This window comes from Pseudomonas sp. HLMP (assembly GCF_046365545.1).
Taxonomy (GTDB): Bacteria; Pseudomonadota; Gammaproteobacteria; order Pseudomonadales; family Pseudomonadaceae; genus Aquipseudomonas; species Aquipseudomonas guariconensis_B.
On record NZ_JBDLLR010000001.1, the window covers coordinates 2,007,572 to 2,064,953 of the forward strand.

44 protein-coding genes and 4 pseudogenes (2 of these 48 cut by a window edge) are annotated in these 57,382 nt (G+C 65.1%); 24 read left to right on the forward strand and 24 right to left on the reverse strand.

The window, feature by feature from the left end; genetic code table 11:
- Together ABFA30_RS09480 and ABFA30_RS09485 are read right to left on the reverse strand one after the other, a co-directional pair.
- On the reverse strand, positions 1-174 hold the 5' portion of the coding sequence (locus ABFA30_RS09480; RefSeq protein ID WP_225789792.1) for a MaoC family dehydratase. It extends 297 nt beyond the left edge of the window; 174 of the gene's 471 nt are visible here — the first part of the coding sequence; the start codon lies at positions 172-174; the stop codon falls past the left edge of the window.
- 42 nt (positions 175-216) lie between these two features.
- Complete coding sequence (locus tag ABFA30_RS09485; RefSeq protein WP_225789791.1) at positions 217-1,161, reverse strand: alpha/beta hydrolase; 945 nt, start codon at positions 1,159-1,161, stop codon at positions 217-219.
- A gap of 199 nt (positions 1,162-1,360) precedes the next feature.
- On the opposite strand from ABFA30_RS09485, the gene fadD2 reads away from it, so the two are divergent.
- Entirely contained in the window at positions 1,361-3,049 is a 1,689-nt protein-coding gene (gene fadD2, locus ABFA30_RS09490) for a long-chain-fatty-acid--CoA ligase FadD2 (protein ID WP_225789790.1), read from the forward strand.
- A gap of 327 nt (positions 3,050-3,376) precedes the next feature.
- Positions 3,377-5,074 carry a long-chain-fatty-acid--CoA ligase FadD1 gene (gene fadD1, locus ABFA30_RS09495; protein WP_253101266.1) on the forward strand — a complete coding sequence of 566 codons (1,698 nt, stop codon included), beginning with the start codon at positions 3,377-3,379 and terminating at the stop codon, positions 5,072-5,074.
- 38 nt (positions 5,075-5,112) lie between these two features.
- Here fadD1 and ABFA30_RS09500 read toward each other — a convergent pair whose 3' ends face one another.
- Together ABFA30_RS09500 and ABFA30_RS09505 are read right to left on the reverse strand one after the other, a co-directional pair.
- Positions 5,113-6,420: an NAD(P)/FAD-dependent oxidoreductase gene (locus tag ABFA30_RS09500; protein WP_225789788.1), complete on the reverse strand. Its 1,308-nt coding sequence runs from the start codon at positions 6,418-6,420 to the stop codon at positions 5,113-5,115.
- A gap of 31 nt (positions 6,421-6,451) precedes the next feature.
- On the reverse strand, positions 6,452-7,816 hold the full coding sequence (locus tag ABFA30_RS09505; RefSeq protein WP_410045367.1) for a glutamine synthetase family protein: 1,365 nt from the start codon (positions 7,814-7,816) through the stop codon (positions 6,452-6,454).
- 550 nt (positions 7,817-8,366) lie between these two features.
- Here ABFA30_RS09505 and hrpA point away from each other — a divergent pair.
- On the forward strand, positions 8,367-12,275 hold the full coding sequence (gene hrpA / locus ABFA30_RS09510; protein ID WP_225789786.1) for an ATP-dependent RNA helicase HrpA: 3,909 nt from the start codon (positions 8,367-8,369) through the stop codon (positions 12,273-12,275).
- A 209-nt stretch (positions 12,276-12,484) separates the two neighbouring features.
- Positions 12,485-13,606: a beta-ketoacyl-ACP synthase III gene (locus ABFA30_RS09515; RefSeq protein WP_225789785.1), complete on the forward strand. Its 1,122-nt coding sequence runs from the start codon at positions 12,485-12,487 to the stop codon at positions 13,604-13,606.
- 136 nt (positions 13,607-13,742) lie between these two features.
- Here ABFA30_RS09515 and ABFA30_RS09520 read toward each other — a convergent pair whose 3' ends face one another.
- Positions 13,743-14,987, reverse strand: a complete 1,245-nt coding sequence (locus ABFA30_RS09520) for a putative porin (protein WP_410045368.1) — start codon at positions 14,985-14,987, stop codon at positions 13,743-13,745.
- A gap of 243 nt (positions 14,988-15,230) precedes the next feature.
- Between ABFA30_RS09520 and ABFA30_RS09525 the strand changes: the two genes are divergently transcribed.
- Positions 15,231-16,361, forward strand: a complete 1,131-nt coding sequence (locus ABFA30_RS09525; RefSeq protein ID WP_225789783.1) for a GNAT family N-acetyltransferase — start codon at positions 15,231-15,233, stop codon at positions 16,359-16,361.
- 31 nt (positions 16,362-16,392) lie between these two features.
- Here ABFA30_RS09525 and ABFA30_RS09530 read toward each other — a convergent pair whose 3' ends face one another.
- The 4 genes from ABFA30_RS09530 to ABFA30_RS09545 all read right to left on the reverse strand — a co-directional run bounded on the left by ABFA30_RS09530 (position 16,393) and on the right by ABFA30_RS09545 (position 20,588).
- Positions 16,393-18,225, reverse strand: a complete 1,833-nt coding sequence (locus ABFA30_RS09530; RefSeq protein ID WP_410045369.1) for an ABC transporter ATP-binding protein — start codon at positions 18,223-18,225, stop codon at positions 16,393-16,395.
- A gap of 62 nt (positions 18,226-18,287) precedes the next feature.
- Positions 18,288-18,845 carry a peptidylprolyl isomerase gene (locus tag ABFA30_RS09535; RefSeq protein WP_225789781.1) on the reverse strand — a complete coding sequence of 186 codons (558 nt, stop codon included), beginning with the start codon at positions 18,843-18,845 and terminating at the stop codon, positions 18,288-18,290.
- A complete protein-coding gene (locus ABFA30_RS09540; protein ID WP_225789780.1) occupies positions 18,839-19,651 on the reverse strand; it encodes an alpha/beta fold hydrolase in 813 nt (270 codons plus the stop codon). Before ABFA30_RS09540 ends, ABFA30_RS09535 begins: the two co-directional genes overlap by 7 nt.
- Positions 19,652-19,664: 13 nt before the next feature.
- Complete coding sequence (locus ABFA30_RS09545; RefSeq protein ID WP_225789779.1) at positions 19,665-20,588, reverse strand: LysR family transcriptional regulator; 924 nt, start codon at positions 20,586-20,588, stop codon at positions 19,665-19,667.
- A gap of 47 nt (positions 20,589-20,635) precedes the next feature.
- On the opposite strand from ABFA30_RS09545, the gene ABFA30_RS09550 reads away from it, so the two are divergent.
- The 5 genes and pseudogenes from ABFA30_RS09550 (at position 20,636) to ABFA30_RS09570 (ending at position 23,202) form a co-directional block, all read left to right on the forward strand.
- Positions 20,636-20,950: a 3-phosphoglycerate kinase gene (locus ABFA30_RS09550; RefSeq protein WP_225789778.1), complete on the forward strand. Its 315-nt coding sequence runs from the start codon at positions 20,636-20,638 to the stop codon at positions 20,948-20,950.
- Between the two features lie 110 nt (positions 20,951-21,060).
- Positions 21,061-21,660 carry an FMN-dependent NADH-azoreductase gene (locus ABFA30_RS09555; protein WP_225789777.1) on the forward strand — a complete coding sequence of 200 codons (600 nt, stop codon included), beginning with the start codon at positions 21,061-21,063 and terminating at the stop codon, positions 21,658-21,660.
- 228 nt (positions 21,661-21,888) lie between these two features.
- The gene (locus ABFA30_RS09560) at positions 21,889-22,764 is read left to right on the forward strand and encodes a carboxylate/amino acid/amine transporter (protein ID WP_410045370.1); all 876 of its coding nucleotides are present in this window, start codon (positions 21,889-21,891) and stop codon (positions 22,762-22,764) included.
- 40 nt (positions 22,765-22,804) lie between these two features.
- Positions 22,805-22,993, forward strand: a pseudogene (locus ABFA30_RS09565) (helix-turn-helix domain-containing protein); the annotation flags it as partial.
- Complete coding sequence (locus ABFA30_RS09570; RefSeq protein ID WP_410045371.1) at positions 22,990-23,202, forward strand: hypothetical protein; 213 nt, start codon at positions 22,990-22,992, stop codon at positions 23,200-23,202. The pseudogene ABFA30_RS09565 and the gene ABFA30_RS09570, both read left to right, overlap by 4 nt.
- A 49-nt stretch (positions 23,203-23,251) precedes the next feature.
- On the opposite strand, the gene ABFA30_RS09575 is transcribed toward ABFA30_RS09570, so the two are convergent.
- On the reverse strand, positions 23,252-24,553 hold the full coding sequence (locus ABFA30_RS09575) for a mechanosensitive ion channel family protein (RefSeq protein ID WP_225789774.1): 1,302 nt from the start codon (positions 24,551-24,553) through the stop codon (positions 23,252-23,254).
- A gap of 143 nt (positions 24,554-24,696) precedes the next feature.
- Between ABFA30_RS09575 and ABFA30_RS09580 the strand changes: the two genes are divergently transcribed.
- On the forward strand, positions 24,697-26,019 hold the full coding sequence (locus ABFA30_RS09580; protein ID WP_225789773.1) for a DEAD/DEAH box helicase: 1,323 nt from the start codon (positions 24,697-24,699) through the stop codon (positions 26,017-26,019).
- 141 nt (positions 26,020-26,160) lie between these two features.
- On the opposite strand, the gene ABFA30_RS09585 is transcribed toward ABFA30_RS09580, so the two are convergent.
- The 3 genes and pseudogenes from ABFA30_RS09585 to ABFA30_RS09595 all read right to left on the reverse strand — a co-directional run.
- Positions 26,161-26,433 (reverse strand): hypothetical protein, encoded by a 273-nt coding sequence (locus ABFA30_RS09585; RefSeq protein WP_225789772.1) that lies wholly within the window; start codon positions 26,431-26,433, stop codon positions 26,161-26,163.
- Positions 26,434-26,663: 230 nt separating this feature from the next.
- Positions 26,664-26,957, reverse strand: a complete 294-nt coding sequence (locus ABFA30_RS09590; protein ID WP_253091233.1) for an addiction module antidote protein — start codon at positions 26,955-26,957, stop codon at positions 26,664-26,666.
- Positions 26,950-27,171, reverse strand: a pseudogene (locus tag ABFA30_RS09595) (type II toxin-antitoxin system RelE/ParE family toxin); the annotation flags it as partial. The gene ABFA30_RS09590 and the pseudogene ABFA30_RS09595, both read right to left, overlap by 8 nt.
- Positions 27,172-27,362: 191 nt before the next feature.
- Here ABFA30_RS09595 and ABFA30_RS09600 point away from each other — a divergent pair.
- From ABFA30_RS09600 to ABFA30_RS09610, 3 genes are all read left to right on the forward strand, one after another.
- Complete coding sequence (locus ABFA30_RS09600) at positions 27,363-27,755, forward strand: transcriptional regulator (protein WP_253101260.1); 393 nt, start codon at positions 27,363-27,365, stop codon at positions 27,753-27,755.
- A 106-nt stretch (positions 27,756-27,861) separates the two neighbouring features.
- On the forward strand, positions 27,862-28,788 hold the full coding sequence (locus ABFA30_RS09605; protein WP_410045372.1) for a DMT family transporter: 927 nt from the start codon (positions 27,862-27,864) through the stop codon (positions 28,786-28,788).
- A gap of 242 nt (positions 28,789-29,030) precedes the next feature.
- Positions 29,031-29,159: a PA1414 family protein gene (locus ABFA30_RS09610; RefSeq protein WP_256543834.1), complete on the forward strand. Its 129-nt coding sequence runs from the start codon at positions 29,031-29,033 to the stop codon at positions 29,157-29,159.
- 137 nt (positions 29,160-29,296) lie between these two features.
- Here ABFA30_RS09610 and ABFA30_RS09615 read toward each other — a convergent pair whose 3' ends face one another.
- Positions 29,297-30,676 (reverse strand): sodium:solute symporter, encoded by a 1,380-nt coding sequence (locus ABFA30_RS09615; protein WP_225789768.1) that lies wholly within the window; start codon positions 30,674-30,676, stop codon positions 29,297-29,299.
- A gap of 165 nt (positions 30,677-30,841) precedes the next feature.
- Positions 30,842-31,792, reverse strand: a complete 951-nt coding sequence (gene speB, locus ABFA30_RS09620) for an agmatinase (protein ID WP_225789767.1) — start codon at positions 31,790-31,792, stop codon at positions 30,842-30,844.
- 225 nt (positions 31,793-32,017) lie between these two features.
- Between speB and ABFA30_RS09625 the strand changes: the two genes are divergently transcribed.
- From ABFA30_RS09625 to ABFA30_RS09640, 4 genes and pseudogenes are all read left to right on the forward strand, one after another.
- The gene (locus ABFA30_RS09625) at positions 32,018-32,911 is read left to right on the forward strand and encodes a LysR family transcriptional regulator (protein ID WP_225789766.1); all 894 of its coding nucleotides are present in this window, start codon (positions 32,018-32,020) and stop codon (positions 32,909-32,911) included.
- A gap of 142 nt (positions 32,912-33,053) precedes the next feature.
- A pseudogene (locus ABFA30_RS09630) lies at positions 33,054-33,350 on the forward strand (PAS domain-containing protein); the annotation flags it as partial.
- A gap of 282 nt (positions 33,351-33,632) precedes the next feature.
- Positions 33,633-34,613 (forward strand): annotated as a pseudogene (locus ABFA30_RS09635) (methyl-accepting chemotaxis protein); the annotation flags it as partial.
- 75 nt (positions 34,614-34,688) lie between these two features.
- The gene (locus ABFA30_RS09640; RefSeq protein ID WP_225789764.1) at positions 34,689-35,300 is read left to right on the forward strand and encodes a tRNA-uridine aminocarboxypropyltransferase; all 612 of its coding nucleotides are present in this window, start codon (positions 34,689-34,691) and stop codon (positions 35,298-35,300) included.
- A gap of 21 nt (positions 35,301-35,321) precedes the next feature.
- On the opposite strand, the gene ABFA30_RS09645 is transcribed toward ABFA30_RS09640, so the two are convergent.
- From ABFA30_RS09645 to ABFA30_RS09655, 3 genes are all read right to left on the reverse strand, one after another.
- A complete protein-coding gene (locus ABFA30_RS09645) occupies positions 35,322-36,677 on the reverse strand; it encodes an HlyD family type I secretion periplasmic adaptor subunit (RefSeq protein WP_253101258.1) in 1,356 nt (451 codons plus the stop codon).
- 11 nt (positions 36,678-36,688) lie between these two features.
- Positions 36,689-38,824: a type I secretion system permease/ATPase gene (locus ABFA30_RS09650; RefSeq protein ID WP_225789850.1), complete on the reverse strand. Its 2,136-nt coding sequence runs from the start codon at positions 38,822-38,824 to the stop codon at positions 36,689-36,691.
- A 67-nt stretch (positions 38,825-38,891) separates the two neighbouring features.
- Positions 38,892-40,265, reverse strand: a complete 1,374-nt coding sequence (locus ABFA30_RS09655) for a TolC family outer membrane protein (protein WP_253080915.1) — start codon at positions 40,263-40,265, stop codon at positions 38,892-38,894.
- 482 nt (positions 40,266-40,747) lie between these two features.
- Between ABFA30_RS09655 and ABFA30_RS09660 the strand changes: the two genes are divergently transcribed.
- Entirely contained in the window at positions 40,748-46,972 is a 6,225-nt protein-coding gene (locus tag ABFA30_RS09660; protein ID WP_410045373.1) for a retention module-containing protein, read from the forward strand.
- A 403-nt stretch (positions 46,973-47,375) separates the two neighbouring features.
- Complete coding sequence (locus ABFA30_RS09665; protein WP_225789760.1) at positions 47,376-47,735, forward strand: cupin domain-containing protein; 360 nt, start codon at positions 47,376-47,378, stop codon at positions 47,733-47,735.
- Between the two features lie 3 nt (positions 47,736-47,738).
- On the opposite strand, the gene ABFA30_RS09670 is transcribed toward ABFA30_RS09665, so the two are convergent.
- Positions 47,739-48,104 carry a YbaN family protein gene (locus tag ABFA30_RS09670; RefSeq protein WP_225789759.1) on the reverse strand — a complete coding sequence of 122 codons (366 nt, stop codon included), beginning with the start codon at positions 48,102-48,104 and terminating at the stop codon, positions 47,739-47,741.
- Between the two features lie 7 nt (positions 48,105-48,111).
- The gene (locus ABFA30_RS09675; RefSeq protein ID WP_225789758.1) at positions 48,112-48,699 is read right to left on the reverse strand and encodes a YecA family protein; all 588 of its coding nucleotides are present in this window, start codon (positions 48,697-48,699) and stop codon (positions 48,112-48,114) included.
- A gap of 257 nt (positions 48,700-48,956) precedes the next feature.
- On the opposite strand from ABFA30_RS09675, the gene recQ reads away from it, so the two are divergent.
- Positions 48,957-51,092 (forward strand): DNA helicase RecQ, encoded by a 2,136-nt coding sequence (gene recQ / locus ABFA30_RS09680; RefSeq protein WP_225789757.1) that lies wholly within the window; start codon positions 48,957-48,959, stop codon positions 51,090-51,092.
- A gap of 138 nt (positions 51,093-51,230) precedes the next feature.
- Positions 51,231-51,668 (forward strand): MarR family transcriptional regulator, encoded by a 438-nt coding sequence (locus tag ABFA30_RS09685; RefSeq protein ID WP_225789756.1) that lies wholly within the window; start codon positions 51,231-51,233, stop codon positions 51,666-51,668.
- Between the two features lie 91 nt (positions 51,669-51,759).
- Here the strand turns inward: ABFA30_RS09685 and ABFA30_RS09690 are convergent, their stop codons facing one another.
- Positions 51,760-53,943, reverse strand: coding sequence for a patatin-like phospholipase family protein (locus ABFA30_RS09690; RefSeq protein WP_225789755.1), 2,184 nt, complete (start codon positions 53,941-53,943; stop codon positions 51,760-51,762).
- A 67-nt stretch (positions 53,944-54,010) separates the two neighbouring features.
- On the opposite strand from ABFA30_RS09690, the gene ABFA30_RS09695 reads away from it, so the two are divergent.
- Positions 54,011-54,292, forward strand: coding sequence for a SelT/SelW/SelH family protein (locus ABFA30_RS09695; protein WP_225789754.1), 282 nt, complete (start codon positions 54,011-54,013; stop codon positions 54,290-54,292).
- On the opposite strand, the gene ABFA30_RS09700 is transcribed toward ABFA30_RS09695, so the two are convergent.
- Together ABFA30_RS09700 and ABFA30_RS09705 are read right to left on the reverse strand one after the other, a co-directional pair.
- On the reverse strand, positions 54,293-55,183 hold the full coding sequence (locus tag ABFA30_RS09700; protein WP_225789753.1) for a DMT family transporter: 891 nt from the start codon (positions 55,181-55,183) through the stop codon (positions 54,293-54,295).
- A gap of 119 nt (positions 55,184-55,302) precedes the next feature.
- Positions 55,303-56,067: a helix-turn-helix domain-containing protein gene (locus tag ABFA30_RS09705; protein ID WP_225789752.1), complete on the reverse strand. Its 765-nt coding sequence runs from the start codon at positions 56,065-56,067 to the stop codon at positions 55,303-55,305.
- 171 nt (positions 56,068-56,238) lie between these two features.
- Between ABFA30_RS09705 and ABFA30_RS09710 the strand changes: the two genes are divergently transcribed.
- A complete protein-coding gene (locus ABFA30_RS09710) occupies positions 56,239-57,054 on the forward strand; it encodes a UDP-2,3-diacylglucosamine diphosphatase (RefSeq protein ID WP_410045374.1) in 816 nt (271 codons plus the stop codon).
- Between the two features lie 277 nt (positions 57,055-57,331).
- Here ABFA30_RS09710 and ABFA30_RS09715 read toward each other — a convergent pair whose 3' ends face one another.
- Positions 57,332-57,382, reverse strand: the end of a protein-coding gene (locus tag ABFA30_RS09715; protein WP_225789750.1) for a DUF962 domain-containing protein. 261 nt of this gene lie beyond the right edge of the window; only the last 51 of its 312 coding nucleotides appear in the window; the start codon falls outside the window, past its right edge — the gene reads right to left on this strand; its stop codon occupies positions 57,332-57,334.

The following is a 57,382-nucleotide window of genomic DNA, read 5'->3' on the forward strand; positions in this document are numbered from 1 at the left end:
GATCCGCTCGCGGAACATGCTCTTGGCGGCGAACTCGGCATCCAGGTGCACCGGGTTGTGGTCACCGGACATCGCGGCGAACAGCTGGATATCGCGTTCTTCGACGGACTTCTCGTAGCTGGCTTTCTGACCGATTTCGAGGGCTTCGTAGGGCGTATTGGTGACCTGGGTCATCGGGGCGGGGTTTCCTTGAGAGGGCGGACGGGGGAGTGTACATCATTCGCTGCGGGCAGGTCGGCCCAGGGCCAGCGCCTGCTCCAGCCAGCCGAGGATATCGGCGGTGACCTCGTCGCGATTGGTCTCGTTGAGCAGTTCGTGCCGTGCCTGGGGGTAGAGACGCAGCTGTACATGCCGGTTGCCGGTGGCACGCAGGGCGCCGGCCAGGCCCTTCAGGCGCTTGCCGGCGCTGACCGGGTCACAGTCGCCACCGAGCACCAGGATCGGCAGGTTCGGGTCGATCTGCGCCAGGTTCTTCGGCTGGCTGATTTGCGCCAGGCCATGGAGCAGGTCGAGCCACAGCTGGTTGCAGCAGCGAAAGCCGCACAGCGGGTCGGCGAGGTAGCGGTCGACCTCGGCGGCGTCGCGGCTGAGCCAGTCGAAGGCGGTGCGATTGGGCTTGAAGGCCTTGTTGAACGCGCCGAACGACAGCCACTCGATCAGCGCGCTCTTGCCCTGCGGCCCCTGGCGCCAGGCTTCGAGCCGGGCGATCAGGCCAGCAGCGCGGTACAGCGCCGCCGGTTGGTAGTTGGAGCCGCTGAGGATCGCCCCCTGCAGGCTGGCGCTGTGGTGCAACAGGTAGGCCTGGGCGATGTAGCTGCCCATGCTGTGGCCGAACAGGAACAGCGGGGTGCCGGGAAACTGCTGGCCGATGTGCTGGGCGAGCAGGCCCAGGTCGTTGACCACGGCCTCCCAACCGTGCCGGCGGGCGAACAGGCCCAGGCTGCCCAGCTCGGCGGTGCGGCCGTGGCCGCGCAGGTCCGGGGCGAGCAGGGCGAAGCCGGCGTCGCTCAGGGCATGGCCCAGGCGCTGGTAGCGCCCGGCGTGCTCGGCCATGCCATGGGCCAGCAGCACCACGGCCTTGACCGGCGAGCTCGGCAGCCACTGGTGGACATACAGGCTGCAATGCTCGCTGGCCGGCAGCCAGAAGGCGTCATGGGGCATGGCGGATCCTTTGCTCCTGGGTTCGAGACAGTGTATGCGCAACGGGCAGGATTGCAGGAAGGGCACAAATAAGATTCACAATGTTAATGGCAGCACTTGGCGTATTTGCCACCTCCGGGTTACCTGCTAACGTCGGCTCAACGCCTTTTTGCATCAGGCAATCAGGTCAGGGACGGTCCAGGCAGAGGAACAACAATAAATGCAAGCCGACTTCTGGAATGACAAACGCCCGGCGGGCGTGCCTTCCACCATTGACATCAACGCCTACACATCCGTCGTCGAGGTCTTCGAACGCTCCTGCAAGCGCTTCGCCGACCGTCCGGCGTTCAGCAACCTCGGCGTGACCCTCACCTACGCCGAACTGGAGCGCCATTCCGCGGCCTTCGCCGCCTGGCTCCAACAGCACACCGACCTGGCCCCGGGCGATCGCATCGCGGTGCAGATGCCCAACGTCCTGCAGTACCCCATCGCCGTGTTCGGCGCGATGCGTGCCGGCCTGGTCGTGGTCAACACCAACCCGCTCTACACCGAGCGCGAGATGCGCCACCAGTTCAAGGACTCCGGCGCCCGCGCCCTGGTCTACCTGAACATGTTCGGCAAGCGTGTGCAGGAGGTGCTGGGCGATACCGGCATCGAGTACCTGATCGAGGCGAAGATGGGCGACCTGCTGCCGACCGCCAAGGGATGGCTGGTCAATACCGTGGTCGACAAGCTGAAGAAGATGGTCCCGGCCTACCACTTGCCCCAGGCCGTGTCGTTCAAGCAGGTGCTACGCCAGGGCCGGGCGCAAGTCCACAAGCCGGTGGCGCTGACCCTCGACGACATCGCCGTGCTGCAGTACACCGGTGGCACCACGGGCTTGGCCAAGGGCGCCATGCTCACCCACGGCAACCTGGTGGCCAACATGCTGCAGGTGCTGGCTTGTTTCTCCCAGCACGGCCCAGACGGGCAGCCGCTGATCAAGGAGGGCCAGGAGGTCATGATCGCGCCGCTGCCGCTGTACCACATCTATGCGTTCACGGGGAACTGCATGTGCATGATGGTCACCGGCAACCACAACGTGCTGATCACCAATCCCCGCGACATCCCTGGGTTCATCAAGGAACTGGGCAAGTGGCGTTTCTCGGCGTTGCTGGGCCTGAACACGTTGTTCGTCGCGCTGATGGACCATCCCGGCTTCAAGTCCCTGGACTTTTCCGCGCTCAAGGTCACCAACTCCGGCGGCACTGCGCTGGTCAAGGCCACCGCCGAGCGCTGGGAGCAACTGACGGGCTGCCGTATCGTCGAAGGCTACGGCCTGACCGAGACCTCGCCGGTGGCCAGCACCAACCCCTATGGTGAACTGGCGCGCCTGGGCACCGTGGGCATCCCGGTGCCGGGCACGGCGTTCAAGGTCATCGACGACGACGGCAACGAACTGCCCCTGGGCGAGCGCGGCGAGCTGTGCATCAAGGGGCCGCAGGTGATGAAGGGCTACTGGGGCCAACCCGAGGCCACCGCACAGACCCTCGATGCCGAGGGCTGGCTGAAGACCGGCGACATCGCGGTGATCGATCCGGACGGCTTCACCCGCATCGTCGACCGCAAGAAGGACATGATCATCGTCTCGGGCTTCAACGTGTACCCCAACGAGATCGAGGATGTGGTCATGGCCCACCCGCAGGTGGCCAACTGTGCGGCCATCGGCGTGCCGGACGAGCGCTCCGGCGAGGCGGTCAAGCTGTTCGTGGTGCCGCGCGAGGCGGGGCTGAGCATCGAGGAACTCAAGGCCTTCTGCAAGGCCAACTTCACCGGCTACAAGGTGCCCAAGCATATCGTCCTGCGTGAATCCCTGCCCATGACCCCGGTGGGCAAGATCCTGCGCCGCGAGCTGCGCGATATCGCCTGAGTTTTCTTCGAGCTGCAAGAAAAAGCGTTCCGCATCGCCCGACACTCCAAGCTTCGAGCCGCGAGATAGAGCGTTCGGCGTCGCTCTTTCTTGCAGCTTGAGGCTGATAGCTTGCAGCTTTCAAGTTAATACTCTAAAAATGACCTGCATCATTCTTTGAGTCATTTTTGTGACCAGTTGGGCCGTTTTGGCCTCTAGGCGACCCCCGGCAAAGCTGTTACTCTCGGCGCGCTTCCAGAGGATCCGGTTGCAATGAGCCGTCATCCCATATCAATAATAAACGCACAACACGTGACGAATTCGCTGTTGCTGAAGGAGTGGGCTTCCATGATCGAAAATTTTTGGAAGGATAAGTACCCCGCCGGGATTACGGCACAAATCAATCCTGACGAATTCCCCAACATCCAGGCGGTGCTTCGGCAGTCCTGCCAACGCTTTGCCGACAAGCCGGCCTTTAGCAACCTGGGCAAGACCATCACCTACGGCGAGCTGTATGCCCTGTCGGGGGCCTTCGCCGCCTGGCTGCAACAGCATACCGACCTCAAGCCCGGCGACCGGATCGCCGTGCAACTGCCCAATGTCCTGCAATACCCAGTGGCCGTGTTCGGCGCCATGCGCGCCGGCCTGATCGTGGTCAACACCAACCCGCTGTACACCGCGCGGGAGATGGAGCACCAGTTCAACGACTCGGGTGCCAAGGCCCTGGTCTGCCTGGCCAACATGGCGCACCTGGCCGAGAAGGTCGTGCCCAAGACCCAGGTCAAGCATGTCATCGTCACCGAGGTGGCTGACCTGCTGCCCCCGCTCAAGCGCGTGCTGATCAACAGTGTGATCAAGTACGTGAAGAAGATGGTGCCGGCCTACAGCCTGCCTGGCGCCATACGCTTCAACGATGCCCTGGCCCTGGGCAAGGGCGGGCCGGTGACCGAGGCCAATCCGCAGCCCAACGACGTTGCCGTGCTGCAGTATACCGGTGGCACCACCGGCGTTGCCAAGGGCGCCATGCTGACCCACCGCAACCTGGTGGCCAACATGCTGCAGTGCCGGGCGCTGATGGGGTCGAACCTGCAGGAAGGGTGCGAGATCCTCATCACCCCGCTGCCGCTGTACCACATCTATGCCTTCACCTTCCATTGCATGGCCATGATGCTGATCGGCAACCACAACGTGCTCATCAGCAACCCGCGCGACTTGCCGGCCATGGTCAAGGAGCTGGGCAAGTGGCGGTTCAGCGGCTTCGTCGGGCTCAATACCCTGTTCGTCGCCCTGTGCAACAACGACGCCTTCCGCGCCCTGGACTTCTCGGCGCTGAAGATCACCTTGTCGGGTGGCATGGCCCTGCAACTGAGCGTGGCCGAGCGCTGGAAGGCCGTGACTGGCTGCGCCATCTGCGAAGGCTACGGCATGACCGAGACCAGCCCGGTAGCGGCGGTCAACCCGGCAGAGGCCAACCAGATCGGTACCATCGGCATCCCGGTGCCTTCGACGCTGTGCAAGGTCATCGACGACAGCGGCCGCGAGCTGGCCTTGGGCGAGGTGGGCGAGCTGTGCGTCAAGGGCCCGCAGGTGATGAAGGGCTACTGGCAGCGCGAAGAAGCCACCGCCGAGATCCTCGACCAGGACGGCTGGCTGAAGACCGGCGACATCGCCGTGATCCAGCCGGACGGCTACATGCGCATCGTCGACCGCAAGAAGGACATGATCCTGGTGTCGGGTTTCAACGTCTACCCGAACGAGCTGGAAGACGTGCTCGCCGGCCTGCCGGGCGTGCTGCAATGCGCGGCGATCGGCGTGCCGGACGAGAAGTCCGGCGAGGTGATCAAGGTGTTCATCGTGGTCAAGCCGGGCATGACCCTGACCAAGGAGCAGGTGATGGAGCACATGCGTGCCAACGTCACCGGCTACAAGGTGCCACGCTATATCGAGTTCCGCGATGTCTTGCCGACCACCAACGTCGGCAAGATCCTGCGCCGCGAACTGCGCGACGAAGAGCTGAAGAAACAGGGCCTGAAGAAGATCGCCTGATTGGCTATCGGGGCCGTGAGGCGGCCCCAAGCTCCAGGTCAGCGCAGCTTCTCCAGCATCTGGTAGTACCACATCCCCGCCGCCAGCAGCGGGTTGCCCAACAGATCCCCCATCGGCACCTTGATGTGCTTGCACCCCGCGAAGGTGTCGAACTTTTCCAGCGTACCGGTCAGGGCCTCGGCCATGATTTCGCCCATGATGTGGCTGGTGGCGATGCCGTGCCCGGAGTAGCCCTGGCAGTACCAGACGTTGTCCGAGAGCTTGCCCAACTGCGGGATGCGGTTGACCACGATGCCCATGGCGCAGCTCCACTGGAACTCGATCGGCACGCCCTTGAGCGCCGGGAAGGTGCGTTCGATGCACGGGCGCAGCTCGCCTTCGATGTCCCGCGAATCCTTGCCCGAGTAGTTGGCGCCACCGCCGAACAGCAGGCGCTTGTCGGCGGTCAGGCGGTAGTAGTCGAGGACGAAGCGGCAGTCGTAGACCGCCAGGTCCTGGGGATTGATCTGCTCGGCCAGCTCGCCCAGTGGCGCGGTGGTGACGATGCCACCCATGGCGGGGAAGATCTTGCCCTTGAGCTGGCGTTTTTCCAGGCGGTGGTAGACATCGCCAGCCAGCAGCACCTGGCGCGCCTCGATGCGGCCCTGGGCGGTGACCACCGCCGGGCGCGGGCCATGGACGATCTCCAGCACCTCGGAGTTTTCGAACACCTGCGCGCCCAGCGCGTGGGCGGCACGGGCTTCGCCCATGCACAGGTTCAGCGGGTGCAGGTGCAGGTTGCGGCGGTTCTTCAATGCGCCCAGGTACAGCGGGCTCTGCAGGTGTTCGGCCACGGCGGTGCGGTCGAGCAACTGCACCTGCTCGCCCATGCCCCGGCGCTGGGCTTCGGCCTCGAAGGCGCGCAGCTCGTCCATGTGCGAGGGTTTCATCGCCGCGTGCAGGTGGCCGCGCTTGAGGTCGCAGGCGATGCCATAGCGCTCAACCCTTTGTTCGATGATCTGGTGGCCACGCCAGCGCAGGTGCCAGATGAAGTCGTCGACCTCGCTGCCCAGGCGCTGGCGCATCTGCGTGCGCATGGCCTCGTCGCCCGACAGGCTGCCGGTGACCTGGCCGCCATTGCGGCCGCTGGCGCCCCAGCCGATGCGGTTGGTCTCGACGATGGCCACCTTCAGGCCGCGCTCGGCCAGTTCCACCGCCGTGGCCACGCCGGTGAAACCGCCGCCGATGATCGCCACGTCCACCTGCTCGGTACCTTGCAGGGTCGGGTACTGGGTCAGGTCGTTGAGGGTGGCGCTGTAGTAGGACGGCGCGCGCTGGGCCGTCCCGTTCTTCACTGCTGCATTCATGATCGTTCCTTCACGGGAATGGAGTAAGGGCTCAGGCCTGGTGCAGGTACCAGCGCCAGTCCTGTTCGCCGACTTCGGCCATGAACTGGCGGTATTCGGCGCGCTTGACCTTGAGGTAGACGCCGAGGAAGCCCTCGCCCAGGGCTTGCCTGGCCCAGCCCGAGCGCTCCAGGGCGTCGAGGGCGGTCAGCCAGTCGGTCGGCAGGTATTCGGTGGCCTGGGCGTAGCCATTGCCCTGTACCGGGGCACCGGGGTCCAGTTGCTCGCGGATGCCTTGGTGGGCAGCGGCGAGGATTGCCGCCGCTGCCAGATAGGGATTGGCGTCGGCACCGCAGATACGGTGCTCCACATGCCGGCTGTTGGCCGGCCCGCCTGGCACGCGCAGGCTGACGGTACGGTTGTCGACACCCCAGGTCGGCGCCAGCGGTGCATAGCTGTTGGCTTGGAAACGCCGGTAGGAGTTGGCATTGGGGCAGAACAGCAACAGCGATTCATGCAGGTGGCGCAGCATGCCGCCGACCGCCTGGCGCAGCAGCGGGGTGCCGGCCGGGTCGTCGCTGGCGAACAGGTTGCGACCCTCGGCATCGGCCAGGCTCAGGTGCATGTGCATGCCGGTGCCGGCCAGGTGGTCGAACGGCTTGGCCATGAAGCAGGCCTGCATGCCATGGGCGTTGGCCACGCCCTTGACCAGGCGCTTGTAGCGCACGGCCTGGTCCATGGCGGCCAGCGCATCGCCATGCTCCAGGGTGATTTCCACCTGGCCGGGGGCGTATTCGGAGATCGCCGTGCGCGCCGGGATGCCTTGGGCCTTGCACGCGGCATAGAGGTCGGCGAGGAACGGCTCGATCTGCTCCAACTCGCGCAGGCCATAGACCTGGGTGGTGCGCGGCCGGCCGCCGTCCTGGTCCAGTGCCGGCTGCGGACGCCCCTGGGCGTCGCGCTGCTGGTCGAGCAGGTAGAACTCCAGCTCGCAGGCCATTACCGGGTGATAGCCGTCGGCCTCGAGCGCCTCGACGGTGCGCAGCAGCACATGGCGTGGGTCGGCCACGCTGGCTGGCAGCCCTTCGCTGGGGTGCATGCTGACCTGCAGCGCGGCGGTCGGTACACGGCGCCAGGGCAGGCGCACCAGGCTGCCGTCCACGGGGTAGGCGCGGCAATCGATATCGCCTACATCCCAGACCAGGCCGGAGTCCTCCACGTCGTCGCCGTTGAGGGTCAAGCCGAGGATGGTGCTGGGCAGTGGCCGGCCGGTCTCGTAGACCGCCAGCAGTTCCTCGCGGTGCAGCAGCTTGCCGCGCGGTACGCCGTTGGCGTCGAGGATGAACAGTTCGAACAGGTCGATATCGGGGTTGTCGGCCAGAAAGCGCCTGGCGTGTTCCGGGTTGTCAAAGTGCATGATGCTGTCGCTCGCGCCCGCAGGCGCACGGGACCACCGTATGCATACGGTCGGTCGGGCTGAAGACGCCGGCCAAGGGCGGCCGGGGTGGGTCAGGCAAGCCGGGGCGACGTATCCGGTGGGCGAGCGTGGCGGCAGTGCCAGAGGGCCCAGAAGGCGAGGATGACATGTACCAGCGGGTTTTCGCCGGCGCGGGCCCGGGCCTTCGGCAGGGAAGGGCGTGACAGCGAGCGCGCGATGATCGGGAGGCGGGTCATGGATCGATACTCACACGAGGCGTAAGGTTGATTAAAGCAGTGAATGGCAACCTTCAGTCCAGGGATGGCTAAACATTGTGGGCGCCTTGGCAACGCTCGCGCCTGTAGATTTCTCTGCCTGGCACGTGATTCGGTAACACCATTGGAGCCCGTGGGAGCCGGCTTGCCGGTGAAGCGGCCCCGATGGCAACTGGAATGCGCCGGTACAGACGGCCCGGAAATCTGCGACAATCCCGCCTCTTCGAAAGCCGATCATGAAAAAAGCAGGGCCGCCTGCCTCATTAGAAAGCCCCATGACAGACCACCACGCCATCGACCAACTGCTGAAGAACCTCGACCACGCCATGATCGCCGACCGCCATCGCCTGCGGCGGCAACTGCACGAGCTGCGCAAGCGTCCCGACGAGGCGCGCCTGGCCCAGTGGGTGGAGAAGGTCCAGGCGTCCTGCGCCCAGGTCACCGCGCGCCAGCAGCGCGTGCCACACATCCGCTACGACGACAGCCTGCCGATCGCCGCCAAGCGCGACGAGATCAAGAAGGCCCTGGCCGAGCACCAGGTGCTGGTGATCGCCGGCGAGACCGGCTCGGGCAAGACCACCCAGTTGCCGAAGATCTGCCTGGAGATGGGCCGTGGCCGCCACGGCCTGATCGCCCACACCCAGCCGCGCCGGATCGCCGCGCGCAGCGTGGCGGCGCGGGTGGCCGAGGAGCTGGGCACGCCGTTGGGTGGGTTGGTCGGCTACCAGGTGCGTTTCGAGGACCAGAGCGATGCCAATACCTTGGTCAAGCTGATGACCGACGGCATCCTGCTGGCCGAGACCCAGCACGACCGCTTCCTCGAGCGCTACGATACGATCATCGTCGACGAGGCCCACGAGCGCAGCCTGAACATCGACTTCCTGCTCGGCTACCTCAAGACCCTGCTGCACCGCCGTCCGGAGCTCAAGCTGATCATCACCTCGGCGACCATCGACCTGGAGCGTTTCTCCAAGCATTTCGATGGTGCACCGATCATCGAGGTGTCCGGGCGAACCTACCCGGTCGAAACCTGGTACCGCCCGCTGACCAGCGAGCAGGACGAAGAAGGCAACCCGGTCGAGGACGACCTCACCGTCGACCAGGCGATCCTCGCCACCCTGGATGAGCTGGCACAGCACGAGCGCAGCGAAGGCAAGGGGCCGGGCGACGTGCTGGTGTTCCTGCCGGGCGAGCGGGAGATCCGCGATGCCGCGGAGATCCTGCGCAAGGCCCAGTTGCGTCACACCGAGATCCTGCCGCTGTATGCGCGCCTGTCACCGGCCGAGCAACAGCGGATCTTCCAGCCCCATGCCGGGCGCCGCGTGGTGCTGGCCACCAACGTCGCCGAGACCTCGCTGACCGTGCCGGGCATTCGCTACGTGATCGACACCGGCACCGCGCGCATCAGCCGCTACAGCTACCGTGCCAAGGTCCAGCGCCTGCCGATCGAGGCGGTGTCCCAGGCCAGCGCCAACCAGCGCAAGGGCCGCTGCGGCCGGGTCGAACCGGGCATCTGCGTGCGCCTGTACAGCGAAGAGGATTTCAACAGCCGGCCGGCCTTCACCGACCCGGAGATCCTGCGCACCAACCTGGCGGCGGTGATCCTGCAGATGCTGCACCTGCGCCTCGGCGCGATCGATGCCTTCCCGTTCATCGAACCGCCGGATGGCAAGGCCATCAGCGACGGCTTCAACCTGTTGCAGGAGCTGTCGGCAGTCAACCGCGAGAATCAGCTGACGCCACTGGGTCGCCAGCTGGCGCGCCTGCCGATCGACCCTCGGTTGGGCCGCATGCTGCTCGAAGGCGCGCGCCTGGGCAGCCTGCAGGAGGTGCTGATCGTCGCCAGTGCCCTGTCGGTGCAGGACCCACGCGAACGCCCGCCGGAGCGCCAGCAGGCCGCCGACCAGGCGCATGCCCAGTGGAAGGATGTCGACTCCGACTTCGCCGCGCTGGTCAACCTGTGGCGCGGCTTCGAGGAGCAGCGTCAGGCGCTGACCGCCAACCCGCTGCGCAACTGGTGCCGCAAGCAGTTCCTCAACTACCTTCGCCTTCGCGAGTGGCGGGATGCCCATCGCCAGTTGGCGCTGATCTGCCGTGACCTGCAGTTGGCGGTGAACAAGGAGCCGTCCGACTACCAGAAGGTGCACAAGGCGATCCTCAGCGGCTTGCTCAGCCAGGTCGGCCACAAGACCGAGGAGGGCGACTACCAGGGGGCCCGCCAGCGTCGCTTCTGGGTTCACCCGTCCTCGGGTCTGGGCCGCAAGCGCCCACAGTGGGTGATGGCCGCCGAACTGGTGGAGACGACCAAGCTGTACGCGCGCATGGTGGCCAGGATCGAGCCGGACTGGATCGAGCCGCTGGCGACCCACCTGGTGAAGAAGAACCACTTCGAGCCGCACTGGGAGAAGAAGCGGGGGCAGGTGGTGGCCTACGAGCAGATCACCTTGTACGGGTTGATCCTGGTCGGGCGCCGGCCGGTGCACTTCGGCCCGATCGACCCGGTGGTGTCGCGTGAGCTGTTCATCCGCGAGGGGTTGGTCGGCGGCCAGATCCAGTCGCGGGCCAAGTGCCTGTCGGCCAACAAGCGCCTGCTCGAGCAACTTGACGAGCTGGAGGCCAAGGCCCGTCGTCGCGACATCCTTGCCGATGAAGAAACCCTCTACGCCTTCTACGAGGCACGCCTGCCGGCGGAGATCCACCAGACCGCGACTTTCGACAGCTGGTACCGGATCAACAGTCAGAAGGACCCGAACCTTCTGATCATGCGCGAGGAAGACGTGCTGGCCCGCGAGGCCAGCGAAGTCACCGCGGCGCAGTATCCAGACCATCTGCAGATCGGCGAACTGCGCCTGCCGCTGACCTATCACTTCGAGCCGGGCCACCCGCGTGACGGCGTGACCGTGCGGGTACCGGCGCCATTGTTGCCGAACCTGCCGGGCGAGCGCCTGGAGTGGTTGGTGCCGGGCCTGCTGGAAGCCAAGTGCGTGGCCCTGGTGCGCAACCTGCCCAAGGCCCTGCGCAAGAACTTCGTGCCGGTGCCGGACTTCGTCAAGGCTGCGTTGTCGCGCATGGCCTTCGGCCAGGGCGCCCTGGCGCAATCGTTGGGCCAGGAGTTGCTGCGCATGACGGGCGCACGGGTGTCCGATGAGGCCTGGGCGGAAGCGGCAAGCCTGGTGGAAGGGCACCTGCGCATGAACATCGAGGTGGTCGACGGCCAGGGCAAGTTCCTCGGCGAAGGCCGCGACCTGGCCGAGCTGACCGCGCGCTTCGCCGCCGCCAGCCAGGCCGCGCTGGCCCTGCCGCGCAACGAGAAGGCCGAGCAGCCGGTGCAAGCCAAGGCCTTCGCCGAGGTGGCGCAGACCGCCCAGCAGAAGATCGCCGGCCTGTCGCTGACGGTCTACCCGGCGCTGGTGGAAGAAAACGGCACGGTGCGCGAGGGGCGCTTCTCGACCCAGGCCGAGGCCGAGTTCCAGCACCGTCGTGCCCTGCAGCGCCTGTTGCTGCAGCAACTGGCCGAGCCTGCCAAGTTCCTGCGCGGCAAGCTGCCGGGGCTGACCGAGCTGGGCCTGCTGTACCGCGAACTGGGGCGGGTCGAGGCGTTGGTGGAGGACATCCTGCTGGCCAGCCTCGACAGTTGCATCCTCGAAGGCGAGGCGCAACTGCCACGGGACGGTGCGGCGCTGGCCGGGCTTGCCGAGCGCAAGCGTGGCAGTTGGGCCGAGCACGCCGAACGCCTGGCCCGCCAGACGCTGGAGGTGCTCAAGCTGTGGCACGGCCTGCAGAAGCGCTTCAAGGGCAAGATCGACCTGAGCCAGGCGGTGGCGCTCAACGACATCAAGCAGCAACTTGCCAACCTGGTCTACCCGGGCTTCGTCCGCGAGACGCCGGCGGCCTGGTTCAAGGAGCTGCCGCGTTACCTCAAGGCGGTGGAACTGCGCCTGGAGAAGCTCGGCGCCCAGGTGCAGAAGGACCGGGTCTGGAGTGGCGAGCTGAGCAACCTGTGGGCCCAGTACAAGGCCCGCGCCGACAAGCATGCCCAGGAAGGCAAGCGTGACGAGCAACTGACCCTGTACCGCTGGTTGCTGGAGGAATACCGGGTGTCGTTGTTCGCCCAGCAACTGGGTACCAAGGTGCCGGTTTCCGACAAACGTTTGGGCAAGCAGTGGAGCCAGGTGGAGGGATAAACTTCCACACTTGTGGCACTATTGGTGCAATTTGGGGCCGCGGTGCGGCCCTTGGCGGGCAAGCCCGCTGCCACAGGTCATGCGCTCTCGCGCTGTGGAGGCGGGCTTGCCGACGAACGAACGCGAAGCGCTTGTCTTAAAGTTGGCACTAAAGTGCCATTATTCCAGCCAGCGCCACATGGCGATGGCCTTTGACCAGAGGAACGACCGTGCATAACGTCGTGATCAGCGGCACCGGCCTGTATACCCCGGCCCAGAGCATTTCCAACGAAGAGCTGGTGGATTCCTTCAATACCTGGGTGCACCAGTACAACCACGACAACGCCGCCGCCATCGAGCGTGGCGAGCTCGAAGCCCTGGCCGAGTCCAGCGCCGCCTTCATCGAGAAAGCCTCGGGGATCAAGAGCCGCTTCGTCATGGACAAGGCCGGCATCCTCGATCCGCAACGCATGAAGCCACGCCTGCCGGAACGCTCCAACGACGAGCCGTCGATCCTCTGCGAGATGGCCGTCGCTGCCGCCCGCCAGGCCCTGGAGCGCGCCGGCCGCAGCGCCGCCGACGTCGATGGGGTGATCGTCGCCTGCTCCAACCTGCAGCGCCCGTACCCGGCCATCGCCATCGAGGTGCAGCAGGCGCTGGGCATCCAGGGGTTCGCCTTCGACATGAACGTGGCCTGTTCCTCGGCCACCTTCGGCATCCAGACCGCCGCCAACAGCGTGCAGTTGGGGCAGGCCCGCGCGGTGCTGATGGTCAACCCGGAGATCTGCACCGGCCACCTGAACTTCCGTGACCGCGACAGCCACTTCATCTTCGGCGATGCCGCCACCGCGGTGCTGATCGAGCGTGCCGACCGGGCCACTTCGGCCCACCAGTTCGAGATCGTCAGCAGCAAGTTGCTGACCCAGTTCTCCAACAACATCCGCAACAACTTCGGCTTCCTCAACCGCGCGGCGGAGGAGGGCATCGGCGCGCCGGACAAGTTGTTCGTCCAGGAAGGCCGCAAGGTGTTCCGCGAGGTCTGCCCGATGGTCGCCGAGTTGATTGGCCAGCACCTGGCGGAGAACGACCTGCAACCTGGCGATGTCAAGCGATTCTGGCTGCACCAGGCGAACCTGAGCATGAACCACCTGATCGTCAAGAAACTGGTTGGCCGCGACGTGGCTGAGGAAGATGCGCCGGTGATCCTCGACCGTTATGCCAATACCAGCTCGGCGGGGTCGGTGATTGCCTTCCACCTGTACCAGGATGACTTGGCGAAAGGTTCGCTGGGGGTGCTGAGTTCGTTTGGCGCGGGGTATTCGATTGGCAGCGTGATTCTGCGCAAGCGCTGATCGGTACCGGCTTGCCGGTCAATTGAAACGCTCAGTCGCTTTGGGGCGCGAAGCGGCCTCGGCATTAGACAAAAAAAGGCGGGAAGTACCGGATGGGGTCGGCACTTCCCGCTTGGGTGACGCAGGTAGCCCGCGCTTAGAACTTGGCTTCCAGGTCGACCTGCAGGGTGTCGACATCAGCATTGCTGTTGGGCAATTGCGACAGGTCGGTCTTGGCCATCAGGTAGGCCGCGCCCAGGGAGAAGTTCTTGTCGATCTCGTAGCCGACCTTGAACTTGTGCCCACGCGAACCGGTGAAGCCGGCACCGAAGTCGGAGTCGGTGAACAGGCTGACCACGGCATTGCGCTGTACGTCGCGGTAGTTGTAGTCGAGGCTCCAGGAACCGACCTTGGTCTTCAGGCCCGCCAGCCAGGCCTTGTCCGCACCATCGGTGCTGTCTGTGTTCTTGACGAACTGGCCATAGGCCGACAACGGGATGGCGAAGCCGGTGAAGTCCAGTTGCCCGAAACCTTCCACCAGGTTGAACTCGTTGGTGGTGTTGCCGAAGTTCTGCAGGGCGGTCGAGCTCTTGTCGTTGTCATAGCCGTAGATGCTGCCGCCCACGGTGACCTTGACGGTGTCGGCAAGACCGAAGTGCGTGCCCAACTGGCCGTGGTAGAGCTGCGCGTCGTGCTTGAACTGCACGCCGTCGCCGTCGACGTTGTCCTTCAGGTTGTAGTGGCCGGCGCTCGCGAACAGCTCGGCACCGCCCAGGTCGGTCTTGTAGGTGACGGCGATACCTTCCGGGTTGATGTCGCTGTCCCAGATGATGTCGCCCATGCTCACCCAGGGCTGGTTCATCTTGCCGCCGATCAGGTGCAGGCCCGGCAGGGCGGTCGGGTGCCAGTCGAGGTAGGCCAGGTCGACCCACAGCGATTTCTTGTCGAAGTAGTTGTCCAGGCTCTGGTTGGTGGATCGGGCATCGGAACTGCTGCCGGTGGCCACGCGCACACCGGCGTCCACCTGCGGGTTGATCTCGCTGTAGAAGCCGACCCGGGCGCGGACCCGTTCACGGTCCTGGTTGTTGCTGCGGCTGTTGGGGTTGTCGACGTTGACGTCTTCGTAGCGCAGGCGCACGTCACCCTTGATCTGGGTCTTGGCGGCCCAGGCCACTTTCTGCTCAAAGGAGCTCAGGCGATCGGCCTGTGCCTTCTGGTCTGCCTTTTCCTTGGTTTCCTGAGCCAGATCGGCCTGCAGTTCGTTGTACTGCGCCTCGTTGATCGAGCCATTGGCGCGGAGCATCTCGAGCAGCTTGGCGTCAACTGCAGCACTGGCCGGAGCGCTCAGGGCCAGCATCATGCCGGTGAGGCTTGCTCCGGTAAGTGTAGAAACAAGACGCATAAGGTTCTCCCTGTTGAAAAAAAAGTGGGGAGGCTCTTGGCGCCCGCCCCGAGTTGGCATGTCTTCGGAAAAGCCCTGGCTAGACGGGTTGCCGGGGCTTCGAAAAACAGGCGCAAGTATTGCGAGGGGGAGTGACAGAATGATGTCTATTTGATGGCGCTGCGGTTAAGTGAGCACGTCATGATTTGAGTGTCATGGCACTCTTCCGGGATACTGGCGGCTCTTTCGCAGCGAGTCGAAATCGTGACCAGCCTGTACAGCCTTGCCCATCTGCGCGATCTTCCGGCGGCGACCTGGGATGCCCTGGTGCCTGCTGGCCAGCCGTTCCTGCGCCATGCATTCCTCAGTGCGCTGGAAGACAGCGCCAGTGTCGCGCCGTCGACCGGTTGGGCGGCCGAACACCTGGTGCTGGAGCGCGAGGGGCAGGTGCGGGCGTTGCTACCGGCCTATCGCAAGTGGCATTCGTTCGGGGAGTACGTGTTCGACCATGGCTGGGCCGATGCCTGCGAGCGGGCCGGGATCGCCTACTACCCGAAGCTGCTCGGCGCGGTGCCGTTCAGCCCGGTGAGCGGGCCGCGCCTGCTGGCCGCCGACGCGGCCGATGGCCTGCTTCTGCTGCAGGCGATACCCGAGTACCTGGGCAAGGGCGAGTTGAGTGGCGCGCATATCAATTTCACCGACAAGGCCGTGGACGATCAGCTCGCTGGCCTGCCGGGCTGGCTGGAGCGCCTGGGTTGCCAGTTTCACTGGCGCAATCGCGGTTACCGGGACTTTCAGGATTTCCTCGACACCCTCAGCTCGCGCAAGCGCAAGCAGTTGCGCAAGGAGCGCGAGCAGGTGGCCGGGCAGGGCATCGACTTCCACGGGTACCGTGGCGATGAGTTGACGCAGGTGCAGTGGGACTTCGTCTACCTGTGCTACGCCAACACCTATGCGGTGCGCCGTCGCACGCCGTACCTGACCCGGAGCTTCTTCAGCCTGCTGGCCGAGCGCATGCCCGAGGCGGTCCGCGTGGTGATGGCCCGCCAGGGCGGGCGTGACGTGGCCATGGCCTTGAGCCTGGTCGGTGGCGACAGCCTGTATGGGCGCTATTGGGGCTGCCTGGACGAATTCGACCGGCTGCACTTCGAGACCTGCTTCTACCAGGGCATGGATTTCGCCATTGGCGAGGGGCTGCAGCGTTTCGACGCTGGCGCCCAGGGGGAGCACAAGCTGATCCGTGGTTTCGAGCCGGTGCTCACGCGGTCATGGCATTACCTGCGCCACCCGGGGTTGCGCCGGGCGGTGGAGGACTTCCTCGCCCAGGAGCGGGTGGGGGTGAAGGCCTACGCCGAGGAGGCCCGGCGGCTGTTGCCCTATCGCCGTGGGGGATGACGGGATTCGAGCTGCAAGCTTGCAGCCACCGTCAGTCCACGCCAACGAACCCGCCGGTCTGGTGGTGCCATAGGCGTGCATAGAGCCCCTGCTGGGCCAGCAGCTCGGCATGGCTGCCGCTTTCGACGATGTGCCCCTTGTCCAGTACCACCAGGCGGTCCATGCGGGCGATGGTGGACAGGCGGTGAGCGATGGCGATCACCGTCTTGCCCTGCATCAGGGTTTCCAGGCTCTCCTGGATCGCCGCCTCGACTTCCGAGTCCAGTGCCGAAGTGGCCTCGTCCATGATCAGGATCGGCGCATTCTTCAGCAGCACCCGGGCAATGGCGATGCGTTGGCGCTGGCCACCCGAGAGCTTGACCCCGCGCTCGCCCACGTGGGCATCGAAGCCCGTGCGCCCCTGGGCGTCGGACAACTGTGGAATGAACTCGTCGGCCCGGGCCCGGCGTACCGCTTCCCAGACCTCTGCCTCGCTGGCGTCCGGCCGGCCGTACAGCAGGTTGTCGCGGATCGAGCGGTGCAGCAGCGAGGTGTCCTGGGTGATCATGCCGATCTGCGCGCGCAGGCTGGCCTGATTGACCTCGGCGATGTCCTGGCCGTCGATGAGGATACGCCCGCTTTCCACGTCGTACAGGCGCAGCAGCAAGTTGACCAGGGTCGACTTGCCGGCCCCGGAGGGGCCTATCAGGCCGATCTTCTCGCCCGGGCGGATATCCAGGTTCAACCCGTCGATGACCTTGCCGCCCTTGCCGTAGTGGAAGCCCACGTCGTCGAAGCGCACGGCGCCGCGGCTGACCTTGAGCGCGGGGGCATCGGGCCTGTCGGTGACGCTGACCGGCTGGGCGATGGTCTGCAGGCCGTCCTGGACCATGCCGATGTTCTCGAAGATGCCGTTGACCACCCACATGATCCAGCCGGACATGTTGACGATGCGGATCACCAGGCCGGTGGCCAGGGCGATGGCACCGACGGTGATCAGCGACTGGCTCCACAACCACAGGGCCAGTGCCGTGGTGCCGGCCACCAGCAGGCCGTTGAGGCTGGTGATGACCACATCCATGCTGGTGATGACCCGTGAGGCCAGCTGGGTCTTCTCGGTCTGTTCGCTGATCGCCTCGCGGGCGTACTGTTGTTCGAAGTCGGTATGGGCGAACAGCTTGAGGGTGGCGATGTTGGTATAGCCGTCGACGATCCGCCCCATCAGCTTGGAGCGGGCGTCGGAGCTGATCACCGAGCGCTCCTTGACCCGTGGCACGAAGTAGCAGAGCGCACCGATGTAGCAGGCGATCCAGGCCAGCAGCGGCAGCATCAGGCGCCAGTCGGCCTCGGCGAACAGCACCAGCGAGCTGATCGCGTAGATCAGCACGTGCCACAGGGCATCCACCGCCTGCACTGCCGAATCGCGCAGGGAGTTGCCGGTCTGCATGATGCGCTGGGCGATGCGCCCGGCGAAGTCGCTCTGGAAGAAGTTCAGGCTCTGCTTGAGCACGTAGGTGTGGTTCTGCCAGCGGATCAGGCTGGTCATGCCCGGGCTGATGGTCTGGTGTACCAGCAGGTCGTGCAGGCCGAAGAACAGCGGGCGCAGCACGAGGATCACCACCAGCATCCAGATCAGCTCGCCGCCGTGCCGGCTGAAGAACTCGGCGCCCGGGGTGACCTGGGCCAGGTCGATGATCCGGCTCAGGTAGCCGAACATGGCCACCTCGATCAACGCGGCGACCAGGCCGACCACCAGCAGGGCGACGAAGCTCGGCCAGACCTGGTGCAGGTAGTACAGGTAGAACGGCAGCACCTTGCTCGGCGGCGCTTCGCTTGGCGCTTCGCGGAAGATATCGATCAGTTGCTCGAAGCGGCGGTACAGCATGGATGAAATGGCTCCTGTTCCCTCGGCCGTCAGGCGGTGTCACGTCCCTGTGAACCGCTCGGTCAGTCGATGCGTTTGGCGGACTTGATGTACACCGGGTCGGCCGGTACATCGCGCATGCCCTTCTTGATGGTGGTCGGCGAATTGACGATCTGGTCGACCACTTCCATGCCCTTGGTCACCTTGCCGAACACCGCGTAGCCACGGTCGCGCCCCGGATTGAGGAAGGCGTTGTCGGCGACGTTGATGAAGAACTGGCTGGTGGCCGAGTTCGGGTCGGAGGTGCGGGCCATGGCGATGGTGCCGCGGGTGTTCTCCAGACCGTTGCTGGCCTCGTTGCGGATCGGATCGCGGGTGGGCTTTTGCACCATGGCGTCGGTGAAGCCGCCACCCTGGGCCATGAAGCCTGGGATCACGCGGTGGAAGATGGTGTTGTTGTAGAAGCCGCTGTCGACGTATTCGAGGAAGTTCTTCGTGCTGATCGGGGCCTTTTCGGCGTTCAGCTCGATTTCGACCTGGCCGAAACTGGTGTCCAGCACTACGTGCGGGGTCTTGTCGGAAGCCATGACGCTGGTGGCGAAGGCAACCGAGCAGGCGGCGAGCAGGAGTTTTTTCAGCATGGGCTCAAAGATCCTTGAGAGGTGGAAGCGGCTGCAAGGAATTGCAGCAGGGTCTGGTTGAAGACCTCGGGTTGGTCCAGGGGCGTAGCGTGCCGGGAATCGTCGATGACCGCCAGCCTTGCCAGGGGCATCAAGGCGACGTAGCGCTCCTTCAGTTGTATCGGCGTGTAATCGTGGTCGGCGCTGATCACCAGGGTGGGACAGTGGATCTGGCCGATGCGTTCCACCACGCCCCAGTCGACGATGGCATCGAAGCTCTTGAGGTAGGCCCGCTTGTCGTTGCGCGCCCAGCGCTGCGCCATCTTCTGCCGCAGTTCGCCCTGCTCGGGCTTGGGGAACAGGCGTTCGGCCAGACCCTTGCCGATGGTCTCGACGCTCAGCAGGCGTGCCAGGCCCCAGCGCTTGGCCCACCAGATCCAGTCGGCGCGGGTGCGTCGCCTGACCTCCGGGGCGCTGTTGACGATGCACAGGCTGCGTAGCCAGCCGGGGTGGTCGACGGCGAACTGGAAGCCCACCATGCCCCCCATGGACAGGCCGACGAGATGCACCGGGCCTGTCTGCAGGTGTTCCAGCAGGGCCAGCAGGTCTTCGCTGAAGGTGGCGATCTCATAGCCGTCGCGGGGCTTGTCGGAGCGGCCGTGGCCACGGATGTCCATGAGGATGAGGCGGTAGTGCTGGCTCAGCACGGGGACCTGCAGTTCCCAGTCCTGGCAGCTGGAACCCAGGCCGTGCAGCAGTACCAGGGGTTCGCCCTGGCCATATTCCTCGTAGTGCAGCGTGCATCCTTCGTGTTCGAAATAGGCCATGGGCGCGGTCCTCTCAGGCTTGCGGGGGGGCTGCGAAGGGCACGTCCAGTGGCGCGGTGTCGAAATTGCGCAGCAGTTCGATGAGGATCTGCGTGGCCGGACCCAAGGTCTTGTCCTTGTTCGAGTAAAGGTAGAACAGCGGATGGCGGCTGCCACCCTGGTCCAGCGGCAAGGGCTTGAGCACGCCGTCGCGCAGCTCGCGCTCGATCATGTGCCGGGGCAGCCAGGCGAACCCCAGGCCGCTGCTGACGAAGGTGGCGGCGGTGCCCAGGCTGCCGACCGTCCAGCGCTGCTCGGCGCCGAGCCAGCCGACGTCGCGCGGCTGGGCACGGCCGGAGTCGCGGATCACCACCTGCAACTGGCTTTCCAGGTCCTGGAAGGTGATTTCCCGGCCCAGGCGGTGCAGGCTGTGCTCGGGGTGGGCGACGGCGATGAACTCCACGGCACTGAGCTCGGCGCCCAGGTAGCCGCCGATGTTGTAGCTGCTGATGGCCAGGTCGGCGATGCCTTCGTGCAGCACCTCCTCGACCCCGGACAACACCTCCTCGCGCAGGCGTACCCGGCACCCGCGGCTCTGCGGCATGAAGGCGCTCAGGGCGCGCACCAGGCGGGTGCTGGGGTAGGCGGCATCGACCACCACGCGCACTTCGGCCTCCCAGCCTTGTTCCATGTGGTGGGCCAGGTCCTCGAGTTGGCTGGCTTGCTTGACCAGATGGCGCGAGCGGCGCAGCAGCACGTTGCCGGCTTCGGTCAGTACCGCCTTGCGCCCGTCTATCCGTAGCAACGGCACGCCCAGTTGCTCCTGCATGCGCGCCACGGTGTAGCTCACCGAGGATTGCGAGCGGTGCAGGGCCTCGGCGGCCTGGGCGAACCCACCGTGATCGACCACTGCCTGCAGGGTTCGCCACTGATCCAGGGTTACGCGCGGCGCTTTCATCTTCGGCTCCTGTTGTCCTAAGCTGCGCTCTTTCAAGGAGAGCGCCCATGAAGAAATGTTGTGCGGCATTGCTGATGTGCCTGCCCCTCGGGGCCATGGCTTACCCCATCGACGTGGAGAAGCAACTGGACGGGGTCAAGCTCGACTACACGGCCTACGACACCGCCTACGACATCGGTGCGATCACCCTGAACAACTATGGTCAGGTGCCTGCGGCATGCCGGGTGATCTTGCGCAACGGCCCAGAGGCGCCGCGGGTGCGGCGGGTGAACGTACCCGCCGGCAAAAGCGTGGACGTTACCGCCAAGTTCAACCGGCAGATCATCAGGCTGCGGATCGCAGTGAACTGCAAAGCGGAATAAACGGATTAGTCGATAGATTGAACCCACTTTTTACGCTTTTTTATCGATAGGTCAAGCCTTAATCTCACCTCCATCGAATCGCAACCCTTTGTTCGCCGATGGAGGCTTCCATGTCCCGCGTATTGATCATCGAAAGCAGCGCCCGCCAGCAGGATTCCGTTTCCCGTCAACTGACCCGTGATTTCATCCAGCAGTGGCAGGCGGCCCACCCGGGCGACGAGATCACCGTGCGTGACCTGGCGGTGACGCCGGTGCCGCACCTGGATGCCGACCTGCTCGGTGGCTGGACGAAGCCCGAGGAGCAGCGCAGCGCTGCTGAACTGGAGGCCCTGGCGCGTTCCAACGCGCTCACCGACGAGCTGCTGGCCGCCGACGTGCTGGTGATGGCCGCGCCGATGTACAACTTCACCATCCCCAGTACCCTCAAGGCCTGGCTGGACCATGTGCTGCGCGCCGGCATCACCTTCAAGTACACCCCCACCGGCCCGCAGGGGCTGCTGGTCGGCAAGCGCGCCATCGTCCTGACCGCCCGTGGCGGCCTGCATGCCGGTGCCGCCAGCGATCACCAGGAACCCTACCTGCGCCAGGTCATGGCCTTCATCGGCATCCACGACGTGACCTTCATCCATGCCGAAGGCCTGAACATGAGCGGCGACTTCCACGAGAAGGGCCTGAACCAGGCCAAGGCCAGGCTGGCGGCGGTGGCCTGAGCCGCGACGAATTCCCAACCCCCTGACACCCGTTGCTCCTTGGGTGTGCCTGCCCGGCCATGACATGGCCGGGCTTTTTTATGAGCGGAACTCATGTCGCCTGTTCGGGCCCATTGGCGGGCTTGTCCACGAATGGGACAGCGCGAATACTGCCGATTCCAGGGCTCCGTGTTGCCGTAAGGTATCTCGACCCGCTAAGGTCGCCGCCTTGATGGGGAAGAGGCAACCATGGGCTACCTGATTATCGTCGCGCTGATCCAAGCGTTTTCCTTCAGCCTGATCGGCGAATACCTGGCCGGGCATGTGGACAGCTACTTCGCCGTGCTGGCCCGGGTGGTGCTGGCTGGGCTGGTGTTCCTGCCGCTGACCCGCTGGCGCCGGGTCGAGCCAGGTTTCATGCGCGGGATGCTGCTGATCGGCGCGTTGCAGTACGGCATCACCTACGTCTGCCTGTACCTGAGCTTCCGTGTGCTGACGGTGCCGGAGGTATTGCTGTTCACCATCCTCACACCGTTGCACGTGACCCTGATCGAGGACGCCCTGAACCGCCGTTTCAACCCGTGGGCACTGCTCGCCGCCCTGGTGGCCGTGGCCGGTGCGGGCGTGATCCGCATGGACAGCATCAGCGGCGACTTCTTCATGGGCTTCCTGCTGCTGCAACTGGCCAACTTCACCTATGCCGCCGGGCAGGTGCTGTACCGGCGTCTGGTGGCCCGTCACCCCAGCGACCTGCCGCACTACAAGCGTTTCGGTTACTTCTACCTGGGAGCGCTGGCCGTCGTGCTGCCGGCTTTCCTGCTGTTCGGCAACGCCCAGCAGTTGCCGAGTACCGACGTGCAGTGGCTGGTGCTGTTGTTCCTCGGCCTGTGCCCGACCGCTCTGGGCCTGTACTGGTGGAACAAGGGCGCCTGCCTGGTTTCCGGGGCGACGCTGGCGGTGATGAACAACCTGCACGTACCGGTGGGGTTGCTGCTGAACCTGTTGATCTGGAACCAGGACGAACCGCTGGGGCGGTTGTTCATTGGCGGTGCGGTGATCCTGGCGTCGGTGTGGATGAGCCGGTTGGGGAGCCGCGTATCGTTACCGTTGGGCGGTAAGGTTTGAGCGGCCTTGCCGGGGGCAACGTACCGGTCGAAAACATCGCGGCCTGACCAAAATCCAGCTTGCCCAGCGTATTGGTATCACCCGGCAGAAACTGAGCGAGATCGAAAGGGGTTCGCTGACCGTGGCGATGTCCTACTACTGTCGAGCGCTGAGTGTCTTGGGGAGTGAACTCAAGGTGGTACCAAGGCGAATGCCTACGCTGGATGAATTGGGTTGGCGCTTGCCTTGAGCAACCAGAAGTCGATTTTCGCATCGCGGCTGTACCTGCTCGAGTTTGGCAGGCGTTGCCGTGTCGAGGATCCGCGGGAGCGGATACGCGAAATTTTGCAGGCGCTGGAGGGCACGTTGCTCCACCAGCGGGAGCTGGTGGAGCGGGCGCCTTTGATTGCCAAGGCCATCAGCAAGAGCGCGGAGCCCTTCGAGATGACCTCCGGTTGAGCGGAGCTGGTCGCTTGAATACGAGCATGAGTATCAGCCCTACAGGCCATTAGGCCTCGGCCAGCTCGTCCAGCCGCTGCGCCTGCGCGCTCGCCTGCGGCCTGGCGGCCAATCCGACGCGCATGTCGTTGCCGCTCGGCTGCTGGTACAGGCTCAAGCCGAATTCCGGCAACACCGCCAGCAGGTAGTCGAAGATATCCCCCTGGATACGCTCGTACTCGGCCCACACCGTGGTCCTGGTAAAGCAGTAGATCTCCAGCGGCACGCCTTCGGCGGTGGCCTGCATCTGGCGGACCATGCAGGTCATGTTCGGGTGCACGTCGGGGTGGTTCTTCAGGTAGGCCAGGGCAAAGGCGCGGAAGGTGCCGATGTTGGTCAGCTTGCGGCGGTTGGCGGCGAGCTCGGCCACCGGCCCCAGGGCCTCGTTCCAGCTCTGCAGTTCCTCGCGCTTGCCGGCCAGGTAGTCGCCCAGCAGGCGTACCTGGGTCAGGCGCTGTTCTTCCTCGCCGGTCAGGAAGCGCACGCCCGCGGCGTCGATGAACAGGCTGCGCTTGATGCGGCGCCCGCCGGACTGCTGCATGCCGCGGTAATTCCGGAACGACTCGGACATCAGGCGCCAGGTGGGGATCGAGACGATGGTCTTGTCGAAGTTCTGCACCTTGACCGTGTGCAGGGTGATGTCCACCACGTCGCCGTCGGCGCCGACCTGGGGCATCTCGATCCAGTCGCCGACATGGAGCATGTCGTTGCTGGTCAACTGCACGCTGGCGACGAACGACAGCAGGGTGTCCTTGTACACCAACAGCAGCACCGCCGACATGGCGCCAAGGCCGGACAGCAGCAACAGCGGCGAGCGGTCGATCAGGGTGGCGACGATGACGATGGAGGCGAACACCCACAGCATGAGCTTGGCCAGTTGCACGTAGCCCTTGATCGAGCGGGTACGGGCGTGTTCGGTGCGCGCGTAGATGTCCAGCAGGGCATCGAGCAGGCACGACAGGGCCAGGCTCAGGAACAGCAGGGTGAAGGCCAGGGCGAGGTTGCCGAGGAAGTGCTGGGCAGTGTCGTTGAGTTCCGGCACCAGCTTCAGGCCGAACTGCACCACCAGCGATGGCGTGGTCTGGGCCAGGCGATGGAGCACCTTGTTATGGCGCAGGTCGTCGAGCCACTTGAGGGCCGGCTGGCGGGCCAGCAGGCGGCTGGCGTGCAACACCAGGAAACGTGCCAGGCGGCCGATCAGTATGGAGATCAGCAGCAGTACCGCGAGGCCGAGGGCGGCATGCAGCATGGGGTGTTGGTCGAGGGTGCCCCAGAGATCCAGGGTGTCGTGCCAGAGTCGTTGGATATCCATGAGGATCTAGACAGTCCATAGTTGCGAAACGAAGCATTATTAGAACGCGGACCGATGCAAAGGTGCCAAAAGAAATTCGGCTCCGACCGCGGAAAACGTTACCCTATGCAACCGAATTGTCCGCATCTGCCCGAGGTACACCCGTGTTTTCCCAATTCGCCCTGCACGAACGCCTGCTCAAAGCCGTGGCCGAGCTGAACTTTGTCGAGCCGACCCCGGTGCAGGCGGCGGCCATTCCCCTGGCCCTGCAAGGGCGTGACCTGCGGGTGACCGCGCAGACCGGCAGCGGCAAGACCGCAGCCTTCGTCCTGCCGGTGCTCGATCGCCTGGTCGACCTGCGCGAGCGCCGTGTGGAGATCCGTGCGCTGATCCTGCTGCCGACCCGCGAGTTGGCCCAGCAGACCCTCAAGCAAGTGCAGCGCTTCTCCCAGTTCACCTACGTCAAGTCGGGCCTGGTCACCGGGGGCGAGGACTTCAAGGAGCAGGCCGCGTTGCTGCGCAAGGTGCCGGACGTGCTGATCGGCACCCCCGGCCGCCTGCTCGAGCACCTCAATGCCGGCAACCTCGACCTGTCCCACGTCCAGGTGCTGGTGCTGGACGAGGCCGACCGCATGCTCGACATGGGCTTCGCCGAAGACATGGAGCGCCTGTGCCAGGAATGCGCCAATCGCGAGCAGACCCTGCTGTTCTCCGCCACCACCGGCGGTGCGGCCCTGCGCGACATCATCGGCAAGGTCCTCAAGGACCCTGAGCACCTGATGCTCAACAGCGTCTCGCAACTGGCCGAGGGTACCCGCCAGCAGATCATCACGGCCGACCACGACCAGCACAAGGAACAGATCGTCCAGTGGCTGCTGGAGAACGAGAGCTACCAGAAGGCGATCGTCTTCACCAATACCCGGGCCTGGGCCGACCGCCTGTATGGGCACCTGGTGGCCAAGGACGTCAAGGCGTTCGTGCTGCATGGCGAGAAGGACCAGAAGGACCGCAAGCTGGCCATGGAACGCTTCAAGCAGGGCGGCTCCAAGGTGCTGGTGGCCACCGACGTGGCGGCCCGCGGCCTGGACATCGACGGCCTGGACCTGGTGATCAACTTCGACATGCCGCGCAGTGGCGATGAGTACGTGCACCGCGTCGGCCGTACCGGCCGGGCAGGGGGCGAGGGGCTGGCGATCTCGCTGATCTGCCATAACGACTGGAACCTGATGTCGAGCATCGAGCGCTACCTCAAGCAGCAGTTCGAGCGGCGGGTCATCAAGGAGGTCAAGGGCACCTACAGCGGGCCGAAGAAGGTCAAGGCCTCGGGCAAGGCCGCGGGCAGCAAGAAGAAAAAGGTCGAGAAGAAAGCCGCCGAGAAGAAGGGCGCGGCCAAGCGCAAGCCTGCGGCGAAGCCGAAGGCCAAGGCACCGCTGGCCAGCGCCGATGGCATGGCGCCGCTGAAGAAGCGCAAGCCAGCGGCTGAATAAAAGCCTCGGCTTTTGCAGGTAATGCCGTTCACTTGAGCGTCCCGGGGCTGCGAAGCAGCCCCAATGCCAGTCGGTTAAGCGGCGCTTCGTAGTCTAGGGCCTGGCAGCCCATTCGCGGGCAAGCCGGCTTCCCACGTTCTTTCAGCCAGCCTTCTGCTCGGCTTCCTTCAGTTCCTGGATCCGCCTGTCGATCAGTTGGCACTTGCCTGGCAGGTCCTTGCTCTGCGTATCCAGGTCCATGCCCTGCAACTCGTCGTTGATGTCCTTGGCTTTCTGCGGGTCTTGTTCGGTCAGTTGGGTGACGAGCTTGGCCAGCTCCTCGCGCTTTTCCGTCGCCTCTTCCGGCGTACAGGCCCAGGCGGGCAGGGCGCAGAGCAGGGTGGTCGCACACAGGATGCGCAGCAGTGGTTTCATCCCTCTTACCTCCGGCGTTGGCTATGCCCGGTGGAGGCGCGTGGATACGAGGAAGTTCAGCCCCAGCGACCAGCGGAGCGCTGTTTCGGGCGCGGCCGTCGATGTGGCGCTCGGGGCCGTGGTCGACTTCGACATGAGCTGCGCCACATCTGGCAGCGTCTGGGGATCGCCGGTAATGCGGAGCTGTTCAGGTTATTCATCAACTATCTGGTCAAGAACAGTTGACCTGTTCAGTGACCAAGGTGAGGTTTGGCGGTCATGTCTATTCCCAATGCCTTCATCACGGCCAGGAACGACTTCAGCGTTGGATTGCCGTGTTCGCTGAAGGAGCGGTAGAGCTGTTCGCGAGACAAGCCGGTCTCTTTAGCCAGTTCGCTCATCCCCTTCGCCCGCGCCACAACGCCAACGGCCTTGGCAACATAGCTGGCATCCCCGGTTTCCAATGCGTCGGTCATGAATTGCGCAATGGCTTCCGGTGTCGTCAGGTAATCGGCCGCATCGAATTCAAAGAACGTTTCAGTCATTTTGCATCCTCCACCAACGCAGGATTTGATGGGCTGCCTTGATGTCGCGACGTTGGCTGTTCTTGTCACCACCGCAGAGCAGGATCACCAAGGTATCGCCGGTTTGGTGAAAATACACCCGGTAACCGGGGCCATAATGAACTCTGAGTTCACTTACACCATGGCCAACCGGGGAAACGTCGCCAGGCAGGCCTTCCATCAGCCGGTTGATACGGCAATGATCTGGACTGGGCGACGAGTTCCTCCGTCAGGCCGGACCGCGCGTGCCTGCCAAGCAAGCCATGAGCACTGCTCTCGATTCCGACGTGCTGGCTCAGCGCCAGCGCTGAGCATCCCGCGGAACGCCCCCGGCGCCTTTCCGGTCCCATGCTGTATAGCCACCGTCCACACCAGGAGGCCACCTCCATGAGCACCTACGACTGGGACCTGATCGAACGCTTGCTGCACGAGGTGCAAAACGGCGCCGGTCACAGTTTCACTCCTCGCCCCTATGCCGAGCAGCACGCCGCGGCGCTGGCTGCCAAAGGCCAGCCGGTGAGCGACCTGGATCAGTTGAAGACCCGTGCCTGCGAGTACGAGAAGATCCTCTTCGAGCGTGGCTTCATCGAGAGCCGGCCGGAGGAGGATGGGGGCAATGGCGAGAATTTCGTGCTCACCGAGCGTGGATCGCGCCTGCTCAGCCTGATCGACAGCAGCATCCCGGGTTTCGAGCACCCGCGCCAGGTACTCGACGAGCAGGACGACCCGCTGGACGAGATCACCTTCGAGCAGGTGTCGGCGAAGGCGCAGATCGCTTGAGGTCGTTTTGAGACTGGCAAGGGCCGTGGTGGAAACCCGATAATCGGGATCCATTTCGCTACTGCCGAGCCCTTGCCATGTCACCGAACCGCCACGGGGGCCGCCCATGAGTGCGGCCCGCAAGACCACCGACGCCTTCGCCCTGCAAGTGATGCTGGGGCTTTGCCTGATCTGGGGCAGCCAGCAGGTGATGATCAAGTGGGCCGCCAGCGACATCGCCCCGGTGATGCAGGCGGCCTTTCGTTCCGGGATCGCCGCGGTGCTGGTCGGCCTGCTGGTCTGCTGGCGGGGCGGCTGGGGACAGGTGGGCAGCACCTGGCGCGCCGGGTTGCTGGCCGGTGCGCTGTTCGGCCTGGAGTTTTTGTTCATCGCCGAGGGGCTGAAGCTGACCTCGGCGGCGCACATGTCGGTGTTCCTCTATACCGCACCGGTATTCACCGCCCTGGGCCTGCATTTCATGTTGCCGAGCGAGCGCCTGCGGTCGCTGCAGTGGCTGGGTATCCTGCTGTCCTTCGCCGGGATCGCTACGGCATTCGCCGGCGGGCTTTCGCTGGATGAGCTCGATGGCCGGGTCTTACTCGGCGATGCCCTGGGGGTTCTGGCCGGCCTGGCCTGGGGCGCTACCACCGTGGTGGTGCGTGGCTCGCGGTTGTCGGAGGCACCGGCCGACCTGACCCTGTTCTACCAGTTGCTGGTGGGGTTCGTCGGGTTGCTGCTGATCGCCCTGGTCAGCGGACAGGTCGGCATGGTCGCGCTGACCCCGGTGGCCGTGGGTAGCGTGCTGTTCCAGGCGGTGGTGGTGTCGTTCGTCAGCTACCTCACCTGGTTCTGGCTGTTGCGCAAGTACCTGGCCTCGAACCTGGCTGTGTTTTCGTTCATCACGCCGCTGTTCGGGGTGACCTTTGGCGTGCTGTTGCTGGGCGAGCCGTTGAGCGTGAACTTCGTGCTGGGGGCGGTGATGGTGCTGCTTGGGGTCATATTGGTCAGTGCGCAGCCCTGGGTACGGCAGCAGTTGCGCAGGCTTGTCGGGTAGCTGGGGGAGTGCTGGCCCGCTAAAGGGCCTGTGCTGTCAGCACAATTGCGCAGGCCTGGAACCACCTGCAATAAGGAGAAACACTTGACCGGCCGTCGAGGCCTGCCGTTTCCGCTTGATCCGCGTCAAACTCACCCCTATCTATGGGATTAGAGACATGCGTAATGCAGGACATCGGGCTATGATCTGTATGAAGCATCGCAGGATTGATTTACCTGAGGCTGACCCGTGAAGGGGGCGTTATGAACAATCGAATGTATAACTGGCTCCACGACCTCGCAGTCGCCCTGGGCTTGCTCCCACCACCGCTGCAGCCGGTACCGATCCCCACTGATGAGGAACAGCGCAAGCGCCAGCCGCGCCGCCGCTGAAATAAAAAGGCCGCCGCATCCTTCGATGCGGCGGCCTTTGGGTTTCATGGGCCTGTGTGAGGCAAGCCCGCATGTCGGTCAAGCGGCAGTGGGGCTGCTTTGCAGCCCATCGCCGGCGAACCGGCTCCTGCGAGGGGTTACGCCAGGTTCGCCGTCGCCACCGGGCGACGCGACAGCAGGCTGATCAGCACGAAGCTCACCAGGCCGATCGCCAGGCTGTAGTAGATCGGCGAGTTGGCATCCAACCCATCCTTGAACATGAAGAACAGCGCGGTGGTGAAACCCAGCGACATGCTGGCGATAGCCCCCGCGGTGGTCGCGCGTTTCCAGAAGATCGCGCCGATCAGCGGGATCAGCATGCCGCCCACCAGCAGGTTGTAGGCCAGGGTCAGGGCGCTGATCACGTCGTTCACCGCCAGGGCGATACCCAGTACCACCAGGCCGGTGATCAGGGTGAACAGGCGGTTCACGCCCAGGCTCGACTGCTTGCCGCCGCGCAGGCGGGGCAGCAGGTCCTCGGTCAGCGTGGTCGAGGCGGCGAGCAGGCCGGCGCTGGCGGTCGACATCATGGCCGCCAGGGCCGCCGCCATCAGCAGGCCACGGATACCATCGGGCAGGGTGGTCTTGATCATCGCCGCGAAGGCGTTGTTGGGGTTGGCCAGGTCCGGCATCAACACGTGGGCGGCCATGCCGATCAGGGCGCAGGCCAGGCCGTACAGCACGCAATAGATGCCGGCGGTGGTGCCGGCGCGCTGGCAGACCTTCTCGTCACGGGCGGTGAACACCCGCTGCCAGATGTCCTGGCCGATGAGAATGCCGAAGAAGTAGATCAGGAAGTAGGTGACGATGGTGTCCCAGCCGATGGTGGTCCAGTTGAAGCTGGCCGCCGGCAACTGCGCGACCAGTTGGTCCCAGCCGCCGACCTTGTACAGGCACACCGGCAGCAGGATGAACATCAGGCCGACGGTCTTGATGACGAATTGCACGATGTCGGTCAAGGTCAGCGACCACATGCCGCCGATGGTCGAGTAGACCACCACCACGCCACCGCCGAACAGCAGCGCCATCCAGAACGGTACGTCGAGCAGCACTTGCAGCACGGTGCCCATGGCCAGGGTCGAGGTCACGGCGATCATCAGCGCGTAGGCCAGCATGATCGCGGCGCTGGCCTGGCGTGCCATGGGGTTGTAGCGCCGCTCCAGGACCTGGGTCACGGTGAAGATGCGCAGGCGCAGCAAGGGCTTGGCCAGGAACAGGTTGAGGGCGATGATCCCCAGGCCCAGCGCGGCGCACAGCCAGAAGCCGGAGATGCCGTGGACGTAGCCCAGGCGCACGGTGCCGACGGTGGAGGCGCCGCCCAGCACGGTGGTGGCCATGGTGCCCATGTACAGGGTCGGGCCGAGGTTGCGCCCGGCCACCAGGTAGTCTTCGTGGGTCTTCGCCCGCCGCATGCCGTACCAGCCAAGCCCGAGCATGCCGGCGGCATAGATCAGTACAACGATGATGTCCAAGGCCATTGGGGGTCTCCCGATTATCTTTATTATGGCGAGATCGACCACCCGGGCGGGTTCACGGCGCCCGGAGGTCTCGTCTTGTGTTGGCGGGCCTCTATGGCCCTCCCGGATGGCTCCTGCCGGGGTCCAGCAAGCCAGCATCGCGCCCTTGTGCAGGGGCGGCCTGGATCAGCGACGTACGACGCCCGGCAGCACGCAGAGCATCTCGAACAGCAGGTTGGCCCCCAGCAGCGAGGTGTTGCCGGTGGTGTCGTAGGGCGGGGAGACTTCGACCAGGTCACAGCCGATCAGGTCCAGGCCGTGGCAGCCGCGAATGATCTCCATCGCCTGGATGGTGGTCAAGCCGCCGATTTCCGGGGTGCCGGTGCCCGGCGCCCAGGCCGGGTCGATGCCGTCGATGTCGAACGACAGGTACACCGGGCCGCCGCCGACTTTCTCGCGCACCTCAGCCATCAGCGGCTCCAGCGATTTGTGCCAGCACTCTTCGGCCTGGACCACGCGGAAACCCTGGCGGCGGCTCCAGTTGAAGTCGTCGGCGGTGTAGCCCTGGGCACGCAGGCCGATCTGCACCACGCGCTGGCAATCGAGCAGGCCTTCTTCCACGGCGCGGCGGAAGGTGGTGCCGTGGGCGATCTTCTCGCCGAACATGTGGTCGTTGACGTCGGCGTGGGCGTCGATGTGCACCAGGCCGATCTTGCCGTGCTTCTTGTGCAGGGCGCGCAGGATCGGCAGGGTGATGGTGTGGTCGCCACCCAGGGTGAGGGGGATGATGTTGTGTTCGAGGATCTCATCGTAGGCCTGCTCGATGATGCGCACCGCATCGAGCAGGTTGAAAGTGTTGATCGCCACGTCGCCGATGTCGGCTACCGACAGCGAATCGAACGGTGCGGCACCGGTGGCCATGTTGTACGGGCGGATCATCACCGACTCGGCGCGGATCTGCCGCGGACCGAAACGGGTACCCGAGCGCAGCGAGGTGCCGATGTCCAGCGGCACGCCGATGAACGCGGCGTCCAGGCCTTCGGCGCTTTGCAGGTGGGGAAGACGGAGCATGGTGGCGATGCCGCCGAAACGCGGCATTTCGTTGCCGCCCAGTGGTTGGTGGAGAATCTTTTCCACGATGGGCCTCATCAGTCGGTCGATTGTTCTGTTTGTTCGAACCTGTGCCGTGGCACGCCTGGCTGGCGCTTGGGGCCGACGGGCAGGGACATTGCGGCCAAGTCTGCGCAAGGTAGTGGGCGAGAAGAATCGCTACAGGCAAAAACTTACTTTAGAAATTTCTGAACTAACGGCGCTGGGCCGGGTTAGACTCTGGCCATTTCCACCCTGCGGAACCGTTGCACCATGGCCTCGACCCTGCCCGATCTGAAACTGCTGCGTATCTTCGTCAGCGTGGTGCGCCATCAGGGCTTCGCCAACGCCCAGCGCGAGCTGAACCTGTCCACCTCGGCCATCAGTACTTACATGAGCCAGCTGGAAAGCACCCTGGGCATCGTCCTCTGTCACCGTGGCCGCGGTGGTTTCAGCCTGACCAGCAAGGGCGAGCTGTTCCACCAGGAGACCCTGCGCCTGCTGGCGGAGCTGGACGGCTTCGAGCAGTACGCCGCAGCGCTCAAGGGCGAGCTGCGCGGCACCCTCAATCTCGGGGTCATCGACTCCACCGTCGGTGACCGCGCCTTGCCCCTGGCCGAGGCCATCGGCGCCTACAGCCAGGAGCACCCGGCGGTGCATTTGCACCTGTCGGTCTCCAGCCCCTACGAGCTGCAACTGGGGGTGCAGGACAATCGCCTGGACCTGGCCATCGGCGCCTTCTCTTCGCGCATGAGCGGGCTGGTCTACCAACCCCTTTACCGTGAACAGCACTGGCTGTATTGCAGCAGCCGCCACCCGTTGTTCGGCGAGCGGCGCATCCCCGAGCAGGTGATCACCCAGCAGCGCATGGTCGGCCGAGGCTACTGGAGCCAGGCGGAGCTGGCCCGGCATGGCTTCAAGCACAGCGCGGCGACGGTGGAGAGCATGGAGGCGCAGTTGATCCTGATCCTGTCCGGCGCCTACATCGGCTACCTGCCCGAGCATTATGCCCAGGCCTGGGTCGACAAGGGCGACTTGCGGGTATTGTCCCCGGCCACCTTCGGTTACCAGGCACCGTTTTCCCTCATCATCCGCCGTGGACGCAGCCGGGAACCCTTGATCCAGACATTCCGCGACCTGCTCAAGTCGCAGTTGAACGTCAACTGACGCAGGTCGTGTTCAAGACACTTCGTCATGCCGTAAAAATTTCCTACAAACTCGGCCCCAGGGGTAGTGGCATTCTGCTAAACATCTAGGTGTCCTGATAAAATTTCCCACCTCCAATGAAGCAAGGACCGCCCAGATGCGCATGAACTTGCCCGTCACTGAGCACGAAAGAACCTTCCCCACCGACCAGCGGCTGATCTCCACCACCGACCTGAACAGCCGCATCACCTACTGCAACGATGCATTCGTGGCGATCAGCGGCTTCACCTACGACGAGCTGGTCGGCCAGACGCACAACCTGGTGCGCCATCCCGACATGCCGCCTGCGGTATTTGGCCACATGTGGGAGACCATCAAGCAGGGCAAACCGTGGATGGGGGTGATCAAGAACCGCGCCAAGAACGGTGATTTCTACTGGGTCAGCGCCTATGTCACGGCGATCTACGAGAATGGCCGCATCAGTGGCTACGAGTCGGTGCGCTCGGTGCCGACCCGCGAGCAGATTCGCCGGGCCGAGGCGCTTTATGCCCGCCTGCGGGCCGGGCGCTCGCCGGTGCCCTGGGCCGCACGTCTGGGACACGGGTTGAGGCATGGTCTGCCGCTGATCGGCGCGGGACTGGTGTCGGCCGCCGGCTACCTCTGGCTGCCGCAGTACGCGGCGCTGGCGCTGCTGATGGCCAGCCTGCTGGGCGCCTGGTACTGGGTCGAGCATCGGCAGAACCAGGCTATCCGGCGCACCCTCGACGAGCATCCCAAGGCCTTCACCAGCCCGCTGGTGGCCCTGACCTACAGCGATAACCCGGGGCTGCAGGGGCAGTTGGACCTGGCCATCATCAGCGAGGAGGCCCGGTTGCAGACGGCGCTCACCCGTCTGGTGGATGCGGGCGTGGGGGTCAAGTCGCGGGCCGCGCAGTCGGCCGATCTGTCCGATGCGCAGGCGCAGATGCTCGATCGCCAGCGCAGCGAGACCGACCAGTCGGCCACCGCCATCGCACAGATGGCGGCGACGATCCAGGAGGTCACCCACAACGTGCAGAACACCGCCCATGCCGCGAGCGACGCCGACCAGCTGGCCCAGCAGGGCAGCGAACTGGCGCAGCAGAGCCTGCAGGCGATGGGCAGCATGAGCGATGCGGTCAACGACATCGGCCAGGCGGTCAATGCCCTGGCCGAGCAGACCCAGTCGATCGGCAGCGTGGTGGACGTGATCACCTCCATCGCCGAGCAGACCAACCTGCTGGCGCTCAATGCCGCGATCGAGGCGGCGCGTGCCGGCGAGCAGGGGCGGGGGTTCGCCGTGGTGGCCGATGAGGTGCGTTCCCTGGCCCAGCGGACCCGCGCCTCCACCGAGGAAATCCACCAGATCATCGCGTCCCTGCGCAGCGGTGCCGAGCGGGCGGTGACCACGGCCAGCCGTGGCGAGCAGATCTCCCGCGATAGTGTGCACAGCGTCGAGGCGGTGCAGCAGGCATTGGCCGGTATCGTCCAGGCGGTCAGCCGCATCACCGGCATGAGCCAGCAGATGGCCACGGCTTCGGAACAGCAGAGCCATGTCGCCGAGGACATCAACCAGCAGATCGTGCGGATCGCTCATCTGTGCGACGAGAGCGCGGGGCAGGCCAAGCAGGGGGCCGAGATCAGCCAGGACCTCGAGCGCATGGCCGAGTACCTGCACAGCCTGGCCGAACGTTTCAACCGTTGAGGTTTCGTCTCCCCCACAGGGAAGTGGGGCTTTTGCGCTGGGCTGTGGCACACTGCGCTCGGTAAGGAGAAGCCGATGTCCAGACCCCGCTGCGAACGCTGCCTGCGTCCGCTCGACCACTGCCTTTGCCCGCTGATTCCCCGCCTCGACAGCCGCACCCGTGTGCTTTTGTTGCAGCACCCGAGTGAACGTTCGCATGCCTTGAATACCGCCCGATTGGCTGCCCTTGGCCTGGTCAATGCCGAGTTGCGCGTGGGTGAGGTGTTCGACGACCTGGACGCGCTGCTGGCCGCTTCGGGGTATCGGCCGGTATTGCTGTTCCCCGGAGAATCGGCGCAGGGGCTGACGGCCTGCACCGACGCCGACGACAGGCCGTTGCTGCTGGTCGTACCCGATGGCACCTGGCGCAAGGCACGCAAGCTGCTGTACCTGAACCCGCTGCTGGAGGCCCTGCCGCGCGTGACCTTGGAGCAGGCCGAGCCTTCACGCTACCGGCTGCGCAAGGCGCCTGGGCCGGGGGCGTTGTCGACCATCGAGGCGCTGGTGCAGGCGTTGAACGTGCTGGAGGGGGAGGGGCGCTTCGATGCGTTGCTGCGGCCGTTCGATGCGTTGATCGAGGGGCAGATCAGGGCCATGGGCGACGAGACGTTCGGGCGCAATCATGGGGCTGCGAAGCAGCCCCAATAGGCGCACTGCTCCAAACCGCGATCACCGCTCACGCAACGCCTCGGTCCGGGCCTTGAGCACCGGCTTCAACAGGTAGTCGAGCACGCTCTTGCGCCCGGTGATGATATCCACCGTGGCCACCATCCCCGGAATGATCAGCAGTGGCTTGTCATCCCCGCCGAGGTGGTTCTTCTCGGTCCGCACCTGGATCAGGTAGAACGCATTGCCCTTGTCATCGGTGACGGTATCGGCACCGATCAACTCCAGCGTGGCCTTCAACCCGCCGTAGATGGTGTAGTCGTAGGCGCTGAACTTGACCATCGCCGTCTGCCCCGGATGCAGGAAGGCCACGTCCTGTGGCCGGACCTTGGCCTCGATCAGCAGGTTGTCCTCGATCGGCACGATCTCCACCAGGTCGCTGCCCGGCTGCACCACGCCGCCGATGGTGTTGACCTTGAGCAGCTTGACGATGCCGCGCACCGGCGACACCACGGTGGTGCGCTTGACCCGGTCGTCGATGGCGATGCTGGAGGCGGTGATCTTCGACAGCTCCGTGCGTTTGTCGTTGAGTTCCTTGGCCGCCTCGGAGCGGAAGGTGGCCTCGGACTCCTGGATCTTGCTCTTGATCTCCGCCACCGCCGCTTCGGCCCGGGGGATCGCCAGGTTGGTGGCGTTGAGCTGGCCGCGGGCCTCGACCGTGCGCTGCTTCAGGCGCAGGATCTCCACCGGCGAGATGGCGCCGGTCCCCACCAGCGGCGTCGACATGTTCAACTCCTGCTGCAGCAACGACAGTGCCGAGCGGTACTGCTCGACCTTGGAGCGGAACTCGGCCAGCTCCTGGGTCTTCTGCCGCAGTTGCTCGTTGAGGGTCTGCTTCTCGCTGGCCAGGCGGCGCTGGCGCGACGTGTACAAGGCCATCTCGTCCTCGGCCACCTGCGGGGCCTTGCTGCGAACCTCTTCCGAGAGCTCGAGTGGACGCCCTTCGGACTCGGCCGACAGACGCTCGACCTGCGCGGTCAGGGCATAGCGGTCGGCCTCGCTCTCGCCCTTGTTGGACAAAAAGCGCGTGTCGTCCAGGCGCAGCAGGGTGGCGCCCTTGTCGACCATCTGCCCCTCGCGGGCGAAGATCTCGGTGACGATCCCGCCTTCGAGGTTCTGCACCACCTGCACCTTGCTCGACGGGATGGCCTTGCCCTCGCCCACGGTCACTTCGTCGAGCACGGCGAAGTGGGCCCAGACCAGGGCCACCAGCAACAGCAGGGCGGCCAGCCACACGGTCAGGCGCGACAGGCGCGGCGAATCCTGCAAGGTGGCGCCGGCCAGTTCCGGCATGTAGTCGCGTTCGGCAGCCTTGGACGAGCCCGGCAGGGCGCTGCGTACGTTGTGGCCGAGGGACATGGACATACCTCCTAGAGGGCCGTGCCGATGCGGCCCTTGCGCAGGGCGTCGATGACCGCGTCCTTCGGCCCGTCGGCGACGATCTTGCCGTTGTCCAGCACCAGCAGCCGGTCCACCAGGCTGAGCATCGAGGTGCGGTGGGTGACCAGCAACACCGTCTTGCCCGGTACCCAGGCCTGCAGGCGCTGGCGCAGTTGCTCCTCGCTGCTGTTGTCCATGTGGCTGGTGGGTTCGTCGAGGATCAGGATCGGTGGCTCCAGCAGCAGTGCCCGAGCCAGCAGCACGGCCTGGCGCTGGCCGCCGGAAAGCAACTGGCCGCGCTCACCCACTGGTCGGTCGAAACCTTGCGGGTGCTGGCGGGCCAGTTCGCTGACGCCGGTCAGCTCGGCCACCTCGAGCATGCGTGCGTCGCTGACGTGGCGGGCGCCGAGGGTGAGGTTGTCGCGCAGGCTGCCAGCCAGCAGCGGCAGGTCATGGGCGACATAGCCCAACTGGGCGCGCAGGTCGGCGACATCCAGCTGGCGCAGGTCCAGGTTGTCCAGCAGGACCTGGCCTTCGTCCGGGTGGTGAAAGCCCATCAGCAGGCGGGCCAGGGTGCTCTTGCCCGAGCCGCTGCGGCCGATGATGCCGATGCGCTCGCCAGGTTGGACGCTCAGCCTCACGTCCTGCAGGGCAGGGGCGGCCTGGCCCGGGTAGCGGAAGGTGACATGGCTCAGGGCCAGGCCGCCCTTGAGCGTGGTATGGGCCAGGGCCTGCTGTTCGGGCTGACGTTCCTGGGGCAGGGCCATCAACGCATCGGTGCTGCGCATGGTCAATTGGGCCTGCTGGTAGCGGGTGATCAGCCCGGCGATCTGGCCCAGCGGCGCCAGCACCCGACTGCCGAGCATGTAGGTGGCGACCAGGGCGCCGACGCTGAGGTTGCCGGCAATGATGCTGTAGACCCCGGCGACGATGGTCGCCATGCCGCAGAACTGCTGGATGAACAGCGTGCCATTGCTGGCCAGGGACGACAGGTTGCGGGCATGGGCATCGAGCCGGGCCATGGCGCCGTTGGTGTGCTCCCACTGGTACTGGCGCTCGCTCTCGGCGCCGCAGGCCTTGAGGGTTTCCAGCCCGCCCAGGGTCTCGATCAGCAGGGCCTGGCGGACCGCGCCCAGGCTCAGGCTCTTTTGCACCGTGTCGCGCAGGCGCACCTGGATGAACAAGGCAAAGCCCACGGCCACGGGGAAGGCCACCAGCGGGATCAGCACCAGCCAGCCGCCGAGCAGGCCGATCACCAGCAGCATCAAGGCCACGAAGGGCAGGTCGATGATGCTGGTCAGGGTCACCGCAGTGAGGAATTCGCGCAGGCCCTGGAAGTCGTGGATGCTTTGGGCGAACCCCCCGATGGTGGCGGGCCGGGCTTTCATCGCCATGCCGGTGATGCGTTCGAAAAGGGTGGCGGAGAGGATCAGGTCGGTCTTCTTGCCGGCCTGGTCCAGCAAGTGGGCGCGCACCGTGCGCAACACCAGCTCGAAGGCGGTGCCGATGAACAGGCCAGCGACCAGTACCCAGAGGGTCGACAGAGCCTGGTTGGGGACCACCCGATCATAGGTCTGCATGACGAACAGCGGCACCATCAAGCCCAGCAGGTTGATCAGCAGGCTGGCCAGCAGGGCGTCGCCATACAGCCAGCGGGAGTGCTTCAAGGTGTCGCGGAACCAGGCCTCGACCCTCGGCAGCAGGGGGCTGCGCAGGTTCTCCAGGGTATGCCGGGGGCGGGCGAACAGGGCTTGGCCAGCGTAGGCCTGTTCCAGTGCCTGGCGCTCGACCCACTGCTCGCCGCCTTCGGCCTCGCACGGCAGGATCAGCGCCCGGCCGTCATCGCCCCAGCGCTGCAGCACGGCGCTGCGGCCCTCGTCGAGCAGTAGCAGCACCGGCAGGTTGAGCGGCGAGATGGCGGCCAGCTCCCGGCGCAACAGACGGGCCTGCAGGCCGGCACGGGCGGCGGCGCGGGGCAGCAGGTCCTGGGCCAGCCGTTGCTCGGCCAGGGGCAGCCCGCTGCACAGGCTGGCGCGGCTGGCCGTGCAGCCGTGCAGCCGGCACAGGATCAGCAGGCCATCGAGCAGCGGATCATCAACATCCAGGCGCGGCTGCGCGCTTTGCATACTGGTCACGATGGCCTACTCCTGCCGCGGTGGGGGCCCGATCCGAACGATCCTGTTTCGTGCCGGCTCAACGCATCTCGGGCAACCTGGCCTGGTTGCGTACTTCGCTCTTGGCGATGGCTTCCGGTGGCAGCGAGATACGCTGCTTGCCCAGCAACTGGCCCATGGTCGCCAGGACCCGGTACATGGAGAACTCCTCGGTGTAGCGCACCTCGGTGTAGCGACGGTTGGCGTTGTACAGCTCGTTCTCGCTGTCGAGCAGGTCGAGCAAGGTGCGCTGGCCGAGGCCGAACTGGTCCTGGTAGGCCGCGCGTACCCGTTGGGTGGTCTCGGCGTACTCGCGGGCGGTCGGGGTCTGCTTGCGGGCATTGTTCATGGCGTTCCAGGCCAGGCTCAGGTTCTCGTTGAGCTCGCGCAGGGCATTGTTGCGAATGTCCATGGCCTGGTTGATCTTGTGCGCGTCCGATTGCAGGCGCGCCTTGTCGCTGCCGCCACGGAACAGGTTGTAACTGAGCTCGACGCCAGCCTGCCAGTCGTTGTTGTCGTGGCCGCGCTGGCCGGCGATGTTGTTGTTGGCACCGGTGGCCAGCACGGCGTCCAGGCGTGGGTAGAACGGCGACTTGGCCACTTCGTACTGCTGCTCGGCAGCGTTCACGTCGGCCTGGGCCGATTTCAGGTAGGGGTTGTTCTCCAGCATGCCCTGGCGCGCCTGCTCCAGGGAGGAGGGCACCTCGCCCTTGATGGTCACCGGCGTTTCCAGCTCGTCGGGCAGGCGCCCGACCACGCTGTAGAAGTTGGCTTCGGCGTCGGCCAGGTCGACTTCGGCGGTGTCCAGGTTGTTCTCTGCCAGGGCCCGGCGGGCGCGGGACTGGTCGAGGTCGGCGGTGCTGCCCACGCCACGTTCGCTGCGCAGGCCGATCTGGTCGTTGACCCGCAGGTGGGCCTGCAGGTTGTTCTTGGCCAGGGTCACCAGTTCACGGCGCTTGAGCACTTCGAGGTAGACCTCGACGGCGCGCAGGGCCACGGTCTCGGCCGTGGCCTGGGTGAAGTAGGCACGCGAGTTGGCCACCGCCTCGGTGCGGCCCACTTCGTTGGCGGTGTTGAAGCCGTCGAACAGCATCTGCCGCAGGCGCAGTTCCGACTGGGTGTAGCTGAGGGTTTCCTTGTTGTGGTTGCGCGTCCCGTCTGGGTTGAAGCCGCGGGTATTGGTGTTGTCCGAGCGCTGGCGGCCGTAGCCGCCGACCAGGTCGACGCTTGGGTAGTAACCCCCGCGGGCGAACTTCACATCCTCGTCGGCGGAAAGCCGGCTGTTGCGGCTGGCACTGATCTCCGGATGCTGGTCCACGGCGCTCTGGACGGCCTCCGTGATCGACATCGCCTGAACGTTGGCACACGCCATGGCCAACAGAATTGCACTGGTGATGGGGGTCAGAACGCGCATGGGGTACATCTCCCTGGTCTCGAATGAGGTCCTGCGATCGCCAAAAAAATGACGAAAAAAGCAGGGTGAAACCGTTTCAGGTTTGTAACAACAGAGCTAAGAACATTTATCGGGCCAGCTAAGAAGAATTTTTCATAAACGCTATGCGAAAAAAAACTTATGCGGTCCAGGAAATACCGGACATTGTTCTAGTCATGGGCCGGTAAAACCCACTGCATTCGGCGTTTTTCGGGCGTCAGAAAAAGTTCCAGATTTTTTGCAGCTAAGGACACAGGCGATAACGGCAAAGATGGAATTTGGCGACAAAAAATTGTCATTAAATAGTGGCTATTTTCCATCAGTCTATCGTCGGATCCGTCCCGGCAGGGGGCGTTCGTCGTCCTCGTGACCACAGTGGCCCGAGGTGTACGAGACGGGCCGCTGGCCGCTTGGGCAGGCCTATCCGTCGCTGCGAAAAGCCTATCGGCAGGGGAGGCATGCGCATGGCTAAGTCAGTCGGTGTGGTCAGCAAGGTAGTCGGCCAGGTATTGGCGGTAGGTAGCGACGGTGGCCGTCGCCTGCTGGTGGAGGGCGACCGCCTGTTCGCCGGCGAACAGCTGGTAACCGGCGCCGCCGGTGCCGTGGCGGTGCGTTTGCACAACGGCGCCGAGCTCACCTTGGGCCGCGACAGTAGCCTGGAGATGACCACGGACCTGCTGGCCAACCGCGCCCCTCCTGTACAGACCCACGACACGCCGCACAGCCAGGCCCAGCTCAGCGATGTCGAGCGCTTGCAACAGGCCATCGCCGCGGGCGCCGACCCGACCGAAGAAGCCGAGGCCCCCGCCGCGGGCAACAATGCCAATGGTGCCCCAGGCGCCCTGGGCGGCGGTCACACATTCGTGATGCTGACCGAGGTCGCCGGGCGGGTCGATCCGCAGATCGGCTTCCCCACGGCGGGCTTCAATGGCATTCCGGAGCTTGCCAACCGCTACCTGGGCGAGCGTAGCGTGGACGGCGACGGCAACCGGGGTGCACCGCTGCAGCCACCACCGGTGAACCCGCCGGAGGATCACCCGGTGAGCCTGGAGGGGCTGGACGTCAAGCCTGGCGAGTTGCTGTTGGACGAGGCCCACCTGCCCGACGGCTCGGCCGCCGCCCCGTCGGCGCTGATCCAGCATGGCAGTTTCACGGTGGTGGCGCCCGATGGTGTGTTCAACCTCAGTGTCGGTGGTATCAGTGTGGTCACCGGTGGGGTGGTGACGGGTGTCGGCCAATCCATCACCACGCCCTTGGGCAATGTGCTCACCATCACCGGCTACGACTCGGCCACTGGCGTGGTGAGCTACAGCTACACCCTCAGCGGTGCCGAGCAGCACCCGAACGGGGCGGGGAGCAACACGCTGGGCGAGCACTTCCCGGTGCTGGTCAGCGACAGCGATGGCGATGTCGCCACTGGTTCGCTGGATGTGATCATCCGCGACGACGTGCCCAAGGCACGGGATGACACCAACGCCGTCACCGCCACCGAGCAGCACACCGAACTGACTGGCAATGTCCTGGCCAACGACCTGCAGGGCGCCGACCGTGTGCCGAGCGGCCCGGTGGTGGCCGGTACCTTCACCGGTACCTACGGCACCCTGGTGCTGGCTGCCGATGGCTCCTACACCTACACGCTCAACACCAACGATCCAGACTTCAAGAACCTGCCCGGTGGCGACAAGGGGGTGGAAACCTTCACCTACACCCTCCGCGATGCCGATGGCGATACCAGCACCGCGACCCTGACCCTGAACGTCAGCAACCTGGACGACCCAGTGACCTTGGGCGGCCTGGACGTGAAAGGTGGCGAACTGACCGTGCACGAGAAGCACCTGGCCGATGGCAGCGCACCGAACCCGAGCGCCCTGACCCAGGCCGGCACCTTCACCGTGAGTGCGCCGGACGGCCTGCAGAGCCTGAACGTCGGCGGCATCAGCGTGGTCAGCGGCGGCACCGTGGCGGGCTTCCCGCAGTCGATCACCACGCCCTTGGGCAATACCCTGACCATCACCGGCTACGACCCCGCCACCGGGGTGGTGAGCTACAGCTATACCCTGCTCGACAACGAGGGGCATCCCAACGGCGGCGGCAACAACAGCCTGCAGGAGCAGTTCACCGTCATAGCCAAGGATACCGATGGCAGTACCGCCACCGGCAGCCTGGACGTGAACATCGTCGATGACGTGCCTACGGCCGAAGCCGACACCGCCAGCGTGGTCGAGGGCGGCACCGTCAGCGGCAATGTCCTGCACAACGATCAGTTGGGGGCCGACCAGGCAGGCACCGGCAATGTGGTGGTGGGGGCACGGGCCGGCGCCGACACCTCGACGTCGGCGATCGGCAACCTGAACACTGCCATCGTCGGCCAGTACGGCACGTTGACCATCGATGCGGCGGGCAACGCGGTGTACCAGGCCAACCCGAACGCAGTTGCCCCGCCCGGCGCCAGCGATGTGTTCGTCTATACCATTCGCGATACGGATGGCGATGAGAGCACCGCGACCATCACCATCAACGTGAACGACTGTTCACTGATCGCCGCTTCGGATAGCGAAGTGACCGTTTATGAGAAAGCCCTTGATCTGCTCAAAGACGGCAATGACCTGGCGGCCGGTACTGTCGAGGGTAGCGATCCGAATTCGACGGATGAAACCGCTTCCGGGTCCCTGGCTGGCTCGGTCAGTGGCGGCGTGGGTGCGCTGACGTTCAGTCTGGTGGGTAATGCCGTTGGCCAATACGGCCAGATTCAGCTGAACAGCGACGGCACCTACACCTATACCCTGACCTCGGCGCCGCAGTCGCCGAACCCTGGCAACGACGGTCCGAATACCGTCACCGAATCCTTCACCTACCAGGTCAAGGATTCGTTGGGCAACACGACCACCAATACCATCGTCATCACCATCGTCGATGACGTACCGACGGCTCACAGCGACTTCGCCAGTGTCACCGAAGGCGGTACGGTGGCCGGTAACGTGCTGGACAACGATGTGGTCGGTGCGGACGTGGTCAGTGATGGGAAATACGTGGTCGGCGTGCGTGCTGGCAACGACACTTCGACCTCCGCCACGGGCCAGCTCAATACCCAGGTGATGGGCCAGTATGGTTACCTGACCCTGGATGCCCAGGGCAACGCGGTCTACCACGCCAACCCCAACAGCGTGGCCCCGGCTGGTGCCACCGACACCTTCGTCTACACCATCCGCGATGCGGACGGTGACGAGAGCACTACGACCATCACCATCAGGATTGATGACTGCTCGCTGATCGCTGGGCCGGACAGCGAAGTGACCGTCCATGAGAAATCACTTGATCTGCTCAAGGATGGCAATGACCTGGCGGCCGGTACTGTCGAGGGTAGCGATCCGAATTCGACGGATGAAACCGCTTCCGGGTCCCTGGCTGGCTCGGTCAGTGGCGGCGTGGGTGCGCTGACGTTCAGTCTGGTGGGTAATGCCGTCGGTCAATACGGCCAGATTCAGCTGAACAGCGATGGCACCTACACCTATACGCTGACCTCGGCGCCGCAGTCGCCGAACCCTGGCAACGATGGGCCCAATACCGTCACCGAATCCTTCACTTACCAAGTCAAGGATTCACAGGGCAATTCGACTACCAGCACTATCGTCATCACCATCGTCGATGACGTGCCCAGGGCACATTGCGATGAAACCTCGGTAATCGAGGGCGGGACCGTATCCGGCAACGTGCTCGACAACGATGTGGTCGGTGCGGACGTGGTCAGCGACGGGAAATACGTGGTCGGCGTGCGTGCTGGCAACGATACTTCGACCTCCGCCACGGGCCAGCTCAATACCCAGGTGATGGGTCAGTACGGCTACCTCACCCTGGATGCCCAGGGCAATGCGGTCTACCACGCCAACCCCAACAGCGTGGCCCCGGCTGGTGCCACCGACACCTTCGTCTACACCATCCGCGACGCAGACGGCGATGAAAGCACCACGACCATCACCATCAACGTGCGCGACAGCAAGATGGTCGCCTGCGAGGACCGCGACGTCACCGTCTACGAGAAGGCCCTGGACCTGTGCAAGGATGGCCACGACCTGGCCGCCGGGACCGTGACCGGCAGCGATCCGAACTCGACTGGCGAGACGGCGTCCGGCTCCCTGGTCGGCTCGGTCATCGGCGGTGTCGGTGCACTGACCTACAGCCTGGTGGGTAATGCTGCCGGCCAGTACGGCCAGATTCAACTGAACAGCGATGGCACCTACACCTATACGCTGACCTCGGCGCCTCAGTCGCCGAACCCTGGCAACGATGGGCCCAATACCGTCACCGAATCCTTCACCTACCAGGTCAAGGACTCCCTGGGCAACACGACGACCAACAGCATCGTCATCACCATCGTCGACGACGTGCCCAGGGCACATTGCGATGAAACCTCGGTGATCGAGGGCGGGACCGTATCCGGCAACGTGCTCGACAACGACGTGGTCGGCGCGGACGTGGTCAGTGATGGGAAGTACGTGGTCGGTGTACGCGCCGGGTCGGACACATCGTCCTCGACGACGGGCCAGCTCAATACCCAGGTGATGGGTCAGTACGGCTACCTGACGCTGGATGCGAAGGGCAACGCGATCTACCACGCCAACCCCAACAGCGTGCCGCCGTCCGGTGCCACCGACACTTTCGTCTACACCATCCGTGATGCGGACGGCGATGAAAGCACCACGACCATCACTATCAACGTGCGCGACAGCAAGATGGTCGCCTGCGAGGACCGTGACGTCACCGTCTACGAGAAGGCCCTGGACCTGTGCAAGGATGGCCACGACCTGGCCGCCGGGACCGTGACCGGCAGCGATCCGCACTCGACTGGCGAGACGGCGTCCGGCTCCCTGGTCGGCTCGGTCATCGGCGGTGTCGGTGCACTGACCTACAGCCTGGTGGGTAATGCTGCCGGCCAGTACGGCCAGATTCAACTGAACAGCGATGGCACCTACACCTATACGCTGACCTCGGCGCCTCAGTCGCCGAACCCTGGCAACGATGGGCCCAATACCGTCACCGAATCCTTCACCTACCAGGTCAAGGACTCCCTGGGCAACACGACGACCAACAGCATCGTCATCACCATCGTCGACGACGTGCCCAGGGCACATTGCGATGAAACCTCGGTGATCGAAGGCCGCACGGTGACTGGCAACGTGCTGGACAACGACATAGTCGGCGCGGATGTGGTCAATGACGGGAAGTATGTGGTCGGCGTGCGCGCCGGGTCGGACACCTCATCCTCGGCGACGGGCCAGCTCAATACCCAGGTGATGGGCCAGTACGGCTACCTGACGCTGGATGCGAAGGGCAACGCGGTCTACCACGCCAAACCCAACAGCGTGCCGCCGTCCGGCGCCACCGACACCTTCGTCTACACCATCCGCGACGCAGACGGCGATGAAAGCACCACGACCATCACCATCAACGTGCGCGACAGCAAGATGGTCAGTTGCTGGGACAGCGACACCAACGCCTACCAGAAGATTCTCGACCTGCACCGCAGCGCCTTCTCCGGCTCGTTCGGCTCGATGACCGCCGCCCTGGTGATCGCGGGCTACCTGGGGGCGATCAGCAATGGCAACGCCAACGAGGGGGATGTGATCAACGTTACCCTACGCAAGGGCGAGACCCTCAAGCTCGACCACGACCACCCCATGGGCAACCTGATGATGGAATGGAAGGCGGCCAGCGGCGGTTACCAGGCCATTGCCAATGGCGACAGTTTCACGGCCAGCCATGACGGGGTGTACAGCATCCACCTGGCTCGTGCGGCAGATGCTTCAGGTAACGACAAGGCCGCAGAGAAATACAACCTCAACATGCTGATCGACTATAGCCACGCCGAGCGCGGGGCCTTCAGCGGCAGCGATACCCACAACGACCACCCAGGCGGCAGCGCCTCCGCCACGGCGAGCATCGTCTACCCGGGCGAGCATACCCTCGACGGCACGCCAGGCGACGATGTGCTGGTGGGCGGCGAGGGCAACGACACCCTCCAGGGCGGTGATGGCGACGACCTGCTGATCGGTGGGGCTGGCATCGACACGGCCAGCTATGCCTCGGCCGACGCTGGGGTGGTCGTCGACCTCAGCGCGGGCGGGCCGCAGGACACCGGTGGTGCCGGTATCGACACCCTGGTGGGCATCGAAAACCTGATCGGCTCGGACCATGACGACACCTTGATCGGCAATGGCGCCGATAACCTGCTCATCGCAGGGCTGGGCAACGACGTGCTCAAGGGCGGTGCGGGCAACGATATTCTCATCGGTGGGCCGGGCAACGATACCCTGAGCGGTGGCAGCGGCAACGACACCTTCGTCTGGCAGAAGGGCGACACCGGCCATGACACGGTCACCGACTTCACGCCGGGCAGCGACAGTCTCGATCTGTCGCAGTTGCTCCAGGGGGAGAGCGCCAGCGCCGCGTCGCTGGACGACTACCTGCACTTCAAGGTCAACGGCACCGGTACCGAGGTGGTCTCGACCATCGAGGTCAGCAGCGTGGCAGGCGCCGCGCCGACCCAGACCATCGACCTGGCCGGGGTCGACCTTGCCCAGCACTATGGCGTCGCGGCGGGTGCGGGAGGGATGATCGCGGCGGGGCAGGATACGGCGACCATCATCAATGGCATGCTCAACGATCATTCGTTGAAGGTGGATACGGTGTGAGGGGGGCGGTATTCCTGTTGGTCCCACTGGCGCAGTTTTTCCAACGGGTGGTGGGGTGAGATTTCGGGCATATTCGCGGGCAAGCCCGCTCACATGATCCTGCACGCCACTTCACTTGCGGCGCCCCAGATTCTGCGGAATTTGGGGCCGCTTCGTGCCCCATCGCCGGCAAGCCGGCGCCCAGGGTCCGGCGGTGCTCGCGAATCATGTGCCATGCAGGGATATCTGTGGAAGCCGGCTTGTCGGCTATAGGCTGCGAAGCAGCCCCAACAGGCATCGGGGTTTGCCCTTGCCATCTACCCCAGGCCAGGCTGGCGTTGCGGTGCAAACGATGGTCGCAACCATGGTACCTGCATCGCTCCTGCAGGCTAGACTCCCACGCGGACCTTCCGTGAGCACCGCCATGACCCCGTCGAATGCCAAACCCAAGCGCCATATACATCGCCCCACCGAAGTCTGTTGGCAACCCATGCGCCTCGGCGATCGCTTGCTGGATGGCGTCGCCTGGACGACCCTGGCTGATACCGGCCCCTGGCAGGGCTATTGGATGAAAATGAGCCCCGGCAGCCGCTCGCTGCCGCACCGGCATACAGCCACAGAGCTGTTGCAGATACTGGAAGGGGAGGTAATGGATGCCGACGGGCAGGTGTTCCACGCCGGCGACAGCCTGGTCTACGGTCCCGACTCCGAACACTGGCTGTATTCGCCACAGGGCTGCCTGCTACTGGTGATCGAGTCGGTGCCTTCGAGGCTCTGCAACTGAGTTTCAACCAGGCCGGCGCAAGGTCTTCTGTTTGAGAATATACAAGCTCACCAGCACCGCGCTGGCGAGCATGAAGGCGCGCGCCCAGAACAGCGGTACCAGGTAGCACGACAGGCTGATGCTGGCCCACATCAGGCCGATGGCGTAGACCTTGCCCCTGAGCGGGATGCCGGCGCCGCTCAGGTAGTCGCGGATCCACGGGCCCAGCTTGGGATGATGGACCAGCCAATGGTGGAAACGCGGCGAGCTGCGGGCGAAACAGGCCGCCGCGAGCAGCAGGAAGGGCGTGGTGGGCAACACCGGCAAGAAGATTCCCAGCACCCCCAGCGCAACGCTGAGCCAGCCAATGGCCAGCAGCAGGTAGCGCACAGCTGGCTCAGTGATGGCGCGGCTTGAGCAGGGCCGGTTTCTCGTCAGGGGCGTGCAGCAGCAGGAACAGCGCGGTCAGTGCCTCGGGGATCTGCACGATCATGTCGTCCTGCAGGCTGGCATTGCTGGCGATGTCGGCGAACTCGGGTTGTTCGTCGAACAGGCCCGAGCCGACCATGATCGGCAGCAGCATCTCGCTGACTTCCTCCTCGGCGTTCTCGAACCAGGCTTCCTCCCGCAGGAAAACGCCTTCCATGAAGCCGATGCACCAGCCGCGCAGGTCGGAATCGTCCGGTTCGTCGGTCAGGTCCAGGTCGCAAGGCAGCTCGAATTCGTCGTCGCTGGCCAGCTGGCGGCCGATATGCGCCTTGAGCGCCACCAGCGTGGCCTCGATCTCGGTGCGCTGGGCTTCGCTGGCGTAGTGGGGCTCTTCGGCGAACAGCGCGTCGATCCACTCGCGCTCGGGGACGTCTTCCGAGCAGATCGACAGCGCGGTCAGGTAGCCATGGGCGGCGACGTAGTCCAGCGCTTCCTCGTGCAGATCGTCGGCGTCGAGGAAGGCTTGCAGGCGGGTCAATTGCTCGGCGAAGGACATTACAGGGCTACCTTGGGGGAATAAACGATAGTGAATTCTAGCACCTTGCGGCGGATGCGGGGCAAAGGGAACGTCTGTCGCGGGAAGATCCCGGGGCACCCTGTGCAGCCGGGCAGTGGGGTATAATCCGCGATTTTTCATCCAGGGGCGCCGTTTCCCGGTCCTCCGGCAAAAGCCGCTTACGCATTCACGAGTGTGGGCAGCGGGTTTTTCGTCCAGCCTGTGTCCAGGATGGTATGGCGATTTTGGAGTGTGCAATGCTCGAACAGGCTCAGCGTGTCCTCAAGGATATCTTCGGCTACGACAGTTTCCGGGGGCGCCAGGCAGCGATCATCGAATGCGTGGCCAGTGGCGGCGATGCGCTGGTGCTGATGCCCACCGGTGGTGGCAAGTCCCTGTGCTTCCAGGTGCCGGCGCTGTTGCGCCCAGGCCTGGCGGTGGTGGTCTCGCCGCTGATCGCGCTGATGGACGACCAGGTCGCTACCCTCGACGAGCTGGGCGTAGCCGCTGCGTCGCTGAACTCGACCCTGAGCCCCGAGCAGCAACGCGAGCTGGCCGGGCGCCTGCGCCGCGGCGAGGTGAAGCTTTTGTACCTGGCGCCGGAGCGCCTGGTGCAGCCGCGCATGCTGGAGTTCCTGCGCACCCTGGACATCGCCCTGTTCGCCATCGACGAGGCCCACTGCGTCTCGCAATGGGGCCACGACTTCCGTCCCGAGTACCTGCAGTTGGGCCAATTGGCCGAGCTGTTCCCCCATGTGCCGCGCATCGCCCTGACCGCCACGGCCGACATGCGCACCCGCGAAGAGATCGTCCAGCGCCTGCACCTGCAGGGGGCCGAGCGTTTCCTGTCGAGTTTCGACCGGCCGAACATCTTCTACCGCATCGTGCCCAAGGAGTCGCCGCGCAAGCAGTTGATGGCGTTTCTCGGCGAGCGGCGGGGCAACGCCGGTATCGTCTACTGCCTGTCACGCAAGAAGGTCGACGAAACCGCCGCCTTCCTCTGCGAGCAGGGCTTCCCGGCCTTGCCCTACCATGCAGGCCTTGCCGCCGAGACTCGTTCGGCCAACCAGCACCGCTTCCTCAACGAGGAAGGGCTGATCATGGTCGCCACCATCGCCTTCGGCATGGGTATCGACAAGCCCAACGTACGCTTCGTCGCCCACCTGGACCTGCCCAAGTCGCTGGAAGCCTACTACCAGGAAACCGGCCGTGCCGGCCGTGATGGCCTGCCGTCCGACGCCTGGATGGCCTACGGCCTGCAGGACATGGTGATGCTCAAGCAGATGCTGCAGAACTCCGACGGCGACGAGCGCCACAAGCGCATCGAGCAGCACAAGCTCGACGCCATGCTCGCCCTCTGCGAGGAAACCCGCTGCCGCCGCCAGGCCCTGCTGGCGTATTTCGACGAGGTCCTCGAGCAACCTTGCGGCCATTGCGACAACTGCGTCGACCAGATCCAGACCTGGGACGCCACCGAGCCGGCCCGCCAGGCATTGTCGGCGGTGTACCGCACGGGCCAGCGCTACGGCGTCGGCCACCTGGTCGACGTGCTGCTGGGCAAGGACACCGAGAAGGTGCGCAACTTCGGCCATGAGAAGCTTTCGGTGTTCGGTGTCGGCAAGGCCATGGCGGAGGTCGAATGGCGTTCGCTGTTCCGTCAACTGGTGGCCCGTGGCTTGGTGGACATCGACCTGGAGGGCTACGGCGGCCTGCGGCTGTCCGACAGTTGCCGGCCGCTGCTGCGTGGCGAAGTGAACCTGCAACTGCGCCGCGATCTCAAGCCGCAGGCCGTGGCCAAGGCCTCCGGCGGCAGCCCGGCCAGCCAATTGGTGCGTGGCGAGGAGCGCGAGCTGTGGGAGGCCCTGCGTGCCCTGCGGCGCAAGCTGGCCGAGGAACACAGCGTGCCGCCGTATGTCATCTTCCCCGACTCGACGCTGCTGGAGATGCTGCGCAGCCAGCCGACCAGCCTCAGCGAGATGGCCCAGGTCAGTGGGGTCGGTGCGCGCAAGCTGGAGCGCTACGGCCAAGCCTTCCTCGAGGTGCTCAACGGCGGCAGCGGCGAAGCGGCGCCGAAGGTGGTGCTCGACCTGCGTCACGAACTGGTCAGCCTGGCTCGCGCCGGCATGACCCCGGCACAGATCGCCGGCCAGCTCGACTGCACCGAGAAGAATGTCTACAACTTGCTGGCCGAGGCCATCGGCCGCCAGGAACTGAGCCTGGAGCAGGCCCTGGATCTGCCTGAGGACCTGTTGATGGAGGTGCAGGACACCTTCCTCGATGGCGAAGGCGAGTTGCCGCCGGTGTCTGCGGTGATCCCGCAGTTCGGGTCGCGGGTGCCGGAAGGGGTACTGCATTGCGTACGGGCGGCGCTGGCGGCGGAGTTCGAACTCTGATCGCCGGCATTTCGGCCATCCGCTGACCTTTGTCATCCTTTTTGACGATTATCGGACGTTTCCGGGCTGGCGAGCCTTGCCTGTTGGCCCGGGGCATGGTTAGCTGACTAACAATTAGTTCTATCCATAGAGTTGCTTATGCCCCTGACCGACAACCAACACCGCTTCGGCATGCAGCTGGCGCAGATGTCTCGCGGCTGGCGCGCCGAGCTGGACCGCCGCCTGGCTGGGCTCAATCTGTCCCAGGCCCGCTGGCTGGTGCTCCTGCACCTGGCCCGTTTCGAGGAGGCGCCGACCCAACGCGAGTTGGCCCAGAGCGTGGGCGTCGAAGGCCCGACACTGGCACGCCTGCTCGACAGCCTGGAGAGCCAGGGGCTGGTGCGTCGCCAGGCGGTGATGGAGGATCGGCGGGCCAAGAAGATCCTGCTGTGCCCGCCGGCCAAGCCGTTGATCGAGCAGATCGAGACCATCGCCAATGCCTTGCGGGTGGAGCTGTTCACCGGGGTCGACGAGGCCGACCTGGAGGTCTGCATGCGGGTGCACGCCAAGATCCTCGCCAATCTCGAGAAGTCCTGAGCTACAAGCTTCAAGCGGCAAGCCACAAGAACAAGGCGGATCGATGTTGCCCACGCGATCCGCCTTGTTCTTGTGGCTTGCCGCTTGCCGCTCAGAACGTGTGCCCGAGGTTGAGGTATACCGCCTTTTCGTGCTCGCTGTTGGCGCCGTAGCTGAGGTTCAGCGGGCCCAGCGGTGTCTCCAGGCCGAGGAAGATGCTCGCCGCATTGATGTAGCCACTGTCGAATTCGTTGTCGTTGTTCCACGCCCGTCCGCGTTCCAGTGATCCACCCAGGTACAGCGGGAAGTCCAGCGGCAGGTAGGCCCGAGGGGTGAGGCGGCGGTAGTAGACCATGCGCACCAGGCTCATGTTCTGGCCGGATACCGAGTCCTGGCGAAAGCCCGACAACTGCCGGGCGCCGCCAAACACGAAGCTCGAGGTCACCACCTCCGTCTTGTCCAGGGTACGGCCGTATTGCCCGCCCAGTACCCAGGTGTTCGGGCCGATGCTCAAGGCCTTGTCCAGGTTGAAGATCCATTGCCGGTAGTTCTCGTCCGAATCCAGGGAGGTGTCGTACTTGCGCAGGCTCAGGCCGATCTCTTCGCCGCTGTGGGGGAAGTACAGGTTGTCGAGGGTGTCGAACGAGTACTTCAGCTCGTAGAAGCCCTCGTTGAAACTGACCTTGGGCAGGTCCTGGTCGCCGATGCGCACCTCGGCCTCGCCCCAGGCCTTGCCCACGCCCAAGCGCACCTCGCCGTAGGTGCCGATCTGCCGACCGAGGTTCAGGCCGAAGCCGTAGCGCTCCAGGCGGTACTCGGCGATCGGGTCGTTGTCCAGGGTCGCCTCGATGTTCTGCGAACCCAGGTCCAGGTAGGGCGCGATGAAGTAACGCGAGCCCACGTCCAGGGGCTGGTAGAACTCGCTGTAGAGCTCCTGCTGGTCGCCGATCTGGGCGCGGGTCAACCATTCCGCGCCCAGCCGGTTGATGCCGTTGACCCGGTAGCTGGCGCCCAGGTTGAAGGCGCTGTCGCCGCGCATGTCGTCCGACAGGTTCAGCCCCAGGCGCAGGTAGTCGGTGCCGCCACGCTTGCCTCGGGCGTTGATCACCAGCGTGTTGTCGTCACCCTTGTGCACCACCCGGTACTGCACCCGGTCGAAGTAATCCAGGCCGTAGAGCGTGCCCATGTCGGTCTGCAGGCGGTCGAGCTCCAGCGGCTCGCCCAGGGGCTGGCGGATGTAGTAGCGGATCACGTCGTCGCTGACCTTGGAGTCGTTCTCCACCTTGATCGCGGTGATGACGGGGGTGCGTTGGCGCGGCGAACGGGCGATCGCCAAGCCGCTGTCGCCCTCCTGGCGCAGCGCGGCCAGGCGTGCATCGAGCGCGCGGGTGGCGCGGTAGCCGGCGTCGATCATGTCCTGGGCACGGCCGAAATCGGTCACGCCGAACGCCGCCAGGGGCGGTTCGATGAGGATGTCTTCGCTGCGCAGGCTGGCCAATTGCTCCTCGGAGTTACGCCGGGTCATCAGGGTGATCGACTGGTTGAGCACATCGACCACCGTGGCCAGTTGCTTGCGGTCGCGCAGGGGTGTGCCGATATCGACCACGATGGCCAGGTCGACACCCATGTCGCGGGCCACGTCCAGCGGGATGTTGTCGACCATGCCGCCGTCCACCAGCAGGCGGCCGTCCAGCTCCACCGGGGCGAACACCGCCGGGATCGACATGCTGGCGCGGATCACCTGGGGCAGGTGGCCGCGGCTGAACACCACCTTCTCGCCGCTGGCGATGTCGGTGGCCACGGCGCGGAAGGGGATCGGCAGCTTGTCGAAGTCGCGGGTGTCGGCGGTGTGGGCCAGCTTGCTCTCCAGCAGCAGGGACAGGTTCTGGCCCTGGATCACGCCCAGGGGCAGGCCGAGGCTGCCATCGTCGCGAAAGCTCAGCTTCTGCTTGACCAGGAAGTCACGGTCGTCCTGCTTGCGCCGGAACGGTACGTCCTTGCGCGGCGGTGCGTCGGACAGGGCCTGTTGCCAGTCGAGGGTCCTGGCCAGTTTCTCCAGCTCCTCGACGCTATAGCCGGAGGCGTACAGCCCGCCGATCACCGCGCCCATGCTGGTGCCGGCGATGGCATCGATGCGCACCCCCTGTTCCTCCAGGGCCTTGAGCACACCGATATGCGCCAGGCCGCGGGCAGCGCCGCCGGACAGCACCAGGCCGACCTTGGGCCGGGCGGGTTCCGCAGCCAGGGCGGTGAAGGAGGTGAGCGTCAGCAGGAGGCAGAACAGCAGGCGGCGCATCGTGGGTCTCAAAGCGGTGGGCAAAGACCGCTAGTATAAGCGGCCACCCACCAGGAGAGGTCCACCCATGGCCAATACCAAGCCAGAAATCGTTATCACGTATTGCACCCAGTGCCAGTGGCTGCTGCGCGCTGCCTGGCTGGCCCAGGAGTTGTTGAGCACGTTCGCCGACGACCTCGGCCGGGTGGCCCTGGAGCCGGGCACCGGCGGGGTGTTCCGCATCACCTGCGATGGTGTGCAGCTCTGGGAGCGCAAGGCCGATGGCGGTTTCCCCGAAGCCAAGGTGCTCAAGCAGCGGCTGCGCGACCATATCGATCCGCAGCGTGACCTGGGCCACAACGATCGTTGATCAGGCGCCTTCGGCCATGGGCCGTTGCCGGGGCGGCTGCTCGGCGGCCAGGCGGCTGGACAGCACGATGGCGACGATGATCAGCACGCCGCCGGCGAGCATGCGCAGGGTCGGCGTTTCGGCGAACACCACCCAGGCCATGGCGATACCGTAGACCGGCTCCATGCCGAACACCACCGCGGCGGTACGCGCCTTGATCACCGCCAGGCTGGCGACGAACAGGCTGTGGGCGACGCCGGTGCAGAAGATGCCGAGCAGGGCGATCCACAGCCAGTCCATCGGCGTGACGACACCCAGGCCGGGGGCGGCCACCGGCAGCAGGCACAGGGCCACCACGAGGTTCTGCCACAGCGCCGCCTGTACCGCCGGCAGGCGCCCGGAGCCTGCACGGTTGACCAGCGACAGCAGCGAGAACAGCAGGCCGGACAGCAGCGCCCAGAGCAGCCCGCCGGTGGCCTCGCTGGCCAGGTCGAACTCGGGCGTGACCAGCACCAGGCCGATGCTGACCAGCAGCACCAGCAGCGCTTCGTTGCGGCGGATCCGCTCGCGGAACAGCAGGCCCTCGAGGATCACCGTGAAGGCCGGGAAACTGGCGAAGCCCAGGGTGGCGATGGCCACGCCGCCGACCTTGACGGCGACGAAGAAGCTCACCCAGTGCCCGGCCAGCAGCACGCCGCCAAGCAACAGGCGGCGCAGGTCGTGACGCTTGAGTGGCTGCCAGCTCTGGCGCGCCAGGCTGGCGAACAGGCCCAGGGCGAGCACCGCGAAGGCGGCGCGGCCGAAGACGATGATCGCGGGGCTGGCGCTGGCGGCCAGTTTGCCGAAAACGCCAGTGAGGCCGAAGAACAGCGCGCCGATGTGCAGGGCGCCGAGGGCGGTGCGGTGGTTCATGGTCATCCTTTGTGACAACGGTCGTTGACCCTGTATGTCCATCTTCAGGTTCGAGGGGCTCTCGCGGTGGGGTGTCAGTCTACGAGCATGGCCAGCGGGTGTCTGTCGCCATCCTCGCGTCAGTTGTCGTCAGGCTCGCGGCGCAAGGCCATGGGTGAGTGGCCGAAGTCTCGGAGCATGGCGGCACTGAAGGCGCTCTGCGAGCTATAACCGACCTGGGCGGCGATCTCGCCGACCGGCAGCTGGGTTTCCTTGAGCAGGCGACGAGCCTTGAGCAGGCGGCGCTGGCGGATGTAGTCCATGGGTGTCAGGCCGCATTCGGCGGTGAAGCGCGCATGCAGGCGTGCCGTGGAGAGGCCGGCCAGGCGGGCCAGGTCGGCCACTTGCAGGGGGTAGGCGGCATGCTGCTCGATATGGGTATCGAACGCCGCGTAGGGCAGGCGCCGTTGCGGCACGCCGGGCGCGGCATGGGCGTTGAGGCTGGCCAGCAGCAGGGCCGCGCCCTGGCGGGCGATCAGCGGGTCGTCCACGGGGCTGGCGGCGAGCCAGTCCACCAACTGCTGTTGGCGGCTGTCCAGGCCCAGGGTGCCGGGGCGATCGAGCAGGCGGCGGCTGGTGTCGGCGTGCTCGCCCAGTTGTTCGCGTAACCAGTGTTCGCCCGGGATGTCCAGCACCAGGCAATGGCTGCCGGCCGTACTGCCACAGGTATGGTGGGTGCCGGCCGGCACCACCATCAGGTCCTGGCGGTCGATCCGTGCGCCGCGGCCTTGCACCTCGAAGTCCAGGCGCCCGCGCAGGCCGAACACCAGTTGTGGGTGCTCATGGCTGTGGGCGATCAGGTCATCGCGGTAATGGCGCAGGGAAAGGAGCGGGCCTGTGTGCATGGGGGCCTCCTGGGCAGGGCACCATTGTACACAGCGGGCGGGGCCTGATCATTGGCAAGCCGGTTTCCACAGCGCTTTTGCCAACGCACAAGCGACCAGCCGTCACGCGACTGCCACCAGCCTGTCACCTGGACCTGCCAGTCTCCAGCAAACAGCGCCGGAGGCCACCCCATGACCCACGTCGAACTCGCCCGCCCGTCACGCAAGCAGCGCGTGCGCACCCTGTGGATCTCCGACGTGCACCTGGGCACCCGGGATTGCCAGGCCGAGCACCTGTCGCATTTCCTCAAGCGTTACCAGGCCGACCGCCTCTACCTGGTCGGCGATATCATCGATGGCTGGAAGCTGCGCGGCGGCATCTACTGGCCCCAGGCACACACCAACGTCATCCGCCGCCTGTTGACCATGAGCAAGCGCGGTACCGAGGTGATCTACGTCACTGGCAACCATGACGAATTCCTGCGCCGCTACTCGAAGCTGGTCCTGGGCAACATCCAACTGGTGGACGAGGCGGAACACCTGACCGCCGATGGCCGGCGCCTGCTGGTGATCCATGGCGACCAGTTCGACGTGATCACCCGCTACCACCGCTGGTTGGCCTTCCTCGGCGACCGCGCCTACGAGTTCACCCTGGTGCTCAACCGCTGGCTCAACCACTGGCGGGCCCGTTATGGCTATGGTTACTGGTCGTTGTCGGCGTACCTCAAGCACAAGGTCAAGGGCGCGGTGAACTTCATCAGCGATTTCGAGGACGCCATCGCCCACGAGTGCACCCGGCGTGGCTTCCATGGCGTGGTCTGCGGGCACATCCACCATGCCGAGATCCGCCAGGTTGGCGCGGTGGAATACCTCAACTGCGGCGACTGGGTGGAATCCTGCACCGCCCTGATCGAACACTGGGATGGCAGCATCGAGCTGTACCGCTTCGCCGAGGCCCAGGCGCGCGAAGCCGCCGAGCGGCAGGCCGGGGTGCAGGAAGCGGTGTAGGTCTCGTTAAGGGGCAGGGGCCGGATGATGGAGCAGGCGGTTTTTGCTGGACCTGTCCCGTGACAGCGGACGCCAAGAAGCGATCTAAGTATCGCTTCTTGGCGTCCGCTGTCACGGGACAGGTCCATGCCTACTTTTGCCCGCGAGCAAAAGTAGGTCGCCGTAAAGGCGAAAAGCATCAGTGGCATCACCGCCGCGAATGGATATTCACACCATCTCAATAGTGGTGGGGAGATGCAGTGACGAGCTGCAAGCTCCTGACCAGCTGGTCACCTCTCTAGAGACCGATCTTGCCCCGCAAAATATCGCGAAACATGGCGAAGTCGCC

What these genes read in the sequence shown, in the direction of transcription:
- ABFA30_RS09485 (WP_225789791.1), bottom strand. Translation starts at nt 1,161, where the DNA reads ATGCCCCATGACGCCTTCTGGCTGCCGGCCAGCGAGCATTGCAGCCTG.
- fadD2 (WP_225789790.1), top strand. Translation starts at nt 1,361, where the DNA reads ATGCAAGCCGACTTCTGGAATGACAAACGCCCGGCGGGCGTGCCTTCC.
- fadD1 (WP_253101266.1), top strand. Translation starts at nt 3,377, where the DNA reads ATGATCGAAAATTTTTGGAAGGATAAGTACCCCGCCGGGATTACGGCA.
- ABFA30_RS09500 (WP_225789788.1), bottom strand. Translation starts at nt 6,420, where the DNA reads ATGAATGCAGCAGTGAAGAACGGGACGGCCCAGCGCGCGCCGTCCTAC.
- ABFA30_RS09505 (WP_410045367.1), bottom strand. Translation starts at nt 7,816, where the DNA reads ATGCACTTTGACAACCCGGAACACGCCAGGCGCTTTCTGGCCGACAAC.
- hrpA (WP_225789786.1), top strand. Translation starts at nt 8,367, where the DNA reads ATGACAGACCACCACGCCATCGACCAACTGCTGAAGAACCTCGACCAC.
- ABFA30_RS09520 (WP_410045368.1), bottom strand. Translation starts at nt 14,987, where the DNA reads ATGCGTCTTGTTTCTACACTTACCGGAGCAAGCCTCACCGGCATGATG.
- ABFA30_RS09530 (WP_410045369.1), bottom strand. Translation starts at nt 18,225, where the DNA reads ATGCTGTACCGCCGCTTCGAGCAACTGATCGATATCTTCCGCGAAGCG.
- ABFA30_RS09535 (WP_225789781.1), bottom strand. Translation starts at nt 18,845, where the DNA reads ATGCTGAAAAAACTCCTGCTCGCCGCCTGCTCGGTTGCCTTCGCCACC.
- ABFA30_RS09540 (WP_225789780.1), bottom strand. Translation starts at nt 19,651, where the DNA reads ATGGCCTATTTCGAACACGAAGGATGCACGCTGCACTACGAGGAATAT.
- ABFA30_RS09545 (WP_225789779.1), bottom strand. Translation starts at nt 20,588, where the DNA reads ATGAAAGCGCCGCGCGTAACCCTGGATCAGTGGCGAACCCTGCAGGCA.
- ABFA30_RS09550 (WP_225789778.1), top strand. Translation starts at nt 20,636, where the DNA reads ATGAAGAAATGTTGTGCGGCATTGCTGATGTGCCTGCCCCTCGGGGCC.
- ABFA30_RS09555 (WP_225789777.1), top strand. Translation starts at nt 21,061, where the DNA reads ATGTCCCGCGTATTGATCATCGAAAGCAGCGCCCGCCAGCAGGATTCC.
- ABFA30_RS09560 (WP_410045370.1), top strand. Translation starts at nt 21,889, where the DNA reads ATGGGCTACCTGATTATCGTCGCGCTGATCCAAGCGTTTTCCTTCAGC.
- ABFA30_RS09575 (WP_225789774.1), bottom strand. Translation starts at nt 24,553, where the DNA reads ATGGATATCCAACGACTCTGGCACGACACCCTGGATCTCTGGGGCACC.
- ABFA30_RS09585 (WP_225789772.1), bottom strand. Translation starts at nt 26,433, where the DNA reads ATGAAACCACTGCTGCGCATCCTGTGTGCGACCACCCTGCTCTGCGCC.
- ABFA30_RS09590 (WP_253091233.1), bottom strand. Translation starts at nt 26,957, where the DNA reads ATGACTGAAACGTTCTTTGAATTCGATGCGGCCGATTACCTGACGACA.
- ABFA30_RS09600 (WP_253101260.1), top strand. Translation starts at nt 27,363, where the DNA reads ATGAGCACCTACGACTGGGACCTGATCGAACGCTTGCTGCACGAGGTG.
- ABFA30_RS09605 (WP_410045372.1), top strand. Translation starts at nt 27,862, where the DNA reads ATGAGTGCGGCCCGCAAGACCACCGACGCCTTCGCCCTGCAAGTGATG.
- ABFA30_RS09610 (WP_256543834.1), top strand. Translation starts at nt 29,031, where the DNA reads ATGAACAATCGAATGTATAACTGGCTCCACGACCTCGCAGTCGCCCTG.
- ABFA30_RS09615 (WP_225789768.1), bottom strand. Translation starts at nt 30,676, where the DNA reads ATGGCCTTGGACATCATCGTTGTACTGATCTATGCCGCCGGCATGCTC.
- ABFA30_RS09625 (WP_225789766.1), top strand. Translation starts at nt 32,018, where the DNA reads ATGGCCTCGACCCTGCCCGATCTGAAACTGCTGCGTATCTTCGTCAGC.
- ABFA30_RS09640 (WP_225789764.1), top strand. Translation starts at nt 34,689, where the DNA reads ATGTCCAGACCCCGCTGCGAACGCTGCCTGCGTCCGCTCGACCACTGC.
- ABFA30_RS09645 (WP_253101258.1), bottom strand. Translation starts at nt 36,677, where the DNA reads ATGTCCCTCGGCCACAACGTACGCAGCGCCCTGCCGGGCTCGTCCAAG.
- ABFA30_RS09650 (WP_225789850.1), bottom strand. Translation starts at nt 38,824, where the DNA reads ATGCAAAGCGCGCAGCCGCGCCTGGATGTTGATGATCCGCTGCTCGAT.
- ABFA30_RS09655 (WP_253080915.1), bottom strand. Translation starts at nt 40,265, where the DNA reads ATGCGCGTTCTGACCCCCATCACCAGTGCAATTCTGTTGGCCATGGCG.
- ABFA30_RS09660 (WP_410045373.1), top strand. Translation starts at nt 40,748, where the DNA reads ATGGCTAAGTCAGTCGGTGTGGTCAGCAAGGTAGTCGGCCAGGTATTG.
- ABFA30_RS09665 (WP_225789760.1), top strand. Translation starts at nt 47,376, where the DNA reads ATGACCCCGTCGAATGCCAAACCCAAGCGCCATATACATCGCCCCACC.
- ABFA30_RS09675 (WP_225789758.1), bottom strand. Translation starts at nt 48,699, where the DNA reads ATGTCCTTCGCCGAGCAATTGACCCGCCTGCAAGCCTTCCTCGACGCC.
- recQ (WP_225789757.1), top strand. Translation starts at nt 48,957, where the DNA reads ATGCTCGAACAGGCTCAGCGTGTCCTCAAGGATATCTTCGGCTACGAC.
- ABFA30_RS09685 (WP_225789756.1), top strand. Translation starts at nt 51,231, where the DNA reads ATGCCCCTGACCGACAACCAACACCGCTTCGGCATGCAGCTGGCGCAG.
- ABFA30_RS09690 (WP_225789755.1), bottom strand. Translation starts at nt 53,943, where the DNA reads ATGCGCCGCCTGCTGTTCTGCCTCCTGCTGACGCTCACCTCCTTCACC.
- ABFA30_RS09695 (WP_225789754.1), top strand. Translation starts at nt 54,011, where the DNA reads ATGGCCAATACCAAGCCAGAAATCGTTATCACGTATTGCACCCAGTGC.
- ABFA30_RS09700 (WP_225789753.1), bottom strand. Translation starts at nt 55,183, where the DNA reads ATGAACCACCGCACCGCCCTCGGCGCCCTGCACATCGGCGCGCTGTTC.
- ABFA30_RS09705 (WP_225789752.1), bottom strand. Translation starts at nt 56,067, where the DNA reads ATGCACACAGGCCCGCTCCTTTCCCTGCGCCATTACCGCGATGACCTG.
- ABFA30_RS09710 (WP_410045374.1), top strand. Translation starts at nt 56,239, where the DNA reads ATGACCCACGTCGAACTCGCCCGCCCGTCACGCAAGCAGCGCGTGCGC.